Annotated in this window: 53 protein-coding genes and 1 tRNA gene (2 of these 54 cut by a window edge); 19 read left to right on the forward strand and 35 right to left on the reverse strand. The window is 42.6% G+C overall.

Annotated features, from left to right (window positions below):
- Nucleotides 1–1,183, forward strand: partial view of a metallophosphoesterase family protein gene (locus WKR92_RS08675; protein ID WP_375557433.1) — the 3' portion only. It extends 41 nt beyond the left edge of the window; 1,183 of the gene's 1,224 nt are visible here — the last part of the coding sequence; the start codon falls outside the window, past its left edge; its stop codon occupies nucleotides 1,181–1,183.
- On the forward strand, nucleotides 1,180–4,257 hold the full coding sequence (locus WKR92_RS08680) for an AAA family ATPase (protein WP_375557434.1): 3,078 nt from the start codon (nucleotides 1,180–1,182) through the stop codon (nucleotides 4,255–4,257). Before WKR92_RS08675 ends, WKR92_RS08680 begins: the two co-directional genes overlap by 4 nt.
- On the opposite strand, the gene WKR92_RS08685 is transcribed toward WKR92_RS08680, so the two are convergent.
- From WKR92_RS08685 to WKR92_RS08700, 4 genes are all read right to left on the reverse strand, one after another.
- Nucleotides 4,254–5,645: an NAD(P)(+) transhydrogenase (Re/Si-specific) subunit beta gene (locus tag WKR92_RS08685; RefSeq protein ID WP_375557435.1), complete on the reverse strand. Its 1,392-nt coding sequence runs from the start codon at nucleotides 5,643–5,645 to the stop codon at nucleotides 4,254–4,256. The two genes, WKR92_RS08680 and WKR92_RS08685, sit on opposite strands and share 4 nt — an antisense overlap.
- A 9-nt stretch (nucleotides 5,646–5,654) precedes the next feature.
- Nucleotides 5,655–5,942 (reverse strand): NAD(P) transhydrogenase subunit alpha part 2, encoded by a 288-nt coding sequence (locus WKR92_RS08690; protein ID WP_375557436.1) that lies wholly within the window; start codon nucleotides 5,940–5,942, stop codon nucleotides 5,655–5,657.
- A 17-nt stretch (nucleotides 5,943–5,959) separates the two neighbouring features.
- Nucleotides 5,960–7,084 (reverse strand): Re/Si-specific NAD(P)(+) transhydrogenase subunit alpha, encoded by a 1,125-nt coding sequence (locus WKR92_RS08695; protein WP_375557437.1) that lies wholly within the window; start codon nucleotides 7,082–7,084, stop codon nucleotides 5,960–5,962.
- A gap of 210 nt (nucleotides 7,085–7,294) precedes the next feature.
- The gene (locus WKR92_RS08700) at nucleotides 7,295–8,857 is read right to left on the reverse strand and encodes a serine hydrolase (RefSeq protein ID WP_375557438.1); all 1,563 of its coding nucleotides are present in this window, start codon (nucleotides 8,855–8,857) and stop codon (nucleotides 7,295–7,297) included.
- A 169-nt stretch (nucleotides 8,858–9,026) separates the two neighbouring features.
- Here WKR92_RS08700 and WKR92_RS08705 point away from each other — a divergent pair.
- A tRNA-Glu gene (locus tag WKR92_RS08705) sits at nucleotides 9,027–9,098 on the forward strand.
- 43 nt (nucleotides 9,099–9,141) lie between these two features.
- Here the strand turns inward: WKR92_RS08705 and WKR92_RS08710 are convergent.
- The 12 genes from WKR92_RS08710 to WKR92_RS08765 form a co-directional block, all read right to left on the reverse strand.
- The gene (locus tag WKR92_RS08710; protein WP_375557439.1) at nucleotides 9,142–9,999 is read right to left on the reverse strand and encodes a hypothetical protein; all 858 of its coding nucleotides are present in this window, start codon (nucleotides 9,997–9,999) and stop codon (nucleotides 9,142–9,144) included.
- Nucleotides 10,000–10,010: 11 nt separating this feature from the next.
- Complete coding sequence (locus tag WKR92_RS08715) at nucleotides 10,011–10,736, reverse strand: LamG domain-containing protein (RefSeq protein ID WP_375557440.1); 726 nt, start codon at nucleotides 10,734–10,736, stop codon at nucleotides 10,011–10,013.
- 34 nt (nucleotides 10,737–10,770) lie between these two features.
- Nucleotides 10,771–11,340, reverse strand: coding sequence for a hypothetical protein (locus WKR92_RS08720; RefSeq protein WP_375557441.1), 570 nt, complete (start codon nucleotides 11,338–11,340; stop codon nucleotides 10,771–10,773).
- Between the two features lie 18 nt (nucleotides 11,341–11,358).
- Nucleotides 11,359–11,835, reverse strand: coding sequence for a hypothetical protein (locus tag WKR92_RS08725; protein ID WP_375557442.1), 477 nt, complete (start codon nucleotides 11,833–11,835; stop codon nucleotides 11,359–11,361).
- Nucleotides 11,836–11,876: 41 nt separating this feature from the next.
- A complete protein-coding gene (locus WKR92_RS08730) occupies nucleotides 11,877–12,659 on the reverse strand; it encodes a hypothetical protein (protein WP_375557443.1) in 783 nt (260 codons plus the stop codon).
- A gap of 20 nt (nucleotides 12,660–12,679) precedes the next feature.
- Nucleotides 12,680–13,111 carry a lipocalin-like domain-containing protein gene (locus tag WKR92_RS08735; RefSeq protein ID WP_375557444.1) on the reverse strand — a complete coding sequence of 144 codons (432 nt, stop codon included), beginning with the start codon at nucleotides 13,109–13,111 and terminating at the stop codon, nucleotides 12,680–12,682.
- A gap of 18 nt (nucleotides 13,112–13,129) precedes the next feature.
- Nucleotides 13,130–13,375, reverse strand: coding sequence for a hypothetical protein (locus WKR92_RS08740; RefSeq protein ID WP_375557445.1), 246 nt, complete (start codon nucleotides 13,373–13,375; stop codon nucleotides 13,130–13,132).
- Between the two features lie 21 nt (nucleotides 13,376–13,396).
- Nucleotides 13,397–14,113 (reverse strand): hypothetical protein, encoded by a 717-nt coding sequence (locus WKR92_RS08745; protein WP_375557446.1) that lies wholly within the window; start codon nucleotides 14,111–14,113, stop codon nucleotides 13,397–13,399.
- An 11-nt stretch (nucleotides 14,114–14,124) separates the two neighbouring features.
- Nucleotides 14,125–14,691 (reverse strand): hypothetical protein, encoded by a 567-nt coding sequence (locus tag WKR92_RS08750; RefSeq protein WP_375557447.1) that lies wholly within the window; start codon nucleotides 14,689–14,691, stop codon nucleotides 14,125–14,127.
- A gap of 21 nt (nucleotides 14,692–14,712) precedes the next feature.
- Nucleotides 14,713–15,039: a hypothetical protein gene (locus tag WKR92_RS08755; protein ID WP_375557448.1), complete on the reverse strand. Its 327-nt coding sequence runs from the start codon at nucleotides 15,037–15,039 to the stop codon at nucleotides 14,713–14,715.
- A 244-nt stretch (nucleotides 15,040–15,283) separates the two neighbouring features.
- On the reverse strand, nucleotides 15,284–16,072 hold the full coding sequence (locus WKR92_RS08760) for a helix-turn-helix domain-containing protein (protein WP_375557449.1): 789 nt from the start codon (nucleotides 16,070–16,072) through the stop codon (nucleotides 15,284–15,286).
- Nucleotides 16,073–16,139: 67 nt separating this feature from the next.
- A complete protein-coding gene (locus WKR92_RS08765; RefSeq protein WP_375557450.1) occupies nucleotides 16,140–16,322 on the reverse strand; it encodes a hypothetical protein in 183 nt (60 codons plus the stop codon).
- 32 nt (nucleotides 16,323–16,354) lie between these two features.
- Between WKR92_RS08765 and WKR92_RS08770 the strand changes: the two genes are divergently transcribed.
- Nucleotides 16,355–16,651, forward strand: coding sequence for an AlbA family DNA-binding domain-containing protein (locus WKR92_RS08770; protein ID WP_375557451.1), 297 nt, complete (start codon nucleotides 16,355–16,357; stop codon nucleotides 16,649–16,651).
- 39 nt (nucleotides 16,652–16,690) lie between these two features.
- Entirely contained in the window at nucleotides 16,691–16,966 is a 276-nt protein-coding gene (locus WKR92_RS08775) for a hypothetical protein (protein WP_375557452.1), read from the forward strand.
- A gap of 29 nt (nucleotides 16,967–16,995) precedes the next feature.
- Here WKR92_RS08775 and WKR92_RS08780 read toward each other — a convergent pair whose 3' ends face one another.
- Nucleotides 16,996–18,558, reverse strand: a complete 1,563-nt coding sequence (locus WKR92_RS08780) for a Fic family protein (RefSeq protein WP_375557453.1) — start codon at nucleotides 18,556–18,558, stop codon at nucleotides 16,996–16,998.
- A gap of 416 nt (nucleotides 18,559–18,974) precedes the next feature.
- Between WKR92_RS08780 and WKR92_RS08785 the strand changes: the two genes are divergently transcribed.
- Complete coding sequence (locus WKR92_RS08785; RefSeq protein WP_375557454.1) at nucleotides 18,975–19,550, forward strand: hypothetical protein; 576 nt, start codon at nucleotides 18,975–18,977, stop codon at nucleotides 19,548–19,550.
- 164 nt (nucleotides 19,551–19,714) lie between these two features.
- Here WKR92_RS08785 and WKR92_RS08790 read toward each other — a convergent pair whose 3' ends face one another.
- Complete coding sequence (locus WKR92_RS08790; protein ID WP_375557455.1) at nucleotides 19,715–20,434, reverse strand: redoxin family protein; 720 nt, start codon at nucleotides 20,432–20,434, stop codon at nucleotides 19,715–19,717.
- A 569-nt stretch (nucleotides 20,435–21,003) separates the two neighbouring features.
- Here WKR92_RS08790 and WKR92_RS08795 point away from each other — a divergent pair.
- On the forward strand, nucleotides 21,004–23,040 hold the full coding sequence (locus tag WKR92_RS08795; protein WP_375557456.1) for a glycoside hydrolase domain-containing protein: 2,037 nt from the start codon (nucleotides 21,004–21,006) through the stop codon (nucleotides 23,038–23,040).
- 243 nt (nucleotides 23,041–23,283) lie between these two features.
- On the opposite strand, the gene WKR92_RS08800 is transcribed toward WKR92_RS08795, so the two are convergent.
- From WKR92_RS08800 to WKR92_RS08835, 8 genes are all read right to left on the reverse strand, one after another.
- Complete coding sequence (locus WKR92_RS08800) at nucleotides 23,284–24,441, reverse strand: sialidase family protein (protein WP_375557457.1); 1,158 nt, start codon at nucleotides 24,439–24,441, stop codon at nucleotides 23,284–23,286.
- A 52-nt stretch (nucleotides 24,442–24,493) separates the two neighbouring features.
- Complete coding sequence (locus WKR92_RS08805; RefSeq protein WP_375557458.1) at nucleotides 24,494–26,452, reverse strand: family 20 glycosylhydrolase; 1,959 nt, start codon at nucleotides 26,450–26,452, stop codon at nucleotides 24,494–24,496.
- Nucleotide 26,453: 1 nt separating this feature from the next.
- Nucleotides 26,454–27,635: an AGE family epimerase/isomerase gene (locus WKR92_RS08810; protein ID WP_375557459.1), complete on the reverse strand. Its 1,182-nt coding sequence runs from the start codon at nucleotides 27,633–27,635 to the stop codon at nucleotides 26,454–26,456.
- Nucleotides 27,636–27,646: 11 nt separating this feature from the next.
- Nucleotides 27,647–29,731, reverse strand: a complete 2,085-nt coding sequence (locus WKR92_RS08815) for a GDSL-type esterase/lipase family protein (protein WP_375557460.1) — start codon at nucleotides 29,729–29,731, stop codon at nucleotides 27,647–27,649.
- 13 nt (nucleotides 29,732–29,744) lie between these two features.
- Nucleotides 29,745–30,980 (reverse strand): MFS transporter, encoded by a 1,236-nt coding sequence (locus WKR92_RS08820; protein WP_375557461.1) that lies wholly within the window; start codon nucleotides 30,978–30,980, stop codon nucleotides 29,745–29,747.
- A gap of 30 nt (nucleotides 30,981–31,010) precedes the next feature.
- Nucleotides 31,011–31,949 (reverse strand): dihydrodipicolinate synthase family protein, encoded by a 939-nt coding sequence (locus tag WKR92_RS08825; protein ID WP_375557462.1) that lies wholly within the window; start codon nucleotides 31,947–31,949, stop codon nucleotides 31,011–31,013.
- 75 nt (nucleotides 31,950–32,024) lie between these two features.
- Nucleotides 32,025–33,596 (reverse strand): RagB/SusD family nutrient uptake outer membrane protein, encoded by a 1,572-nt coding sequence (locus WKR92_RS08830; RefSeq protein ID WP_375557463.1) that lies wholly within the window; start codon nucleotides 33,594–33,596, stop codon nucleotides 32,025–32,027.
- 11 nt (nucleotides 33,597–33,607) lie between these two features.
- A complete protein-coding gene (locus WKR92_RS08835; RefSeq protein WP_375557464.1) occupies nucleotides 33,608–36,889 on the reverse strand; it encodes a SusC/RagA family TonB-linked outer membrane protein in 3,282 nt (1,093 codons plus the stop codon).
- Between the two features lie 113 nt (nucleotides 36,890–37,002).
- Between WKR92_RS08835 and WKR92_RS08840 the strand changes: the two genes are divergently transcribed.
- On the forward strand, nucleotides 37,003–37,719 hold the full coding sequence (locus WKR92_RS08840) for a FadR/GntR family transcriptional regulator (RefSeq protein ID WP_375557465.1): 717 nt from the start codon (nucleotides 37,003–37,005) through the stop codon (nucleotides 37,717–37,719).
- Between the two features lie 5 nt (nucleotides 37,720–37,724).
- On the opposite strand, the gene WKR92_RS08845 is transcribed toward WKR92_RS08840, so the two are convergent.
- The 3 genes from WKR92_RS08845 to WKR92_RS08855 form a co-directional block, all read right to left on the reverse strand.
- Nucleotides 37,725–38,507, reverse strand: coding sequence for a glycoside hydrolase family 16 protein (locus WKR92_RS08845; protein WP_375557466.1), 783 nt, complete (start codon nucleotides 38,505–38,507; stop codon nucleotides 37,725–37,727).
- A 143-nt stretch (nucleotides 38,508–38,650) separates the two neighbouring features.
- Nucleotides 38,651–39,223, reverse strand: coding sequence for a hypothetical protein (locus WKR92_RS08850; protein ID WP_375557467.1), 573 nt, complete (start codon nucleotides 39,221–39,223; stop codon nucleotides 38,651–38,653).
- Between the two features lie 164 nt (nucleotides 39,224–39,387).
- A complete protein-coding gene (locus WKR92_RS08855; RefSeq protein WP_375557468.1) occupies nucleotides 39,388–40,020 on the reverse strand; it encodes a nitroreductase family protein in 633 nt (210 codons plus the stop codon).
- Between the two features lie 103 nt (nucleotides 40,021–40,123).
- Here WKR92_RS08855 and WKR92_RS08860 point away from each other — a divergent pair, with 103 nt between their 5' ends.
- On the forward strand, nucleotides 40,124–40,522 hold the full coding sequence (locus tag WKR92_RS08860; protein WP_375557469.1) for a winged helix-turn-helix transcriptional regulator: 399 nt from the start codon (nucleotides 40,124–40,126) through the stop codon (nucleotides 40,520–40,522).
- A gap of 6 nt (nucleotides 40,523–40,528) precedes the next feature.
- On the opposite strand, the gene WKR92_RS08865 is transcribed toward WKR92_RS08860, so the two are convergent.
- A complete protein-coding gene (locus WKR92_RS08865; protein ID WP_375557470.1) occupies nucleotides 40,529–40,906 on the reverse strand; it encodes a nuclear transport factor 2 family protein in 378 nt (125 codons plus the stop codon).
- A 115-nt stretch (nucleotides 40,907–41,021) separates the two neighbouring features.
- On the opposite strand from WKR92_RS08865, the gene WKR92_RS08870 reads away from it, so the two are divergent.
- On the forward strand, nucleotides 41,022–41,942 hold the full coding sequence (locus tag WKR92_RS08870; RefSeq protein ID WP_375557471.1) for a mechanosensitive ion channel family protein: 921 nt from the start codon (nucleotides 41,022–41,024) through the stop codon (nucleotides 41,940–41,942).
- 1 nt (nucleotide 41,943) lies between these two features.
- On the opposite strand, the gene WKR92_RS08875 is transcribed toward WKR92_RS08870, so the two are convergent.
- Together WKR92_RS08875 and WKR92_RS08880 are read right to left on the reverse strand one after the other, a co-directional pair.
- The gene (locus WKR92_RS08875; protein ID WP_375557472.1) at nucleotides 41,944–43,404 is read right to left on the reverse strand and encodes an aminoacyl-histidine dipeptidase; all 1,461 of its coding nucleotides are present in this window, start codon (nucleotides 43,402–43,404) and stop codon (nucleotides 41,944–41,946) included.
- Between the two features lie 215 nt (nucleotides 43,405–43,619).
- Nucleotides 43,620–44,627: a sulfite exporter TauE/SafE family protein gene (locus WKR92_RS08880; RefSeq protein ID WP_375557473.1), complete on the reverse strand. Its 1,008-nt coding sequence runs from the start codon at nucleotides 44,625–44,627 to the stop codon at nucleotides 43,620–43,622.
- A gap of 202 nt (nucleotides 44,628–44,829) precedes the next feature.
- On the opposite strand from WKR92_RS08880, the gene WKR92_RS08885 reads away from it, so the two are divergent.
- Nucleotides 44,830–46,011, forward strand: coding sequence for a metallophosphoesterase family protein (locus WKR92_RS08885; RefSeq protein ID WP_375557474.1), 1,182 nt, complete (start codon nucleotides 44,830–44,832; stop codon nucleotides 46,009–46,011).
- Nucleotides 46,012–46,081: 70 nt separating this feature from the next.
- Here WKR92_RS08885 and WKR92_RS08890 read toward each other — a convergent pair whose 3' ends face one another.
- Entirely contained in the window at nucleotides 46,082–47,683 is a 1,602-nt protein-coding gene (locus tag WKR92_RS08890) for a M20/M25/M40 family metallo-hydrolase (RefSeq protein WP_375557475.1), read from the reverse strand.
- A gap of 152 nt (nucleotides 47,684–47,835) precedes the next feature.
- On the opposite strand from WKR92_RS08890, the gene WKR92_RS08895 reads away from it, so the two are divergent.
- From WKR92_RS08895 to WKR92_RS08920, 6 genes are read left to right on the forward strand one after another with little or no spacing between them, the layout of a single operon-like run.
- Nucleotides 47,836–49,434 carry a peptide chain release factor 3 gene (locus WKR92_RS08895; RefSeq protein WP_375557476.1) on the forward strand — a complete coding sequence of 533 codons (1,599 nt, stop codon included), beginning with the start codon at nucleotides 47,836–47,838 and terminating at the stop codon, nucleotides 49,432–49,434.
- A 44-nt stretch (nucleotides 49,435–49,478) separates the two neighbouring features.
- The gene (locus WKR92_RS08900; protein ID WP_375557477.1) at nucleotides 49,479–50,447 is read left to right on the forward strand and encodes an ABC transporter substrate-binding protein; all 969 of its coding nucleotides are present in this window, start codon (nucleotides 49,479–49,481) and stop codon (nucleotides 50,445–50,447) included.
- Complete coding sequence (locus WKR92_RS08905; protein ID WP_375557478.1) at nucleotides 50,447–51,322, forward strand: ABC transporter permease; 876 nt, start codon at nucleotides 50,447–50,449, stop codon at nucleotides 51,320–51,322. Before WKR92_RS08900 ends, WKR92_RS08905 begins: the two co-directional genes overlap by 1 nt.
- The gene (locus tag WKR92_RS08910; protein WP_375557479.1) at nucleotides 51,315–52,064 is read left to right on the forward strand and encodes an ABC transporter ATP-binding protein; all 750 of its coding nucleotides are present in this window, start codon (nucleotides 51,315–51,317) and stop codon (nucleotides 52,062–52,064) included. The genes WKR92_RS08905 and WKR92_RS08910 overlap by 8 nt, the downstream gene beginning before the upstream one ends.
- 45 nt (nucleotides 52,065–52,109) lie before the next feature.
- Nucleotides 52,110–53,030 (forward strand): DnaJ C-terminal domain-containing protein, encoded by a 921-nt coding sequence (locus WKR92_RS08915; RefSeq protein ID WP_375557480.1) that lies wholly within the window; start codon nucleotides 52,110–52,112, stop codon nucleotides 53,028–53,030.
- Nucleotides 53,027–53,317: a chaperone modulator CbpM gene (locus tag WKR92_RS08920; RefSeq protein WP_375557481.1), complete on the forward strand. Its 291-nt coding sequence runs from the start codon at nucleotides 53,027–53,029 to the stop codon at nucleotides 53,315–53,317. Before WKR92_RS08915 ends, WKR92_RS08920 begins: the two co-directional genes overlap by 4 nt.
- A gap of 5 nt (nucleotides 53,318–53,322) precedes the next feature.
- Here WKR92_RS08920 and WKR92_RS08925 read toward each other — a convergent pair whose 3' ends face one another.
- Nucleotides 53,323–54,771, reverse strand: coding sequence for an NAD-dependent succinate-semialdehyde dehydrogenase (locus tag WKR92_RS08925; RefSeq protein WP_375557482.1), 1,449 nt, complete (start codon nucleotides 54,769–54,771; stop codon nucleotides 53,323–53,325).
- 116 nt (nucleotides 54,772–54,887) lie between these two features.
- Here WKR92_RS08925 and WKR92_RS08930 point away from each other — a divergent pair, with 116 nt between their 5' ends.
- On the forward strand, nucleotides 54,888–55,877 hold the full coding sequence (locus WKR92_RS08930) for a DUF4271 domain-containing protein (protein WP_375557483.1): 990 nt from the start codon (nucleotides 54,888–54,890) through the stop codon (nucleotides 55,875–55,877).
- A 14-nt stretch (nucleotides 55,878–55,891) separates the two neighbouring features.
- Nucleotides 55,892–56,662 (forward strand): uroporphyrinogen-III synthase, encoded by a 771-nt coding sequence (locus WKR92_RS08935; RefSeq protein WP_375557484.1) that lies wholly within the window; start codon nucleotides 55,892–55,894, stop codon nucleotides 56,660–56,662.
- A gap of 16 nt (nucleotides 56,663–56,678) precedes the next feature.
- Here WKR92_RS08935 and uvrC read toward each other — a convergent pair whose 3' ends face one another.
- A protein-coding gene (uvrC, locus tag WKR92_RS08940; protein WP_375557485.1) for an excinuclease ABC subunit UvrC crosses the window boundary here: on the reverse strand, nucleotides 56,679–57,671 show its 3' portion. Its footprint extends 816 nt past the window's final position; only the last 993 of its 1,809 coding nucleotides appear in the window; its start codon lies beyond the right edge, outside the window — the gene reads right to left on this strand; the stop codon is at nucleotides 56,679–56,681.

Here is a 57,671-nt window from a genome sequence, read left to right on the forward strand (position 1 = left end):
TCTAGAGAAGTTTTCACGGCTAGATGAACAAAGAGACGTACTCAATGAGATTGTCGCGATTGCTGACGATGAAGATGTTGATGTTATCCTTATTGCGGGTGACCTTTTTGATAACTATAACCCGTCGACTGAAGCGGTTGAGTTATTCTACCGGACGCTCAAAAGACTCACTAAAGGAGGAAAAAGGTTGGTTGTGGCGATCGCAGGCAATCATGATTCACCGGATAGAATTGAAGCGCCAGATCCATTAGCGAAAGAGAACGGAATCCTATTTATTGGTTACCCTCACTCAACAGTGGCTCCATGCGAATTGGAGTCCGGAATATGTATTACGCGAAGCGAGCCTGGATTTATCGAAGTAAGGCTTCCAAGGCATGAAGGGAAACTACGGTTATTGCTCACTCCTTATGCCAACGAATACCGCTTACGCACATTCCTAGGAAAAGAGGATACAGAAGTTGAGTTACGCAGTATTTTAGAGAAGCAATGGGCGACACTGGCCGATACCTATTGTGACGACCAAGGGGTTAATATCTTGATGACTCATTTATTCGTGATGAAAGAAGGTACTCCTCCTCCCGACGAGCCAGAGGACGAAAAACCGATACTCCATATTGGTGGGGCACAAGCTGTATTTTCAAAAAATATTCCTCCTCAGATTCAGTATGTAGCGTTAGGGCATTTGCATCGTTATCAAAAAATAGATGATTCACCTTGCCCGGTTATTTATAGTAGTAGCCCTCTTAGCTATAGTTTCGCGGAGGCAGAACAAGATAAGTTTGTTGTCATCATCGATGCCCAGCCGGGAGAATCAGTCCAATATGAACGTAGGCGTTTAACGGCTGGACGGATCCTTCAGCGAAAACGTTTCAATCATATTGACGATGCGTTGACTTGGCTGCATGATAACCCTGATTCTCTGCTCGAGCTAACGCTGGTGAGCGATGAATATATATCGTCAGAAGATCGAAGACGGTTATTTCAGGCACATGACGGTATTATCACCTTAATCCCTGAAATTAAAAACAGGAGAGAAACAGAACAGGAAGAGCAATCTATTAATTTGCAGCAGAGTGTGGATGAGCTTTTCAAACAGTACTTTAAACATCAAACCGGGCAAGATATCAATGACGAGTTATTTGAATTGTTTAAAGAAATCAGATCAGAGCAGAGCGAAGAATGATACCTATTTCCATTGTAATTAAAGGCTTGTATTCCTATCAAGAGGAACAAATTGTTGAATTCGACAAATTGTTGGAGGGGCAACTTTTTGGGATTTTTGGTTCTGTGGGTTCTGGGAAATCCTCAATTTTGGAGGCAATCGCGTTTGCGCTTTACGGAGAAACAGAACGAATGAACCGAAACGATAATCGCAGCTATAATATGATGAATTTGAAATCAAATGAGCTGTGGATCGACTTTCAGTTTAAAAATTATGATGAGTCAATCTATCGTTTTACCGTTAGAGGGAAGCGACATGGTAAGGATTTTACGAAGGTTGGAACCTATGAAAGAAGCGCCTATAAGCTAAACGGCGAATCTTGGGAGCCCTTGGAGCTGAAGTCTGCTGAAGATGTACTGGGTTTAAGCTATGTTAATTTCCGACGCACCATCATCATTCCGCAAGGGAAATTCCAAGAGTTCCTGCAACTGGGAGATAAGGCGAGAACCGATATGTTGAAAGAAATATTCGACCTATCGAAGTACGAGTTTTTCTTTCAAACTACTTCGTTGGAAAGAAAAAATAAGGATGCTATAAATCTACTGCAGGGACAGCTTTTGCAGTTCGCAGATATTGAAAAAAGCTATTTAGATGAAAAGGAACTTAACTTAAAGCATCTAAAGAAATCGCTAGCATCTCAACAAACGGAGTTCGATGAAAAATGTAAAGAGTTCGAAAAGCTGATTTCTGTAAAAAAACAATACGACCAAAAACGAATGCTGGAGAACGCGCTCGGCGAGTTGCTGGGAATGGAAAAGAAGGTTCTAGAATCCGAAAAGACCCTACAAGAGTATGAATATTGCATTGTTCATTTTAGAGACAAACTTAACCGGAAAGAGGAACTTGAGGCATCGACAGAGCAGCGGATTAAACAAAGGGAGGCGACCGAACAACAGATTAGCGAAGGCGAGAAGTCACTCACGCTAGCTAAACAAGAATTGGCGACGTTAGAAGCAGAGTATCAGCGACAAGACGAATATAAAGATCAGATTGCTGATCTTGAATCCTGTATTCAGATGAATGGGCTGAAACGGCAACGAGTGCAGTTGAAAAACAGAAGAGAATCCGGACAGAAACATGTGGAGTCCACCAGGGCGGTGTTGGAGCAAAAAAAGAAGGAGTACGAGGCGGTCAGACAAAAAAGAAAATACCGTCAATCGGCAGTTCCGGATATGATGATGCTATCAGATATGCGGGTCTGGTATGACCAGAAGAATAGTTTGAAAAAGAATATCCTCGAGCTAACTCAGCGGTCGACGAATGAGCAAGCAGAATCCGACTTATTGCTAGATAAGATTAAAGATCAATTGTCGGATCCTATTTTGGCCGGAGTTAAAATGGGTACGACGCCTAGATATCACCTCGATGATATAAATGCATTGATAGGTTCAGTTCGAGAAGAGCAGGTTCTTGTACAAGGCCGTATCGACCAGTTTCGTTTACAAACGAAGCTAGGAGAGTTTACCGGTCTTTTAAAGAATGGAGAAGCTTGTATGCTATGCGGTTCAACCAGCCATCCTGAGATTATGGAAATTGAAGATGTGAACATGCACCTAAAGGATGAGGAGGGAAGGTTGAACCAGTTGAAACAACAGGAAACAAAGCTTGGTCGGTTCACGGCTGATCTGTCGCATTATGTTCAAGTTTTACATCGTTTAGCGAATACGATCGAGACGGTTAAACAGAAGCGAGAAATAGAGGAAGCTCTGTTGGACAAGCATCTGGAACAGTTCAAATGGACTGGCTTTTCACCTGATAGCCCACAGCAGTTAGAGGACGCGCTTAAGTCTGCCAAAGATATTCAGGCTCAAATTATTGCGGATGAAAAACTTGAACAGGAATTGGAGCAGGAGCTTATGCGGTTGCAGGAGCAATCTGCACGGTATGAAAAAGCTGTGCAAGGGTTTGAGCATGATGTCGTAAAAATAGATTCGGAATATGAAGCTCTACGAAAGAATCTTCGGCGTCTAAAGATTGACGATCACGTCAATGACGAAGATGATTATTTGAAAACAAAATCTGCCAACCTGAAACGAACAATCGAAGACAATCGTACAAAGTATGAACAGTGCGTTAAGAAGCGAGATCAGCTGTCTGGAGACCTGATAGGGCTTAAGGAACGACTGCATTTCCTCCAAAACACCATCCAAGAGTCGGAAAACAAGTCGCTCTTGCTAAGCCAAGAACTTGAGGATACACGTAAAGTTTCATCCTTTCCTGATTTTATTTCTATTCGACGGGTTTTGGATCAGCATTTGGACACCAGCTCGTTGAAAAAGGAAATTATAGATTATAGACAGAAGGTATATTCTTTTAGAGAGCAACTAGAAAACCTGGAAGCGACCTTGGGGGAAAAGGAATTTGATAAAGCTAGGTATCTTTCGCTCGAGGAATCCATTCGAGTAGATAAAACTAAACTCGAAGAGGAGCGGGCACGATATATTAAGGAGTATTCACTCTTTGAAAGGGAACAGAAGGATTTTAATAAGAAGAAGGATCTTCTTGCTTCATTGGAACACCTTGATAAGCGATCTATTAATCTTGATCTCTTAAAAAAACTATTTAAAGGGAGTGGATTTGTTAGCTATATATCGCGGGTTTATTTGCAAAACTTGTGTAAAGAGGCAAACAAAAGATTCTATAAATTGACTAATCAGCAATTACAATTGGAAGTTGATACAAACAACAACTTCCAAGTACGGGATTTTCTAAATAACGGTCGCCTTCGAAGTATCAAGACTCTTTCAGGCGGACAGACATTCCAAGCCTCTCTGTCGCTCGCTTTAGCTCTTGCAGAGAGTGTGCAACAACAAAATAAGTCGAAACAAAACTTCTTCTTTCTAGATGAAGGTTTTGGCTCGCTTGATCGGGAATCGTTACAAACGGCGTTGACTACGCTGAAGACGCTCCGTAAAGAGAACAGGGTCGTCGGAGTTATATCACACGTTGAAGATTTACAACAAGAAATCGACGTATTTCTTGTTGTTCACAAAGATGCGGTCCGCGGCAGCCTAATTTCAGGTAGTTGGATTTAAGCTTCCTTCAGCTCGCTAACTAACGTCGTAATAGTTTGCTTTGCATCCCCGAATAACATAAGACAGTTATCTGCACCAAATAGTTCATTCTCAATACCTGCATAGCCTTTACCCATACTTCGTTTACTAACGATTACGGTTTGTGCTTTTTCAACATTCAATACCGGCATTCCGAAAATCGGACTATTCGGATTGGTTTTGGCTGCCGGGTTTACAACGTCATTAGCTCCGACTACAAAAACGAGATCGGTATTTGCAAAATCATCATTGATTTCGTCCATTTCGATCAACTTATCATATGAGATATTGGCTTCAGCTAAGAGAACATTCATATGCCCTGGCATCCGACCGGCAACTGGGTGGATGGCGAAACGGACATCTACACCGTTCTTTTCACAAAGTTCACTCAATTCTCGAATGACGTGTTGTGCTTGAGCGACTGCCATTCCATATCCAGGAACAATGATCAGCGATGAAACTGAGTCAAAGATTTGCGCAGCTTCTTCCACGCCTACTTCTTTCACGACAATTTCAGAGCCATCATCTTGGGTTGCTCCGCCGGCAGAAGTTTGTCCAAACCCACCCAAGAGTACATTCACTAAAGAACGATTCATCGCTTTACACATAATTTGTGTTAGGATAATTCCTGAAGCTCCGACAAGTGCACCCGCAACAATTAAGACGTTATTGTTGAGAACAAATCCCGTCGCACAGGCTGCCATTCCAGAGTAAGAGTTTAATAGGGAGATGACAACTGGCATATCCGCGCCGCCGATAGGGATAACGATTAGGACACCTAATGCCAATGCCAACAGTCCCAATATGATCATGTAAGTTGGATTTGAAAAGTCTGTCAATGCAAAAAAGGTGATACCAACCGACAGTATGAGTAGAATGAGGTTGATGAGATGTTGACCGGTGAAAACGATTGCCCTTCCCGATATCTTCCCACTAAGTTTCATAAAGGCAATTAGCGACCCAGTGAACGTGATTCCTCCGATTAGGATACTCAAAGCTACACTAATGCCTGTGATTAAGTCGACATCGAGACCTCGCTCTTGCGTGTTTAACCAGAAGTCTGACAAGGCTATTGACAAGGAGGCCAGACCTCCGAAGCCGTTGAACATAGCTACCATTTCAGGTATTTTCGTCATTTGCACTTTGAATGCAATCACCAACCCGATCGCTGAACCAATGATTACACAAATAAGAATATCGATCAGACTGATTGCTTCCACTTGGATGACAGTCGCAAAAATTGCGATGAACATGCCGATTGAGGATACAAAATTCCCTTTACGGGCAGTTTTGGTACGACCTAGCATTTTGATGCCAGCTATAAACAATATAGAGGCGACTAAATATGATAATTGTATAATGATGTCCATTTTCTATCCTTATTTTTTCTTGAACATTTTAAGCATCCTATCCGTAACCGCATAGCCTCCAACTACATTAATGGTTGCCAAAATCAATGCAGCCATTCCAAGCCATTTGCTCATCGAAAGATAGCCTAGTTCGTTGCAAGCTATAATTGCCCCGACGATCGTGATTCCGGAGATCGCATTGGATCCGGACATTAAAGGTGTGTGAAGGGTAGGTGGAACCTTATTTATTAGCTCAAAGCCTAGATAACTGGCTAGTATTAATATGTACAATAGAACTATAAAACTATCAGCAGACATAATTAATGATTTTAGAATTATTTAGATAAAATAGATTTAGTGAACTCGTGGACCAATTCCCCTTGATGAGTAATCAGTGATCCTTTAGTGATCTCTTCGTCCATTTCCCATTTGAAGCCGTCATTGGTAGCCAAATGAAGGAGAAGAGCACTTAGGTTAGTAGCATATAACTGACTAGCATTAATAGGTAATAGAGACGGAATATTAGATTCCCCGATGATGATGACATCGTGTTTTTCAACCGTCTTGTTATACTCTGAGATTTCGCAGTTACCACCAGATTCAACAGCCATATCTACAATGACAGAACCGGGTTTCATAGATTTGACCATTTCCTCTGTGACGAGGATCGGCGACTTTTTGCCCATTACCAGAGCCGTTGTAACAACAAGGTCAGCGTCTCTGATTTTGTCTTTAATTAGCTGTTGTTGTTTCGCTAAGAACTCCTGTGAAACCTCTTTAGCATAACCGCCTTCCGTTTTTACCTCTTCATCAGTTTCAACAATAAGGAAGCGGCCACCTAATGATTCCACTTGCTCTTTGGTCTCAGGTCTTACATCAGATACTTCCACGATTGCACCTAGACGTTTGGCGGTGGCTATAGCCTGTAAGCCGGCTACACCAGCCCCGAAAATTAGAACTTTCGCAGGTGTAATGGTGCCTGCGGCAGTCATCATCAAGGGGAAAATCTTACCCAAGGCGTTTGCTCCCATAATTACAGCTTTATAGCCAGCTAAATTGGCTTGCGAGCTTAACGCATCCATCTTTTGCGCCCGAGATATGCGGGGCACTGCATCCATGGCAAACGAAGTAATTTGGCGCGAATTTAGGATGTCGAGCAGTTCTGGTTGTGTATAAGGATATAGAAGTGAGATAACGACGGATTGGCTTTTAAACTGGGATGCTTCTTCCTGTGTTGGCGCATTCACCTTTAGGATGACATCTGCGTTGTAAATTTCTGCCTTCTGGACGATATTAGCGCCCATTCGCTTATAATCATCGTCACTAAAGTTAGAACCTAAGCCAGCTCCACTTTCTATTTCGACCTGAAATTCTTTTTTGACAAGAAGTTTAACAACCTCTGGACTGAGCGCTACGCGCCGTTCATGTTCTTTGGTTTCTTTGAGTACCCCTAGGATCATTATTCTTTTGGATTATAAAAATTTTAACCAACAAGTCAATTGCATCTAAAATGTTGCAACTGGCAAATATAGAATATTAATTAGTATTTTTAAATCAAAAGGCAATAATAAATGAAATAATAATCATTTATTGGCTTTTTTAATATGAAATTGATATTAAAATGAATCTTCTTATTGTTGATTTACAACCCAGGTCGTTTTATGTATTACCTATTTCTGCCCAAAATCTAAGTCTTGGAAGTCGAAACTAAAGTCGGTTAACGGTGAGATAGCCTCCATTGTAAAGCCATTTGCCCGTCCCTCTTGATCCAGATTAAACATTACAAAAGCGTCTGCATCGAGTGTCCTATCGTTCCACTTAACGATAAAGGTATTCCCTTTATAAAAATACATTGGTCCTTGTAATTTCGGAGATTTATGGGCTCTGAAATATAGCTGATCGCCTTTTTTTTCAATAGTGACGTCTCCAAACCACGGATCTGTAAAGGTTCCGGTGAATGTTTCTTTTTTTACAGTAACGCTGTTGTCGGCTGAGTTGATCTTATCCCATAATGCGTCTGTAATTTGGGTAGCGCGTTTCTGCGATGCAAGTCGCATTTCATTGTATTGACCGATCCAGTCATTGGCTGCTTTCCCGAAATAAGCATCTTTGATACTATTCGAAATAGAATTAAATGCATAACCCGATTGTTGATTGGTTAATACAATAATGCCTAAGTCTAATTCAGGAATCATCGTAACCTGTGTTACGATGCCAGCCAGACCACCGGTATGCATCACCTGAAAATAGCCGTCAACCATTCTTAGGTTCCAACCTAACCCATAGGCCATAAATGGGTTTCCGCTATAGGGCGAACGACCGCGGATAAGAGTTTGCGGCGTCCAAGTTTCCTTATGTACAGCCTCGGAGAATAAACTGTCTCGTAGGTTTGTACCATACTTACCATGATTTAACTGGGCGATGACCCACTTACTCATATCGGTGATATTGGAGTACATACCTCCCGCAGCATTTGCAACCTCTGAGAAGCTTAGGCCGACGGTTTGTAATTCTCCGTTAACCGGTGCATGACCGTCAATAATATTCGATCTGTCTTCCAAACGATACCATGACATGGCTGTCTGCGACATGCCCAAGGGCTCAATGAAGTGCTTAACCACAAAATCCTCATAGTTCATCCCCGAAGCTCGAGCCACCACTTCACCCGCAACGATATAAAGTAAGTTGTCATAATCGTATTTAGACCTGAAGGATGAGACAGGCTTCAAATATCGGAGATTGTGAATTAGCTCACTCTTCGTTGTGGAATTTGAATCTGGCCAGATCATCAAATCACCGGCTCCCAAACCCAGCCCGCTGCGATGCGTAAGTAGATCTCGCACAGTAAATTCACGGGTTACATACGCATCATAGAGTTTAAATTCTGGGATAATATCGGTCACTTTTGTATCCCATTCTATCTTTCCTTGGTCGACCAATATGCCAAGAGAAGCTGCTGTAAAAGCTTTCGTGTTCGAAGCCACGCCAAAAAGTGTGTTTTCATCTACTTTTTCATTGGTTTTGATCGAGCGCACCCCATATCCCTTTGCGTGAACCGATTTGCCGTCTTTAATCACTCCAACAGCAATTCCCGGCACATTGAAGGTTTGCAGTGTTTTCTCCGCAATGCTATCAATTTGCGTTTCTGACAGTTGAGCACTTGCAGATGTTGTAAAAAAGAATACGCTTATACACGTCAAAGCGATAGAGTAAAGATATAAACTGTTTCTCATGGGAGTTGAATATTTCTATTGTTAGATCAGGTTAGTTGTTTGTGTGATGAATACAACATAAAGGTATAAATATTCCACAAATATATTTTACGATTCGTTTTGATATTTCTCATAAAGAAGTATCTTTGCATTCCGAAAAACGGATAACGTTTGTAAGGAAACATTTATTGGCCCGTTCGTCTAGGGGTTAGGACGCCAGATTTTCATTCTGGAAACAGGGGTTCGATTCCCCTACGGGCTACCGAGAAGCTCCAAAGAGAGCCGAGAAGATTAAAAAACCGCCTTTAAATATATTTAAAGGCGGTTTTCATTTTGTAGGGTTCGTCGAAATTCACCCAAATTCGGTCTCTCAGAAAATAACTGTTGACTCGAACAATTTCATTTTCATCACTTCCCAATTGTGTTTCCCAACGAGTTTCTTCCGCTGAATATCGCCCCAGATAACGGGCGGACCCTTTACGTAAACTTTTCTGAAATTCGATTAAAGGCTCGCCTTCTATAAATAAATACTGCCTCCTGTCTTTGTTTCTAATGGTTTCTGCAATTTTCGCTTCGAGTAATTTACCTGACGCTCGATTGCCATTGATTGTAAGGTAGTAAGTACGTTTTTCCTTTTCTAATCTTACAGGGAGAGAGCCCGATATAATGGGGCTTTCTTGTTTAAACGGAGAAATGCCAGCGCCGTAACCGGGGTTGCACCTTATAATTTCGCCATTCTTTTCTGTAATAAGCAGGTACCCTAGCGAATCGACTTTGACTTCTTGTACAGGTTCTGCTTCACATTTTGAAATAATGCTTTTCATTTTTGGCCCTGGTTCTAAGTCTGGCAATTCAAGTGAAGAACCCTGTGAAGTCCACAGCAGATTTCCGGAAATACCTTTTATGGTCACCGGTTTATTGAAATACCGGCTATGCATGGTTCCATCATCCAACAAATAAAGTATCCGCCCGGATGAAAACCTTGTTTTATCAATTCTCTCGGAAATTAAAATACCGTCTTTTAATGATTTGGCGTAATTTATTGTGATGTTTGCGCGTTTGGCGGTAGATTTCAAAAACCACTGAGACGGAAAAAACATAGCCCAAACCATCAAACAGGCACAGAAACCCCAAATGACAATTCCAATGATTACCGCTCTCATTTGATTAGAGGTTAATCACTCCATATTTTAAATGTCGGGTTGTTGTGCGGCACACCGTGGTATCCACCGATAAGGTCGTTTGCATTATGGTGCAGCTGCCATACCGCGACTAAGCCTGCCGCCGGTTTGGTTATGTTTTTAAGCATATCGGCTTTGATGGCGTTCTGCGTCCGTGCGATATTCCATAACCGAAGCTCCGTCATCCCGGTATGGGCCGGTACGTTTTTAGCCAGAAAAAGCGGTTCGGCACTTGGTATAAGTACCGAACCGCTTTCTGCAAACTCACCAACCCGTTTCCCATTGATGTAGTGTTTCCTCGTTCTGCCATCTGATGTTACTGCCCAATGCACCCATTGCTGGATAGGGACATGACCTGCCCGCTGTTCGCCCTCCTCATACCCCATATAGGAATACAACACCGGCTCACCATCCTGTTCACGGACACCAACAACATAACCTCCCTGCTTATACTCCGGCTTTTTTGTGATAAGTACATTGCCCGCCGCTGCATTATCAAGGCGCACCCACCCTTCCAGAGTGATGCCCGCCTCGGGATTCAATGCCGGGCGATGTGGGATCTCTACGTAGCTTCCATAACCCGTCAGCATATAGCGGGTGTATGGGCGATCTGCCGCTTCTTCCGAAGATGCATCATCTTTATTGCAGCTGCCCACAAGCACACTTATCAGCAGTATCCGGATTATGCTCTTACTATAAAATATCCAAGTATTTGGCATATCGTTTTTATTGAGAAACGCTTAGGAAGAAACGTTACTTTTTAATATTATAGAAGCTCTTAACAGCGCCATAATCATTAAAATCCAAATACCTTGCCGCGGCTGATGCCTCTACCCCTCCCGGAATCAGTACGTATCGATAAGAGGAAATACTGTTGACATTGGAACGGATGATAATCTTGCCGACCTCCATATCCACTTTAACCCATTTGGAACCGTTGGTATAAGGTAGTTTGGTATAGTTCGTCGTGGATGGGGGAAGCCCTATCACTGTTCGTTCATAAACCGCTATCTCCCCTTTATTCAGTATATCCGCTGTTAGTTTAGGCGCATTGATCGTACCCGAATATACGCCGCCACTGTTCGTGAATGTTATGGAAGACCAGTCTGAATAAATAACATTCGCAGTCCCTGTGTTCCCTTTATCTCCTTTATCTCCTTTATCTCCCTTATCGCCGTCATCGCCCCTATCTCCTTTCTCTCCTTGTTCCCCTTTAGGGCCTTGCGGCCCGGTGTCCCCTTTTTTACAGCTTAGCTGCATTGTGGTCATCCCGATGACCGCAACAGCCAAAAAAATCGTTTTTAATACGTTAATCTGTTTCATAATCTCTGTTTTTGATGATTAAAACCGTGCATTTATTTGCTGTCCGGTTATTTCTCTCGTGTTATTTTCCGTATTGCCATCGTCGTTATGCGGGTTTCCATCGATATACAAGTCCGGATCAAAACCAATCCGCACCCTAAAGCTCGGTGGAAATTCTTGCGATGCACGCCATCCCTGGTGTGTGTAGCGCAGCGCGATGGTCTCTCCCGCATCCAGATCTTTAAACCTTTCGCTTTCCAGTGTAACAGATTGCCCACCCGGCGGTATTTGGGTCAGGCTGATCGCTTGCTGCCCATCGTTGGATCGGTAGTCATCGCCTACATTTTTTATGATCGCCGTGAACGTGATGTTCCCTTCAAACTGGGCTGTTTTCTCTATCGTAAAATCAAAAGATTCTACCGCCAGATCAATATGGGGCTTGATGTCGGTTTCTTCGTCATCGCATCCCCAAAGGAAAAACAGCGTGCATAAGGGTAATAGAAGTGATTTTTTCATGTTATTTTTATTTTATGTAAATTGTTTCATCTCTGCATCGGCTATTTCATAACCGACCTATATTCAATTCGATACTCTTCTTTACTGCCCGGGTATTCATATATATACGATACCAGATATCCTTTTTCATTATAGGTATTCTGAAATTTCCCCTCGGTCACAAATTCACCGTCAGGTTTAAATACCTTTCGGCTCAACAGCTGATTCTTTGCTATCGGCACATCAGCATACCCGGGAATATTAGATTCGATCATAAATTCGTAGGAAATACCTTTATCGTATTCATAAAGTTCGTAGGTGTTTTGCTGAGGATGGCTAGATACCTCACGCTCTTTTTTTACGATGTTTCCCGATTCCGAGAAAGTAAATGTACTGGTGTGGCCGATGGTTTCTAAGTCATCGGAATACAAGAGGTCCTGAATTACGTTTGCTTTGGGGTATTTCCAGGCTCGTTTACCATAGGTAGGCTCATCACCATTGGTAAATTCATACGTTGTCTCGTGCAAGACCTTCCTGCCGTCCTCATAGGTCATTGTATTCGTAGCCACATAATTGCCAAAATCCATCACGACTTTTTTCACCTTCCCATTTTCATCCAGTTGAATCGTGCGTCTGGATTTAATCTCGCCGTTATCCCGGTAATGATCTATCTGGTTAATACGGTACTGTGTATCATAAAAGATATCGAGGAACAGCTTGCCGTCTTTGTACACTTTTTCCAGCAGGACAATCTCTTCTTTGGGCATGTTATTGTTCTTTTTGGTGCAGGCTCCAACGAGTACAATGATATAAAGAGCTGGTAATAGATTTATTATTTTACGCATAACATCCGGTTTTATTTCACCTATGTCCCTTTTTTTAAATGGGCGGTATCTCCTCCTATTTTCAACTCCAACGTCGTTTCATTAAGCAAGAGGATATCTATGGCGCTGGTAACGCCGTCCGGTGCGGTAACGATCAGTTTCTTTCCATTATCTGCCAACAGGTAGTCTCCGAGTTGCATATACCGCTTGCATTCATCTCCATCGAGGTGAAAACTGATAGACGTTATCTGTTTTTCATCGTCAAACTTATAATGCGAATCTTTCTCGCAGTCGTTTGCAGGCTCATGCACGCTCTCATCAGCTTTTGTTATTTTTACGATATACCATTTCCCGATAATCAGCTCCTCCGGCGTTGGCTGCGGAGCCGACCTGTCCTTGCTGCAAGAAACAGCCCACGTACAAAATGCCAGTAAAAGCAATGGCAGGCATACGTTAAAAGTCATTTTTTTCATGTTCATCATGATTTAGTTTTATTCAATTAATGTTTTTGTGACGAAAACGGAAGAAGCCCCGGAACCGGATGAACCCTCCTCTTTTCCCAGCGTGACGACCTTGCCGTTTTTCCAGTATGTCGCGATGTCGTAGATATCTCCCTCTTCATACCCGGCTACGTAAATATCGGTCTGGTATTGCGGTTCGGGTGTTTCGCTTTTTTTGCACGATGCCGCAAAAACAACTAATAATGCGCCTAATAATAAGTTTATCGTTTTTCTCATAGCCTGTTGTCTTTATCTTCCTTATTTCAGCACCCGCTGCTCATAGGTGATATCCCAAGCCTGCTGTGCCGTTCCCGTCCCCTTTTCCATCATCTCCACCCGGATGATGTTTCCCTGACCGTCGGTTTTGTTCCGCGCCTCGTACTCGGTTCCGCGCATGGTAATTGTGGCAATTTCATATCGGGATATCTTCAAGCTGTAAAACGCCAGTGCGCTCAACTCTCCCATAAACCAGACGGGCTGAATGTATAGATGCTTGTGTATACCGGGCTTATCGGTGTAGGTATAGTGTCCCCGGGTCGCATCATCGTAGACCAGTTGCTGCCTGTCGTCCATCCTGAACCTGATACTCCCATCCATTGCCTGATACGTCCCGTCCGCAAAGGTGACCGGAAAGGTTCGCTCCGGATCGGTGTCATTCGGGGGTACGATTATTTTGGTAAGGATGTTTCCCTCGTATTCAAATGTGCCATATAGTCTATCATCCCACCACGCCCGTATGATACGCCCGACATCGTCGTAATCGTATCGGATGCGCATGTCGTCTGATGCGAACTTTATATGCTCTTCCACCAACCGGTTCCGGTCGTCATACTGCAGCTCGAATTTCATTTCGGACTCTCCCTGTCCCGATTTTATGGTCTTCACAAAGTAGCCCATGGCCGGTTCGCTGTCTTTATTCTTGCTGCAAGAAAAACTCAACAGGCAGGCAGCCAGTATCATGTAAATCTGTTTCATTCTAATCGTTTTTATAACCCGCCATTAAACGACCCGTTCAGCTTCAGCAGCGTTCTGTCCAGACCTTTTGCTGTAACCGAGAACGTCCCTTTAACCGCTTTACCTAAACCCGGGAGATCACTGCCTCCGATAGCTTCAATAGTAATCGTACCCTGGCTTGATTCCGCTTCCGGAGAAACCTCCCCTCCCTTCATGCCGGTTCGCGAATCGGAGTAAACAAAAAGGCCATCCTCTTTTACAATGTCGTAGGTGTCGGGGCCCACCACATTCGGTACCGTGATAACGAGCGATTGCATCTTGCCACTTTCCATATCGGTCACGACATTCGCTACGATGCCTACGGTATTTTTCCGTACATCGCCACCCGGCCCGCTAATATCCTGTGTGCTGATTCGGGCATGTGCTCTCCCGGCAGTCTCCGCTACAGAGCCTCTCACATCCATCAATACTTCCGTACCGCTTTTTAGGGTCACGTAGACAGTAGGGTCTTTTTGTTCACTGCCTTTACTACAAGCAGCTCCGATGAGTATAAAAGAGCTGCAAACGATCGAAAAGATATAATGTTGATATTTTCTCATGGGATTGATTTTATTCTGTGTTTAATCCGCTACATAGAGCGTAATCAACACCGCTTCCGAAACTTGATCCTCCGGTGACCCCACGTCTATAGTATACCCTTTGGTCAGATTGAGGTAAATAGCGCTTGGTATGAATCCGCTTCCCGCTTCGCTACGCTTCCAGCCGCTACCGGAAGTATAATCGTCGTAGAAATCGATCAGTTCTGAGTGTCGGTCGGCGGTGTACTTCACCGTCCGGTGCCCGGATTTGCCGTCCCATTTATCGGTAATGACTTCACCTCCTTCGGGATACGGAATCGGAAACTCCCCGGTTTTGATGTCCTCTTTCTTGTCGGAGCAGGACGTCACCCCCCCGGAGACAAACACCAGGGCTATCAGAAAGAGCGTAACAAAAGGTCTTCTGTTCTTCATGTTTTTCAGTTTTGAACCAGCAATGAATCGCCCCTTGCGTTCTGAAAACACAACGGGATCTGTACGTATGATGGACCTATTTACCGGCAGGCAGAAACGCACGGCCGATAAAAGACCTCAAACGGTAACGCAAAAATAGATAGGTTAAAAGTGGGGTTATTGTAAAAATTCCCGGAAAATGTTAAATTTCTAAGGTCAATCCTTTAGCAAGATGGGCATTGGCGAGGTGTATTTTGGAAGGCGAATAGCCAAAAAAGGTTTTAAAATCGTGGATAAAATGCGCCTGGTCAAAAAAATTGTAGCGATGAACCAGCGCACTCCAATCGATATGGCTATTGTTCAAAATAAAACGGTAAACTGCAATAAACCGGATAATCCGGCAGTAGTGTTTGGGTGAGATGCCTATCATTTGCTTAAAATGGTCTTCCAGATTGGTTTGGCTCATATTTACTTCAAGGCACAGGTCAGCAATACGTATGTTGCCATATCGCAACTGTATAAGATTGCAGGCATAGTCAATGTTCTGTGCATAGCGGGAGGGCTCTTTTTTTGGCAGCTGTTCCAATAGCCAGCGCTCTATTGAAGATATCGCTTTTCTTTCGCACGACATGTTTTCTTCTAATTTCTCTTTTAATGTACCCGACCCGGAAATAACATCTTCTATAGGGATAATCTGATTAATCAATTCCGGTTGCGAAATACCAAACAATTGGGAAGCTCCGTTGGTAGTAAAGGAAACCACAATCATTTTGATGAATGCCTGTAATGGGATGAGTGATATGTATTTACTTATATAACCATGATAACTTAGGTTGAAATTATAATCACTGCCACTGTCCGGTTTGAATACTGCCTGTGGGTTTAATGTGAATGCGATGGTATTGTAACCTATTGGATGAATATCGAGGGGGTCAGAAGACGAACAATCCAACGCAATGTAATAATAGCCTTCTACATAAGGCTTTAACATTGGATGTGGATGTGTAAACGAAACCTGCATTTTGATTGATATTTGCTGTAAATATACTATATATAAATCAATCACTGTTTGGATGTGCCGGACGGACGAAGGCGCAATGGCGATTCCCCTCATTTGTGGCCTGCGAACCCCCACCCCTCTTGGCTATGGCAGTTCTCGCTTTGGGCTGTTTACAGTGAACTTCGTTCGTTTCTTGCAGGGCTTTTCCTTTCTTTAGCCAGTCCACACTGTACGATAGCATTTTTTTTCATCTGTAAAGTGTAAATTTGTATCATGGCAGAATCTCAAAGCACAGAGTACAAAAGTATATGGAGAGACGAATACCTTAAATGGATTTGCGGTTTTGCGAATGCTAATGGCGGTACTATCTTTATCGGTAAAGACGATAGAGGAAAGGTCTTGGGTATCACTGACGCTAAAAAATTGCTGGAAGAAATTCCAAACAAAGTACGTGATGTTTTGGGCATTTTGGTTGATGTGAATTTGTACGAAACCAAAGAGGGCGACTATCTGGAAATCATTGTTGAACCTTATCCAAACGCAGTAAATTACAAAGGACAATATCATTAACGAAGCGGTAGCACCAAACAGGAACTGAAAGGTGTGGCATTGGATAAATTTCTCTTGCAGAAAAAGGGGAAGCATTGGGATGGCGCGCCAATTCCTAACGTTCTGGCAGAAGATTTAAAGCAGGAAACGTTTGAGCTTTTCAAAAAACGGGGTATCAGAAGCCAACGGCTTTCAGAAGAAAGTTTGACCGATACAAATGAACAACTTCTTGAAAATTTAAAATTGAAAGAGGGCAAATATTTGAAAAGAGCAGCTTTGCTATACGTTATGCCTTGGGGGAAGAGCAGAAACTGTATGCGTTTCTTGGTGTTGTAGTCGGCAGAAACCCACTTTAAAGGTAACTTTTATTTTTTTGGCAGTTCAGCAATCATTTTACCCTTTAGGCTTTCTTCTACCAGATACCCGATGAATTTTGCAAAGGGTTCAATGTTTTGTTCGACGCTGGCCTGTTCGAGCGCTTGCATATATTCGTCCCGCCCTTCTACTGGAATGACCGTCCATCGATATCCACCCGATGCAAGCATAGCATTCATTAGGAAACGTCCCATCCTTCCATTGCCGTCCATATATGGGTGAATGAATACAAATATGAAATGTCCCAAAACAGCCCTAACAGAAGCCTCGGGTTCTTCTACCAACAATTCGAACAATATCGGTATGGCATCACGCATGGCGTCTACATTCAAAGGAACGTGTTTGGAGTTAGCGATGTAGACCTGGTTGTTGCGATATCCGGCCAGGTCAGCAGCCTTCAATAAACCAGCTGTTACGCTCGGATCAAAAAGTTGTCGATACCATCTGGAATGATCGATATCGACCTGCGTTCCGGAATTTGTACCATTCAATATCGCGGCGATACTTTCTTTGACGGACTGGAAAGCCTGATAGTAACCTCTCGCGGCCATCGCATCACGCTGTTTACGATCCTCTTCACTCTCTTTGGTATCCCATTTTCCCGAGCTTACTTTTTCGATCATCTCTGGTGTTACACGATAGCGCTCTATGGAAAGGGAGTGGTAAGCATCAGTGACGTAAATATCATCAATCTCCTTTAGGAAATCTTCTTTCTTTTCTGGTATCCCAGGTGAAGCAGGGAAGTTCTGTATGATCACTTCTCGCATCTGTTCCCACATCAATCGGATTCGGGTGGCGTATGGAGATCGTTCTCGGGCGGGTAATTTCAGATCGATTTTACTTTTGAAAGGATCTTTTTCGCGGATATCATAATCGGCCTGTTTAAAGGTATCTATAATCTGATCAGCAATTCTTTCCCTGTTGATATTTCGAAAGGCCCCGGCCAGTCGTCCTGCCAGCGTAGTATGACCGTTTTCGAGCAGCGTGGGTAGGAGTTCAGACGCATCCCTTATTAAGGACAACGCAGTACGCGCATCGATAGCATTTCTGGTATAGATGGTCGCAGCACTATAAATGAGAGCAGACTGTAGATCGTACATTCGTATCCCGTTATCGATTATGATGAGCTGATCCGCGGGCGGTAGTTCTCCCCGTAGATTGAAAAGAGATGTATTGTACGGCAATGCAGTAGGATGGTTATTCCCGTGCGGAGAACGGATAAGTAACTGCTGGGGTACAGACTGATTACCTGCATGGAGCAATAAAGACTGATCGGCAGAGAGGCACCAGTCATCGCCATATCTATGTTTTAGGAATACAGCGATAAAATCCCAATATGAGCTATACCAGGCTGTGGTTTCGCCATCCCGCGCCGCTGGATCGGTAGCTATATACCACCCTTTGGCTACTTCTCTGATAAATCCATTCCTGATCAGGATCTCACGGTACTTACGATTAGGAATATCTTCTGTATGAATACCTATCATTCCTTTTTCCTGCAATTGCTTTAGAAACTTTAGGGCTTCTACAAATCTTTCTCGTGGTGTTGCCATATCGTTATTCGTTTATCAAACACTGATGTGCTTGTGTTAGCAAACTCTGTTGTGGTAAATTTAGTAAATATTGTTGTGGTATTTATATTAAATTGTGTTGTGGTGTTTTTATTAAACCATGATCGACGTTTCAGTTGGAAATAGTATGATGAAAATGAAATCTCCATCACGTTTAGATGTTTTAAAAAGCTTTTAGCGTAAGGTTCGCAGCACCTGCTTCTATTTTTCCATATTGCGCACGGTCTAGTTTGTGCTCGTAGGCAAACGAACAAGAAGCATCAAAGATTGAATGATATATCCAACAGAACAGCAACTTACGAATTAACGGAGTTGAGGCCTTCTCGTTTCTGCCCTAAAACTAAAGTAGCTACCCGTCTGTTCTATATCTGAATTGTAGTTAAAAATCAATCGAAACTATGAATGAGATAAAATTTTTCTTGCTTGGTATTATAAGTTTATGTTTCATTAGTTGTCAGCAACCTCCGAGGGAAACATCAACCGAAGATGAAACAGCAGACAGTTCATTGACCTTCCCGCAAGATAATGTGATTACCGCAGATACAGTGGACATACCCGCAGGCGCTCAGGACGCACAGCCATCGTCAAACGATGGAGTCCCCGATTCGACTTCCTTTGCCATTCGTGAAGGAACTCATTACTTGACCCTGCAATGGATAAGTTGGGATGAATTGGGTGAAGCGGAGATTGAGTACCTCGGAGACAATAAATATAGCATTGTGGGTGAACAACGAAACCCTGACAATAATGACTATTTGAAAATTAATGGAACACTGGAACCTATATCTGATAAGAAATTGATATTCGAAGGAATCGTCGAATCTCAAATCGAACATCTAAATCAAGGTGAACCTTGTTTGAAAGAAGGACCCATAATTTTTGAATCTACGAAGAACCGAGAATATTGGCGCATGCAGGATATGGAAAATTGTGAAGGAGGTATGGTTGTCGATTATGTGGATATTTATTTTTAGTGTCAGTCTCTTCAAAAATTTGAGATCGTTGTTTCCATTTTTTTGTATGAACTTTGACTATATGGGCAGAGCTTCGCCTTTTCTTGTTTTTGTTAACTATCTAAACTAATTAATCATGCCCAACATCAGTGACTTTGCCCTATGTGACATTCAATGATCTAGCCTCAAAAATCATCTTTATATTTGCTCCGATACTTAGCCACCCACAATGCATATTCACGGTCGCTGGTGTAATACTTAATCAATGCTTCTCTTGCAGTAATACCTTTCTTGGCCTCTAGTAATATCCAATCGGCGTTGATGTTACTCACTAATCCGTTGCTCCCCGCTTTACTAGTACCAGGACGTAATTGGGAACCGGAAGTCAGACCCATAATTTTATTTTCAGCACCGAGTACGGCATAAGTCGGAAAGGAGGTGACGCCAAATTCCTTCCCTGTAGATACATGGGTGCGTTCGAGAAACAGATTTTGCCCGGCAACTTCATTTGCAGCGAGATAGTTTGTCCATCGGTCAAAATCATCCTCTATGGCAATATTTACAAAAACCACATTGGTATCAGCTTTAAACCTGGTCTGTAATGCTGCACTGGACGGATGCTGCTCAATACAAGGGACGCAACGAGTGTACCAGAAATCAAGGAAAACGACCTTCGAAGCATATTCGTTTAAATGTCGTTCATTCCCTTTTTCATCAAGAAGCACTATGTCCGGAAAGAATTTTCCTGATTGAGCGTCGATTTCGTCGAGTTTACTTTTATTTGCAGATATAGTTCTGTTTCTATTTGCTTGATTGCGTTTATGGTTATGAACTTGTAAAGCCAGGTACGCCAAGATAATTAGTGAAAAAATTACCAAAACTCCCTTAAGTAGTTTCTTTTTCATACGGTATATAATTAGGTTTTGTTAAATATAGAAAATTAATGCGAATTTTTTAAAGTGTATATTTGTTTTCCCTGATATGGCTTAAATGGTTGTATTAAACTTATGATAAACTATTTAATTTCCAAACTAAATTTCTTACAGCTATCAGATAAATCAAACTTATGAATTGCAAGCAACATGATATTATTTGTAATATAAAGGGGGCAGGAGGATCCCAAATTACGGAGTCGATTTCAAACATTTTTAAAGAAACTGTTAAGGACTCGTACAGGACTTGTCCTACATGCTTCCGAATGGAACGGCTTATGCTCCCCTTGTCCTCATATTCAAAGGGGGTGTTTCAACAAGGTATCAAAGAGGGCATATACGAATCTCTGACTGTATATGTAAAACAAGTTAATATTCAAATCAGCTGTAATCTTAGATAGTTAAGGTCAGAACTACGTGACTTTTTAGGAAACTCGTGAATGTAATGTACACAGCAGGAATATTTATTTTTAATCTATGTGAATAATACTTTATCTTTCGAACTTCGTTTTCGATAAACCTGAAAAATAAAGGAAGCACACATGAATAAAATTTTAAGACTACTCTTTTTGATATCTTTTTTAGGGGCTCAGACCACGTTTGCACAAAGTGAATATGTCAATGTTTTCCTGGGTTCTTCCGGTGACCATGGACAACTTTCGCCGGCTGCATCCTCGCCCTTCAGTCAGCTCAGTATTCTGCCGCAAACCTATCCGACGCTTCATGTGGGCTATGAGCATTTGGCAAAAGAGGTCCTAGGATTTACACATAATAGGATGGAAGGTGTTGGTTGTCAGGGTAGCGGCGGCTTGATTATGGTGAAGCCTTTTTTAGGTGAAGCTGATGATAAAGAAAGATTATCTGAAACGAATGAGAATGCAGGTCCGGGTTTTTATGAGATTGACTTTGAAGAGGGTATCTCTGCGATGTTTTCGGTGAACGAAAATTTTGGTATCCACGAATATCATTTCCCTGATGGAGCAAAGGGGTTGTCAGTGAATTTACAGCACTCGCTTAATAATGCGTTCGTTGATAACGAATACAGGATCGAAGACGGAATGGTTCTAGGAAAGGTCCGTTCAAAATCGACTTGCCACGCGGGTACTTATACTATTTACTATGCGATCCAGGTGTCTGGGGATGTCGATTGGGGGCAAGACGGTAATTTTCTGACTGCGCATTTAGATGAGAAAGCGAATAAAGTTGAATTCCGCATTGCGTTTTCTTCGGTTGATATCAGCTACGCGAAACAGCGTCTGCTCGATAACGAAAAGCTAGATTATCAGGCATTAAAAAGAAAATCGGAGAAAAGGTGGAATGGCTTTCTGTCGAAAATTGAAGTGAAAGGCGATGAGGAACGAAAGGCCTTGTTTTATTCACTGTTGTATCGTACGCTTCAATCGCCTTTTTTGACATCAGAAGCTGACGGTAGCTATCGGGGAACCGACGGCGAGATACATCAAAGCAAAGGCAATCGCTATCACGGTTGGGCGATATGGGATAATTACAAAACGCAATTGCCACTTCTCGAACTGGTATACCCTTCTATGTATCAGGATGTCGTTTCTTCGATTTCCGATTTATATCGTTACGGGAAATACGATTTCGCTGGCCCACATGAACCGGCAAATACCGTTCGTACCGAACATGCAGCGGTGGTACTTTTAGATGCAAAAAAGAAAGGCTATGATATCCATTTCGACGCAATCAAAGATTCGTTGATTCGGGATACGGCGAGGTTCGATTTTTCGAAGCCGGATAAATATTTGGAAGCGGCTTATGATATGTGGGTGATGAGTGAGCTATTTGAGGGCGACGAATCACAACATTATTTGGAACGAGCGAAAACCTACCGTGAAGTATGGAATCGTGAATTTAAGGATTTGACAAAACGAGATGTAGATCGGATGTCAGCTAGAAATATGTATCAAGGTACCATCAGGCAATACCGTTGGAATGTCCCTTTTGATGTTCAAGGTTTGGTTGAACTCGCAGGTGGTAAAGATGCATTTACTGCTCAAGTGGACGACTTCTTTGATAATCATTATTTCAACAGGGCTAATGAGCCGGATCAACAGTCACCGACCATGTATTACGCGAGTAACAAACCTTGGCGCTATCAGTCGCTCGTTCAGGAGCTTGCGGTAGATACAGTTATTCAGTATTATTTTAACGATAATAGTCGTGGCATCAGCCCACATATCGACCGGATTTACAAGAATGAGCCAAAGGCTTTTGTAAGGACTATGGATGATGATGCCGGTGCGATGTCGGGTTGGTTTGTGATGACGGCCTTGGGTCTTCATCAGCCTCTGATTGGAGAGCCGGTATACTACCTCAATGTACCATTGTTCAAGGAGGTCAAATTGGACAATGAGGGAATGCCTTTAACTATTTCGGTTGTGAATTATTCGGTAGATAATCGCTACATTAAGAAGGTTACTCTGAACGGGGAGGAGCTAGGTCGGCTTTGGTTGCGAAAAGATGAGATTGCTGGCGGCGGAGAACTGGTGATCGAAGCTTCGGCTGAACCGACCCAATACGGTGCTGATAATATCTGGATTTCCTCGATCGACTGATGGAGAATCGCTGCTAGACTTGGTCTGGACTTGTAAAGTTCGCAGATGGATTTAGGATGCACCTATCCCGTATTAGTCCCGCATTTTAGGCTGAAAATGCGGATTTGATACCGGGGGACGCTATCTGTATTTTACCCGAAAGTAGACTGATATAATAAGATGGTAAAGCGAGAGGCTCTGCAAGGTAACTTGCAGAGCCTCTCGCTTTATAAAAAGTTGCTATCTGGACTTTTGAGATCTGTTCTATTTGATTTTCTGAATCAAGAAGACGATTTCCTTGTAGTGGTCTTTTTCGTATAAGATACCCACCTTCTTCTTGCTTACCAACACGATATCCGAATAGGCAGAATAGGCACCTTCGTAACCTTCTGGAGCTTTGGAGATAGTCTCATTGAAATACCAAGTCTTGCCCCCATCTTTTGAAAGCCGTAAGGTTAGGTTGTCACGATTGTTCTGATCAGCCGCGTTGATATGGGCCAGAATGAATTTCTTGCCTTTTTTCCACGAAAGTACGGATCCTTGATTAATTGGATCGGGTAGATTAGGGTCTGCGGTTGAGCTATCCCATGTTTGTCCGCCATCGGTCGAGATTGATATAATACGCAGTTTAGGTTCAAGGCCTTGGTTTCTTGATGACATATAAACCGTATTCTCATCGATCTGTGCGGCGGTCGACTCGTTGGTGCCGGGATAAGGAACGTTTTCACTTAATTTAAATGATTTACCATGATCGTCCGAATAATAACCATGTGCTACCCAGTCTTTATTTTGAGGTAGTGGATCTCCTGCACTGTGGTTGGCTGCAATATAGATTCGTCCTTTATTAGGTCCTGAAACAAACTGGAAACCGTGGCCTGGTGTATTGGCGTATGTGCGCCAATCTTCTTTGAAGTTATAGTCTGGATTGATCTGTGGTTGTTTCGGACGGTGGGCCTGCGTTGTGATGTTTACTGGCTCCGACCATGTTTGCCCATTATCTTCAGATGTGATATACCAGATTTCACGCAAACCGTCACCTTTTCGTACTTCTCCTTCGTGGTTATTACCGGTGTTATAAAAAAGGAAAATACGACCGTCGGGATAACTTGGATCAAGCAAATCTACCACTGGAGCAGCATTGCCCGCTTGAAGATTGTCATAGTCTGCGGCAACATGGAGTGGTCCCCAGGTTTTACCATGATCGGAACTGATTTTGTAAACAATATCGACGTTTCCATAGTCGCCGGCGTGATCAACTCGGCCTTCGGAGAAGGCAATTAGATCGCCGTTTTTGTTTTTGATAATCGCTGGAATACGATAGCTGGCATAGCCATCGTCTCCGGATTTGAAGACCGTTACTTCTTGAGCTTGAACCAGTAGGATGCTTGCAATGAGCGTAAATGTTAAAAGTAATTTTTTCATTATGTTTTTTTATTACGTATATGTTTTGTTTAATCGTGTTATGTCTGATTTATCATCTATATGGTACAAAGGTAAACATCCATTTAACAGGATTGCTCCAACTTTGTCCTCGAAAGTCAGCGACAGGTAATTTTATCAGTACTTCGTTCCAGCCTTTTTGTAGATGGATCATGGTAGGCTCTCTAAAAGAATAGCCTTCGTCGAGCAGTGGTATCTCTAAATTTCCCTCTATTCCTGGCTGTTCCCATTTTGGAGGTGGGATTACCTTGCCATTTACCCATAGGGTGCTTTTTCGGTCGTCCCATGTCCCAAGTTCTGGAGAGCTACTGGCATAGGATCTGGATAGGTTGTTGAAGCCAATCCAGAAAGGCCGGGAGCCTCCTTCGTCACTCCATATCCGGGTACGAGCATACCAAGTTGTATTTTCCTCTGGCTGTTCAATGATTCCCGGTATCACGTCTGCCCACCAATGCCGTAATATTACGGTGCCGCCTTCAACCGTTTTCGATACCTTGATTTCATCAGCATACGGATTCTCCTCAGGAATAAATGAGCGAGTCAGATCACCTTCATTTTGAAAAGGGCCAATCAATTCCCATTCTAGCCCAATCTGTTGGACATAGGGGAAAGGTTTATCGTGAAAGTATTGATCTTTATGAGCGAGCAATCGTCTTTCAAAATCCTTGAACTCCAGATAGTCAGTGGTGTTCTTCGGTTGGATATTCGCCACCCATCCGTCCTTGCCTCCGCCTCGCCAACTTCTTTCAGCAAAGGTTAGCATGCCCGGGTAGACTGCACTCTGATAGAACATGTCGATCGGATCCGTTATCGCACGGTCTGGCCAAGAACATAAGGTTGCACCCAGGAGATTTGCATGTTCATGGTCTTGCTGACCAATTTTCCGATGGAATATCGTTGTTACCGTCTCCAAGGGATCCATATGGTTGATGTAGAGGTGCTTGGAGTCGATAAATACCATTTCTCCTTCTTCTTTTACTTTTTCAGCGCCGCCCATCCACAACTGCCGGATTGTCTGGGGCATTAAATTGCTCCCCGGATCCCAGCCAACGGTTTTGTAACCCAGAGATTCAACATACTGGGTGATCTCAGGCATAAAGTTTTTGTTTGTGATTTTTACCTCATCACCACCGATATGTAGGTAAGGGAGACCAGAATAGGTCTCGGAGAATTCCTTTAATAATTCCTTGATGTATACAATCCCTGAATCTGACTGCATGCTGACGCCAAAGAAGCGCTCGAAGGCTGCGCTATGACCGGGCATATCGATCTCCGGAAGAAACAGTATATGTCTTTCTTTGCAATAGTCGATTAGTTCCTGAAATTCCTCTTCGGTGTAGTATTTACCTTCCCACCGGGTCATATTATCAGCTGCTGTCAGCCCTGGATATTTTTTGCTTGCCAGACGCCATGCTATATCTTCGGTAAAATGAAAATGAAGGACATTCATCTTATAGTGTGCCATGACATCGATCTGTTCTTTAAGCATATCTAAGGGCTGGTAGTTCCTTCCTACGTCTACCATAAATGCACGCCATGAGAAAGCTGGCTCGTCATTGATTTCAACAGTTCTAATTTGTTTGTTCTGAACATCAAATTGGCGCAGAGTTTGTAGGCCGTAAAAAATTCCTGCGGCAGAAGATGCCGTAATACGAATCCCGTTTTTATCGATGGTTAGATGGTAAGCTTCGGCAGATTGCCCGGCCACAGGTTTTTGTTCGACGGTCAATAGCATCAACGGAAGATCATCTGCTTTTTCCGAAACCGAGTTCACTTGCCAGTCGTCCAAAATTTCTTGTGCCAAACTATACTCGTTGTCCAGCAAAGAATTGTTTTTTTGTAGAATTATCCCTTTAGCTAGATCTAATGAAGCTTCTCCGAACTGCATGTCTATCGGCAAAGGGATGAGATGCTCCTGTGCTTTAACATCTAGTTGCGTACTGAAAAGAAAAAAAATGCCAATTAATAAATATTGAACTCTTTTGATATTCATCTTAATCATTTTTTAGAAAATCATTTAAAATAGACCAGCAGTACCATTCTTGTCGCGGCAAATGAAAGGGACCTTTAAACAAGTTGCCTTTGGCTGTTTGCGCAATCCTGCCATCCCGATGCAGATAGCCAAACCATTCACCATGTTCTTGATCATGAAAATGCTTATAAGCATAGTCATGAATCTGTTTATGCATACGGCGATATTTTTCATCTTTCGTAACCAGGTAAGCCAGTAATGTTGCGATGATGGCTTCATTTTGAGGCCACCAAAATTTCATGTCTTGCCAATATTCTTGAACTGGCTTGTTATAAACATCACGAAAATAGAGAATGCCGCCATATTCTTGATCCCATCCGCGTTTCCACATATAGTCAAGCATGCGACAACCAAGGTCTATTAGTTTTGGGTCATGATCCCGATAACGAGCCTCGTGCAGGATAAACCATGCGCCTTCGATAGCATGACCGGGATTGAGTGTTCTGCCGTCGATATGATCAATGATACTACCGTCGGGCGCCACCTGCTCCATTACACATTGGATATCATCCTTTACAAAATAGGTGTCAATTTCATCAATCCACAAACGGATAGCTTCATCGCAACGCGGGTCGCCGATGGTTTCACGTAACTGCTGTGCGGTGTTGATCATGATCATCGGCACGCCGATGCCTTTGCTTGGTCTGGTGTTTTCAAATTTAGGATCGATGGGGCGTTCGCCAGATGCATATTCAAGACAGGTGGTAAAAATGCTTCGGGACAGTTCCGCTGCTTCCTGATTGCCCGATGCTTTTGCGTAAGCAGCGAAAGCAATAACAGCGAAGGTCTCAGAGAAGAAGTAACGACGCATACGTATTGGCTTTCCCTGTTGGTCGACATGGAAATACATTTTTCCGTTTTCATCAAAACATTGAGTTTTTAAAAACTCATAACCTAGTTTTGCACCCTCCAGCCAGTCTTGGCGCGGCTCAACGGTATTATAGAGTGTGGATAAAAGCCAGCAAGCGCGTCCTTGGATCCAAACGGCTTTATCGGTATCGATAAGGCTGCCATCAGCGTCTCGCATGAGTAGATAGCCCCCGTTTACTGTGTCGTACGACCGAGGGAACCAAAAGGGGACGGTGTCTTCCAATAGTTGATGTTTATAAAAATCGCGAAGCGATTTGATATATTGAGTGTCCATAAAATAAATATCTAGTTGAGAGGTATGCGGAATGTGCTTGCGGGGAGTCCGGCTTGGTTGACTAAATTACCCTGACTAACAGAATCCCAGCCATAGACAAGGGTCTTTAGCCGAACATTTGGTAGTTCTATAACAACTTTATCATCCTGAATATCAGCTTTAGCAGAAATATGCTGTCCGTCGAGCGTCTGGAAGGCAAAGCCTTGGAGCTCTTGACCGTCGGTGCTTCGTAATCCTTCATTATGATCGAACAAAACTTCGAGACGGTCGTTTACGACACGATAGTCTTTGAATAAAGGACCGGAAAAGACAATGTCCCGCCCATATTGTTCATGAAGCGCCCAACGGGCCAAACGTTGTCCTACTTCTAACTTTTCTCGAGGGTGCACATCGTGGGGGTCACCGATATCACTCGTTACAGCCATGCCACTGTTGGGCACTTCCTGTAGTAGCCTCCGTTGTACGTCGCGGAAATACGGCCATGAAGGTCGTTCGATACTTGATAGCTGTACATAATAGAATGGGAAATCGTCATTCCATTGCTCTCGGATTTCCTCAACAAAATAAGGGAACAAGCGACTATAAAGTTCGACATTTTCAGCATCGCTTTCACCCTGATACCAAATCATTCCTCGCAAAGAAAATGGTGCTAGCGGTGCCAGCCCTGCTTCATAAATATAGGCCGGAGCATAAGGGTGTTGTTGGAAGGGAGAGTCCGTTAGCTCTAAATTCTTATTGGCGCGCATTCTGCACCAGCCCATCAAGTAATCGCTTAAGCGCCAAGGGTGAAGAGATTGAACGAAATCAGCATTCTTTTCAAGCGATAGGCGTGGCAACCATGCCAGTTGAGGTGATCCTCCTACTGAAAGATTGATAATGCCGATAGGAATATGCTGTTCTTCAGCAATATCGTTTGCAAAGGCATAGGCTACAGCTGAAAAGTCTAAGGCATTGTCCTTATTGTTTTGTGTCCACTCACCTTCAAAGAAGTCAAGCTCATTCGCCTTTTTAAGTGTCACTGAATCCCAAGCGACATTGTCTGTGCGTGCATAGGAGTCAAATTGCAGAAGGCGGATATTCTGTTGCTGGTCTGCCAGGTTTGCTAAGCTGTCTCCACGCAAAGCATTTTTTAAGGGGAACTCCATGTTTGATTGCCCTGCAGCCAGCCATACGTCGCCAACCAGCACATTGTCGAAATGGAGCTCTTCGTCGTCATTTTTGATGATCAAACTTTGAGGTTTCGGGTTTAAGCTTGGAGCAGGGAAACTTAGCTCCCAATGTCCGTCGACATCCACGGTAGCTTCCTTTTTTTGTTGGTTCCATGTTACCTCAACGCTTGTTCCAGCGTTAGCTGTTCCCCAGATTTGAAAGGGTTTGTCGCGTTGTACGACCATGTATTCACCGAAAACAGGCGGAAGTTTCAAACCGCCGAAGTCGCCCGTCAGGTGCTGTTGCACTGTTTTGGCAATTAAGGCCGCGCCGCCTTTGTTAGGGTGTAGGGTAGGGGCATCCGTGATCAGGTCTGGACGATTGTGAAGGGATGCGTATAAGTCGATAAGCGGTAGGCCGGTCGCTTCGGCTACCTGTTCAATGAGTTGCCGAACTGCATGATACCACGTAAAGGTGCTCGATGAGAAACGGGGATGGCCCGTAAATATCGGTGACAGGTTGCATATAAAAACCTCTAGGTCAGGATTGTTCGTCTTTAATGTGTCAATCAGCCATAGATAATCCGCTACAAACTCATCTCGGTAGTTCGGAAAGTTACGAGGATCCGTATCGTTGAGGCCGAGATGAATCACAGCGATGTCCGCTTGGAAGTCGATCACCTCTTTGAATTCTTGTGTTTTATCATAAGGGCGATGTCCATTTCTTAAAAGGGTCGCACCGCTGAGACCGAAGTTTTTTACCTTATATCCGTCGCCAAGCAAACGTTGTAGAACCGCTGGATAGGCCTGCGTGCTTGGTTCTTCAAGACCGAGGCCTTCGGTAACAGAGTCTCCAATAGTGGCAACTTTTATAGTTTCCTGGGCCCATGCGTGGCTCAAACTAATTAATGAGAATAAGAGAAAATATAATAAGCTGTTTCTTTTCATTCAATACGGGTTTTTAATCAACGTAGTCAATTACTTTAGGTCGTAGGGTAGCCAATTGCAAAATCAATGCTATTGCAACCACAACAGCTAACATAGCGAAGCCGCTGCCGAAATGACCTTCGTCTTTTAATGTACCTAAAACTTGTGTAACTCCAGCTCCGGCAAAAACTCCTACCATATTCATAAAACCATAGGCTGTGGCACGTAAGCGGTTTGGAACAAATTGACACAATATCGGCATGTTGTTCGCGTCGAATATACCGAAGCCGACACCGAATAGGACAGCTGCACCTACTACTGCGATAAAGGTATGTCCCATGCCCAGCAAGACAAGCGAAGGGATCGTTAGGAAAAGACCGATGGCACTTGTATAAACTCGTCCACGAACATTTTTTAATACCCAACGGTCACTTAATATGCCACCAATGATAACGCCCACAAAAGAAGAAGCGGCTATGGTAATGGTAGACAGCGGTCCTGCCTCTGCCATTGGAATATTTAAACTGTCGGCAAATAGGGTGGGAAGCCAATTTTTTGTTGCCCATCCTGGTAAACTTGGTGCCGCGAAGTAAAAAAGAATCACCCAGAACGCTACCATTGAAAACAAAGTAGACAATCCTTTTAAAAACGGCACCTTCCTTGTTGGTTGGCCTTCGTGGATAACAGCAGGTTCTTGTTTTTTCTCGTATAAAAGGAAGCTAAGAATTACTGCATAGATGATACCGGCGATACCAAACCAGTGAAATGCTGTATGCCAACCATGCGCGGCGGCAACCGTAGCACCGAAACCACCTAAAGCTTGGCCCATATAGAGTCCGGTCATGTGAATGCCGATGGCGAGCGAACGAGTTTTACCCGTATGATAATCAGCTATTAAGGCTAATCCGGCAGGGATATAGAGTGCTTCACTGACACCCATTATAGCGCGCAGAACCAACAGGTGATTATAGTTGTCTACCACTCCCATAGCATAGGTGACAGCCGACCATACGAAAAGACTGATGACGATAAGCCATTTCCGGTTAACTCTGTCTGCGATAGCACCGGCTACCGGGCTCATGAAGCCATAGATGTAAAGAAAGATGGCCATCAACATACCGAAGGCCTCTGCTGTTTGTAGTTCGACGATATCGACAAGCATGGCCTCTCGCATCGTGGAAAGCATTTGACGGTCCAAGTAATTGAGTAATGCGACCACCCATAGTAACGCTACGACTAGCCAGGGATAATATTTGCTGTTTTTTAGCATGAGTTGTTTTTTAGCTGATTGCGTTATTGGCTATGTCTTTACCGTATGATGAGTTGATTTGAACGATTCGAAATTTAACTTTTCAACGTCTCTTTTGAATTCAGAAAAGCGCACTTCACTCATATTGGAAACCGGTAGGCGAAATTCTCCGCAATCCATGTCGACTAGCTTCATGTAGGCCTTGCCAGTTGCAATACCACCGTATTTCCCTAACAAGGTAATCATGTCAATAGATTTTTGTTGCAAAGCATTTGCTTTGTCAAGATCACCTTTTTCAAAAGCAGCAATCAGATCGTGATAAAGCGGCGCAGCATAATTATAAGTACTTCCAACAGCGCCCTTGCTTCCCACAGCCAGTGACGAAAGCATATTTTCATCTCGTCCCCATAACATATCATACTTCCGGTTATTAAAGTTCAAACAGGAAAGGAAGTCCATAAAATCTTCATGTGTGTATTTAATTCCTTTGAAAGTCGGAATTAAGCCGTCAACTTCTCTCAGAAGGTCGATCATCGGGTAGTTACCTCCTGTGAGCACGGGAATATGATAATAGTAAAATGCAGTGTTCGGAGCAGCTGCGGCCACCTCTGCACAGCAAAGAGCGAGTTGTTTAGCGTTGGCTGGTTTAAAATAGAAAGGCGACGTGAAAGAAATAGCGTCTACACCGCTGTCTTCCGATAATCTAGCAAGTTCTTGACATTCTTTAATATTGGTGCCGCCAAGAAACATGATGAGCGCGAAATCATCGTCGTGTTTAGTTAGATCCGTCCATGCGTTCATGACCTTTACTTTCTCTTCGAACGTTAGCGATACTCCTTCACCCGTTGACCCACAGATAAAAGCACCAACGACGCCATTGTTTTTTAGAAATGAATAATAGGAAGAGATAGCGTCAAGATTTAATTCTCTTTGTTGATCGAACGGTGTAAAGGGGGCAGCTATTAAGCCTTCAATTTTTTTGTTTAGCATTTGTTAATTTTTTAAAAAATTAGCAGGAGAGAATACTTTCCCTCCTGCATGGTATAAATATCTATATTTTTTTTATTAAGTGCCGGCGTAACCAGGATTCTGGTCTCCTTCCAGAGTTGGATCTTCCGACATGGTATTTAAATCGATTGGCCAAAGTATTTTGTGACGTTGACTTTCGGTATTCTCTAGAACACCTACGAGAGGTAAATCTGTTCTGAAAACCAACGGTTGGCCGGAAGCATCCTGCATGCGTCTTAGGTCAAACCAGCGCTTACCTTCAGAAACAAATTCTTTTGTGCGTTCATAAAATATGGCTATCTCATTCTCCTCGAAGCTTCCATTAACAAACTGTGGAGCATTACTACCGTAGGCTCTGTTTCTCACGGCCATGATTTCTGCGGTAGGATCTTCGCCCAGTTTATTTTTTATCTCGGCCAAAAGAAGGTAGGCGTCTGCCAAGCGATAAACAGGGTAATCATCTGCGTACCTTCTAACACCCTCCACAATGGTTCCCAGGAATTTCCGCAATACAACAGCGTGTAGATCTCCTTTGTTGAAATTTAAGAATGTTGCATTCGCGCGTTGGTCGTCTGAATCATATAATGAATAAAGGTCATATTTATATTCGTAACGAATAATGGTACCACTCGACCCCACATTGAGTGGATCATTTGGAATGGGGTTGCCTTGGTCGTCCACATATCCGGAGACATCGTCGCTTGGCGCATAGATAAAATTGTTGAAGAAGTTGGTCGCCTCCCCAGCCTGATACCTCAGAGCAAAGATGATTTCACTGTTCCCTAATGAGGATGAAACCGAAGATGAAGAGAAGACCGCGCCAAAATCGTCAAGAAGGCTAAAGCGTGGGATCACCGCCTCAACTGCCGCTTTAGCCGTTTGCAAATCTGAAGCGGTAGTTGCAGGCGCCTGTCCGTCTATTGCTACTTTTGCAGACCATAGATAAGTTTCAGTCTTTAACATCTGTGAAGCAGCGAGAGACCATTGTCCTTTCTGAGATAAAATCGTTGTATTATTACCAAAATAACCAATCGATTTATCGATGTCACCCTTGATAAAATCTAAGGTTTCTTTCTCTGTTGCGCTACGTGGTGCGTATGCTTCATCAGCAGATGTAGGTGTGTTAACGGCTACTTTGGGCTCAGTTACCAGAGGTACTCTTCCCCAAGTACGAAACAGGTTGAAATAATAGAAAGCGCGTATGCCATAGGCTTGCCCTAAATAATATCCCTTTTGTTTATCGCTCATATATGTTGCCTGCTCAACCTGATGGATAAAGTTGTTCACCTGGAAGATAGGAGCATACAGTCCTGCCCACGAGCTATATCCGGGTGAACTTTCTCGAATATCTTGGGTGATCAAAGATGCAGCATTTAAGGATGCAGTACCTGTAAAACTGGTTCCATCACGCAAGGTGCCGCCGCGTATTTCCCCTAGGTTCCAAAACACCTGTTGATGGTCGCGAAGTTGCGCATGGATTCCAAGCATCGCGCCTTGAACTTGATTTTCATTTTTCCAAAAGCTTCCGCTGGCGAAGTAGTCTTCCGGCGCTAGGTCTAAGTCCATCTTATTGCAAGATAGCATGAGACACGAAGCTATGACTGTTAATGTAATTAATATTTTTTTCATGATCGTTGTTCTTAAAAGGTTAATTGTATTCCAAAGATTACCGTTCTAGGTAACGGGTATCCGCCGCCTCCGATGGCTATACTGCCAGCTTCTGGTGAGTATAGGGTATTCTTCGTCCAATAGTGCAGGTTTTGTCCAGTAATGGAAATGCTCGCTTCTTCCATTTTTATCCGTTGAGCGATTTGCTGAGGTAACCTGTAACTTAAAGAGACTTCTCGGAATGAAAGATAATCCCCTTTATTATAGAACATGCTGGTCGTTCTAAAGTAGTTGTTTTTAAATAGTTGATCTGCCCAATAGTATGTAGGGTAAGGGGCACCTGGATTTTCTGGGCTCCATGTGTTAAATACCTCTTCAGTGGTATTGAAAGTTCCTTGACCCATTCCTAAGAACCATGTTTTCGGACCATCGTAAGCTACAAAACCTAAAGCATAGTCAAAACGTGCGCTCAATGATAGATCCTTCCAACGGGTGTAAAATCCGAATCCTCCGGTCCATTTAGGAACGGTGTTACCCATATATACGCGGTCATAAGAATTGATGATGTTATCACCATTGATATCTCGCCACATAACATCACCCAAAGCTAATGGGTAGTGTAGGGACTTCTCAGAATCCGACATGGCATTGTATGCGTCTGGATGTACGAGTGTACGAGCACCAATTAAGTCTTTTAATTGAGAGGCATAGTTGTCTAGATCCTCTTGTGTCCGGATAAGTCCTAGTGCTTCATAAGCATACGCTACGTTAGGATCCTGACCCTCTTGATAGCCACCAACCCATACCAGTTCTTTTGTATTGGGGTCGTAGACTTGAAATCCACCTTGACGGTTGTTTTCTACACCATTTTCAGGCAGTTTTAAGATCTTGTTTTTATTATAAGCTGTGTTCCAATTGAAGGATAAATCCCAGTCGTTAGATCGTAGAACCTGATAATTCAGGTCAATCTCCACCCCTTGGTTCTGCATGTCGCCATTGTTCGTTGTGATGGATGTAAACCCAGCCGAAGATGGTAATACTAAGGTGGCAATCTTGTCGGAAGTGGTACGATGGTAGTATGCAACTGTCAGGTCGATCTTGTTTAATAATCGTGCTTCCAGACCAACCTCTTTTGTAATCAAGCTTTCCCATTGGAGGTTAGGTATACTTAGGCTAGACATCAAATAACCAACGCTTCCATCGTACTTAGCGGTTCCGTAAGCTCCTTGAAGCGTATAGTTTCCAATTCCTCCAACATTACCGTTAGCACCATAACTTGCTCTTAATTTTAAGGTGTTTACGATATTGCCTTTCCCGATGGTCTCAGAGAAGAAACCTTCATTATGCAGATTCCATCCCAAAGAAATACCTGGGAAGGTTCCCCATCGATTGTTTAGTAGGGTAGAATAGCCGTCGCGACGTACGGTTAAGGTCATCAGATAGCGCTGTTCAAAGTCGTAATTTAAACGGCCGAAGTATGAAGTAATCCGTTGTCTATTATGGTATGAGTCGATGGCACGACGATTTTCTTCGGTGCTGGTTAGACCTAGATCCATAAAATCGTCTGTCGGAGCCCCACTACCGGATGCAGAAAATCCCGTGGCATACGAATCAAAAAATTCCCAACCTGCCATCGCATCAAAATTATGGCCGTTTACTGATTCATTGTAATTTAAAACGGCATTGTACGTTTGATTCAAGATCTTATCGTATAGCGCAGACGTGCTACGAGTTCTCACCCAATTCCCTGGCGAAGCAAGGTAATCTCTGTTGAAGGATTCGTTGTTTGTTTGGTTCAGGAACCAGTTAGCACTGGTACGCAAGCTTAAATTATCTAGGAAGTTAACGACAAATGCTTGTGACAATGTTAACTTCTGATTGAGGTTATTGCGTATAAAACGGTCATTGTTTACAGCTGGATTTCCGTCGGTCCAATCGCGACCAACCAAAAGTTCACCGTTCGCATTTGTCCCCCGCATTGTTGGAGGTGCACCCAAGGCTCTGGTAAAGTAGTTGCCTTCATTGTTTATCGCATCTCGCCACTTCGTGTTAGCAAAATTGACACTTGAATTTGAGACGATCCAAGGTTTGATTTTGTAATCACCGTTTAATACAAAAGTTAAGCGATCATAATCCGTTCCAATAGGCAGGCCTTCTTCATTATATTTGCCGATACTGGCATAGTATTTCCCTTTGTTATTTCCGCCTTGCATTGCCACGTTATAATCCTGTGTGAGACTATGATCACGCATAGCATGGTTGCGATAATTGAAGTCTTTGAATATTAACTCTCTGCCAGTAATGGGGTCGATCATTGTTTTCCAACCTTGACTTAGAAGTTCTCGGTTTTCATCATCTAAAAACATGGTACTCCATACAGCAGAGCTCGTTACGTTACCGTCCAAGATATTTCCTTCTGCATCTTTATATCGATTCCCAGTTCCGAAAGGTCCGACCGATGTAAGTTGATTCAATTGGTTAGGCTGATACATGCCGGATGTTTGGACTGCTTTACGCGACCAATACAAATAATCTTCTGCTCCTAAGAAGTCAAACGGTAGATTTAAATAACCCATCCCGATTTTGGATTTTACCGTGATGTTTGAAACACCCTCTTTTCCTCTTTTGGTGGTAATTAGAATTACACCGTTAGAAGCTCTAGCTCCATAAATTGCGGTAGCAGAAGCGTCTTTTAACACATCGATTGATTCGATATCATCTTGATTGATATCATGGAAGCCACTTCGAACTAAACCGTCGACAATCACCAAGGGCGATCCGCCACCACCGTAGGTCGTCCCCCCTCTTAGCACAATATTGGGCACCGAGCCAGGTCGACCAGAGCTTTGCTGAACGCGGAGACCGGGGATAGTTCCTGCAAGTGCTGAGGCTGGATTAGCACGCACTCCCGTTTCGAGAACACGATCATCTAAGCGGGAAACTGAACCGGTTAATTTTGACTTTTCGATACTACCATAACCCAAAATGACAACTTCGTCTAGTGCCTGTTCGTCTACTTGGAGAGTTACGGTCATGTCGCTGCTCGAACTTAGGATCGTCTGGTAACTTTCATAGCCAACGAAAGTAAAGGAAAGAGAATCACCCTCTTTTCCTTGCACTGTAAAGTAGCCATTTTCATCACTAAGAGTGGCAATATTCTGCGTGTGATTTCGGATACTCACGCCTGGAAGTGGAGTATTTTGCTCTCCCAATACCCTCCCTTGAATGCTCTGTGCAAAGCTGGCACTATGCACCATGAAGAGAAAAAGCAGGAAGAATAGCTTTTTCTGATTTTTTAGATAGAATTGTATCATAATTTTGAGTTAAAAAGAGTTATGTATAACATAATTGTAAACACAAATGTATGACATAATGCGATATATCCAAATCTTAATTGGTATTTTTGTTGCGAAAATTTAATATCATTATGTCTGAAACACATGACACTTTTGGGAAACTTGAAGGTATAGACACCTCCAGTTTAGTTGATAAGGCTGAAGAGCGCATTATTAGCTTTATTCAGCAGAGTAAAATGAAAGTGGGTGAGGTCTTGCCCAAGGAAATAGATCTAGCTGTGCGTTTAGGGGTAAGTCGGACGGTTGTGCGTGAAGCTTTGTTAAGGCTAAAGGCAATTGGTTTAATCGAGTCTAAAAAACATAAAGGTGCCATCCTTAGAAATCCAGATGTCTTGGGGCCGCTACGGAAAGTATTTCACCCGTCTATTTTGGATCAGGCGACCCTCAAAGATTTATTCGAAATGCGTCTTGCTTTAGAAGTGGGAATGGCTGATTTTATTGTTGACAGAATTACGGATGATGATTTGTTGGAACTTGATAACATCGTCAGTGATATTGTTTCAGGAGATACAGCGGCCCCGTGGCAAGTGAATGATGAGAAAAGGTTTCACGGTAAACTCTATGAAATATCTGGAAACAAAATTCTCCTTGAGTTACAAGAGTTGATTATTCCTATTTTCCAGTATGTTCATCATACTGGTCTATTGGAGCGACCTATTGTTGAGGGTGAATTTGTGTCTCACAAGGAATTGGTTCAAATACTCAAAAAACGGGATGCGGATTTATATCGTAGTGCGATACGTAAGCACCTGAATAATCATTTTGCTCGTATATTAAATTTGGTTTAAACTTTCTATCGCTTCTTGAATACCCTTACATAATCGACGTGCATCTCAAATGGTAAATCTTCATCGACAATAGGTCCTGGCCAACCTGCGCCGCCAGATTGATTTAGGATTATATAGAAGGGTTTGTCAAATGGCCATTCCGCAGCAGTAGCGTTGGCGGGCTTACTGTAAGTATATTGTAATGAATCGTTAACGTAAAATTCAATCTTCTCTGAATTCCAGATGATGCCGTAAGTGTTGTACTCGCCTAGGTCATAGAGCGAAGTTTGAGTGGCAGTGCTTCCTCCAGATTCATTTGTTACTGCTCCATTATGAATCGTTTGATGAATGATATCTTCATTATTAACATGTTCCATAATATCGATTTCCCCACTGTTAGGCCAGCCGCCGTAGGAAGCTGGATCCTCGGGCATCATCCATATAGCGGGCCAGGAGCCGCGACCATGGTTAAACTTGGCACGGACTTCCACTTTCCCGTAAGTGAAGCTAAATTTTCCAGCTGTTTGTATTCCTCCAGAATGATAGGGAACATCGTCGCCTTCTATCTTAGCATGGTCCATTCTTAGGACTAAATCTCCACCTTGTTGCTTCACATAGTCGTTTGAATGGATAAGGTACTTAGCCCAAGATGGATGCCATCGTTTGGCGTAAGACCATCTGCTTGTATCAAAATTGCCAAGGGTATTGAATTCATCTGAAAAGATGAGCTCCCAATCTTTATTTTCACGGACATGATGATTGCGAATAGCACAAGAGGAAGTAATGGCACTTATTAAAAGTATGATCAACAGAGCTCTCATTTTACAGATTAGGTAGTTAAATGTTCAATTGGAGGTAAACTTACGATTACTTTTTTTGTCTATAAAAGAAAACATCCCTTGGGCTAGGATTACTGACCCAAGGGATGTTTCTTATTTGATTTGTGCTGATGTTATCTTTGGCCCGGTAAATAAATCTGAAATCCGACCGTTAATCCTAGACCGCCTTGTGTTCCAGAAGCTGAGGCTCCAGACAGGTCGTTATAACCAGCAAGGGCCTCGAGAGCTACAGTTTGCGAAATGAAATGCGCATAGCCTAGGCCGGCACCAAAGCCAAAATTGACATCATCGCCACCGCGACTTCCTGCTATTCCTGCCTTTGCTTCGGCAAAAAAGCGATTGGTAGCTGAAGCTCCTTCTGGGAAGTAGTAGCGTGCGAAAGGTAATAAACCATAGCTAAAAGGGTTGTCGCCATCTTTTATGGTTTGGAAATTCGCGATCAACTTTAAACCTAAAGCCACGCCATCGCTAACAAAGTAACCTGCACCCGGCTCGAGGGCGATGTTGAATACTTCAGAATCGAAGTCGTAGCCCAAGGAGCCAATACCACCACCTACCATCCAGTTCCCTTGCTGGATCGGCGCGGTGCCGACCGCTGAACTTGTTTGTGGCGTAGTTTCTATCTGCCCTAATGCGGTGCTAACAGAAAGTGTTATCGCCCCTAAAATTAACATGAAATGTTTCATAGCTTTTCGTTTTGTGTTAAACATAATGAAGCAAAATATTGGAATACCATTTTACTGTTTATTATCAACACAGACGGCGGCTATTTGTTCAAATAAAACAAATTTTTAATAATTGATTTATTTTTTTGTTTCAATTGGAACGCGGGCAGCTAGAGGCATCCTTATTACGCTAATTCAGTAATGAACTCTTCCTTGGGTTTACGCACCTTCTTGAGCTTAAAAAGCCAATCATTTTCTTCATCACGATAGCCTAATGGTAGTAGTGTGACGCTTTTTAAACCTTTTTCCTGTAAGTTTAGTAACTCATCTAGAGCTTTGTTGTCGAAACCTTCCATTGGCGTGGCGTCAACTTTAAGTGCAGCAGCAGCGGCAATGGCCGTTCCAAAAGCGATATACGCTTGTTTAGCGGCGTGGTTAAAGTTCTCTTCGGCTGTTTGCTTGGTGAACATATTGATCAAACTTAGTCGATAAGCATCCGTTTGTGAATCAGGAACACCACGTTCGGTATTCATGTGCTGGAAAGTTTTATTGATCCTTTCTTCGGTATACTGGTCCCAAGCAGCGAAGATAAGCAGATGAGAACTATCGGTGATCTGTGACTGTCCGTTGGCTACCTGTCTAATTTTTTCTTTCAATTCAGGGTTCGTAACGACGATAATCTCGAAAGGCTGTAAGCCGGACGATGTTGGGGCCAAGTGTGCTGCCTTTAATATATTAGTTACGGATTCGTCTGGAACTCTATTTCCGTTCATCTTTTTTGTGGCATATCGCCATTCCAATGCATTTAATAATTCCATATTCTATTTTACTTTTTGCAAAGTTTAAAATAATAGTTTACTTTTGAAAGTATCTATACAAAAAACAATAGTTTACTTTTCGAAAGTATATAAACGTTATGCCATGGAAACACGTCAATCAACTCCAGAAATTCAATCAAAAACCAATGGGGAGTCCTGTAAGGTTTATCTTAACGCAGTGCAAGACACACTGGATATTTTAAAAGGAAAATGGAAGATTACCATCATAAGTTGCTTGAGCTTTGGCAAAAGACGTTTTTTGGAATTGCAGCGCGAGATTGGTGGGATTGGAGCGAAAATGCTTTCTAAGGAATTACAAGACCTCGAAATGAATGGCCTGATTTCGAGAACCGTATGCGATACAAAGCCTATCACTGTCGAATATGAGCTTAGTGATTATGGTCGGACGCTTCAGGGTATTATCGACGAAATGGTTGACTGGGGAAAAAAACACCGGGAAAAAATACAAGCCGAATATCGCGATAAAGCTTTGTCTTCTTAATACTTTTTATCTAATTTCTATAACAAACGACTGTATTTCCTTGATGATGGTTTTTGTTCCCTGAAATTTATAAACGTCACAGAATTTATATCGCTTATTGCTTTCCAAAACGAACTCGCCGCTAGCAGAAGCTTCTTTTCCGTGCGTGATCACACTGGAGAGCTCAAACTCTCTGATAACTGCTTTTTCCCCTTTGTTTAGTTCCTGGAGAACTTCGGTCTTCCCTCTTACGGTTTTAAGGCCCACCATTTCCCATTGAATGTCTTCGGCAACATGTTCCATAATGAAATCGGTATCCCCTTTCGGAAAGGCTACATTAAACACTTTTAAAAACTCCCTCTTAGGTGAATTACCACAGTCTGCTTGAACCTTGATCTTTGTCATATAAAATTATGTTTTATTTGGGTCCGTATATTCAAAGCTAAGGTTTTTATATTGAGTACACGGGTACAATCAATATAAAGGCTCCGGTTGGAGTTTCGGGCGACAAAAAATCAGAATGGATAATGAAAAACAAATGTTGAGTATTGACGTTAATTGTACTAAATTCGCACCTAAAAACTGCTTGCAATCTATGTTTGATCCAAAGAATATACAAGAAACTTTCCACGAATTGTTTTTCATTATCGCACCTCGAGTGCTCCTCGCTTTTGTACTCCTGATTTTAGGAAGTTGGTTGATTAAGCTTTTCATGCGTTATATCCATTCCCGATTCGAAAAAAGAGATGTGGAACCCTCATTGAGATTGTTTCTATCGCGGATCGTTAAAATAGGGCTTTATATTGTGCTTATACTTTCAATTGCAGGGAATTTGGGTATTCAGACGACTTCATTTTTGGCTGTGCTGGGAGGCGCGGGATTAGCTATTGGTCTGGCCTTACAGGGAAGCCTGTCAAATTTTGCTGGCGGTGTCTTGATCCTCTTATTTAAGCCTTTTCGTATCGGCGATTATATTTCAAGCACTAGTGAGGCGAGCGGAACCGTGGAAAATATTGATTTCCTCTATACAACGTTAAGAACTGCTGAAGGTACGCTAGTCTTTGCGCCCAACGGCCCTTTGGCCAATTCAGTGATTACTAACTATTCTAACTTGGTGGAGCGCCGAGTCGAATACAGCATTGATCTTTCTTATGATAGTGATACGAGGCAGATTCGGGATGTAATTCTTGATTTGCTAAGAAATGATCAGCGTGTATTGACTAAGCCCGCACCAGAAGTTCTTGTCAACGGCATCAGTAATGGCGCGGTTAAACTTGTGATACGTTACTGGTCACCAAAGGGGAATTACTGGAACGCTTATCATGATATTTTTGAAAAGATTAAAACTGCGCTTAAAGATAACCAAGTTACCATACCTCAATATACAATACAAGCACTTCCATTGGATGATTCCAATTTGAATGGGTCTGACTCCCAATAGTTTAAGTCTTTTCGGGGATGTTTTTTAGAATTTCCAGTAAAAACGACCAAAACTTTTGAACTGAAGCAATGGATGCTCTTTCGTCGGGTGAATGGGCTCCCAAAATGGTCGGTCCAAACGAGATCTTATCTAGGTGCGGATACTTTTCTCCTAATATACCACATTCTAAACCTGCATGAACGGCCATGATATTGGGCTCTTGATTGTTTTGTTTTTTATAAATATGAGCAAGGACGGCCAATATCTCAGAATGCGGGTCAGGCTGCCAGCCGGGATATTCTCCAGAGAGCGTTATGGTACAGCCAGCTAACTCGAATGCTGCACGAATTGTATTGGTTAAATCGGATTTTGAAGACTCCGAAGATGAGCGCGTTAAGCATTGGATGTTGATATGACCGCTACCGACCGAAACTTTCGCTATATTGTTTGATGATAGTACCAATCGTTCGAAATCCGGACTCATCGCATATACGCCATTGGGCGCAGCATAGACTGCGTTAATCAATGCTTGTTGATCTTCTTCTGCCATTCCTTCCGCCGGTAAGGAGGATAACTTGCTTGCGGATAATTGTAGATGAGGTTCAGTCGTTTTAAACTCAGCTTTGATTAACGATGCAATTTCTTCGAGCAGGTTGGATAGAGAGGCCGATGGGTCTACAGCCACAATCGCCGTACTTTCGCGAGGGATGGCGTTCCGTAAACTGCCACCTTGTAATTCTACAAGGCGCATGTTTGTTGCAGCATTGATGTGATAGAGGACGCGGTTCATTATTTTGTTCGCATTGCCAAGGCCACGGTTAATGTCCATGCCTGAGTGTCCACCCTGCAAACCTTTAACTGCAATTTCATAGCCTATATAATGTTGCGGGATGGCTGTTTGTTTGTATTCTTTGGTGGCGGTGATGTCGATTCCGCCGGCGCTCCCGATACAAATTTCTTCATCGTCTTCCGTATCAAGATTCAGTAAGATTTCCCCTTGAAGAACACCGGTATCTAAACCGGCGGCACCCGTCATCCCTGTTTCTTCGTCTACCGTAAGCAGTGCCTCAATAGGCGGGTGTGCAATTGTATCCGAAGCAAGAATAGCCATGATGGCTGCGACGCCGATTCCATTATCAGCACCAAGGGTTGTTCCCTCTGCTCGAACCCAGTTCTCATCAACGAACATTTGAATGCCTTGGTTTTCAAAATCAAAGACAGTGTCTTGGTTCTTTTGGTGCACCATGTCAACATGTGCTTGCAATATGGTTGTTTTATGATTCTCTAAACCTTTTGTTGCCGGTTTCCGAATAATCACATTGCCGGTCTTGTCCCTATAGGTATCAAGCTGAAGTGCCTCAGCAAAATCCATGATAAATTTTACGATCTGCTCCTCTTTCTTCGATGCTCGCGGGATCTGATTGATCGCTGCAAATTGTTCCCATACTGCTTGGGGATTTAGATGTTTGATTTGTTGTGACATTGGATCGGAATGTTTGATTTCACATACACCTGACTCGTTAGACCGATTCAGTTGACTGTTCTTCAAATAAACTAATTAATTTAGAGAAATTAAAATATCACAATATGATACGAGTTAAAATATGGTCTGATTTAGGGTTAAAATGATAGAGATGTTGAGCTGGCTTTGAATTTCTGGAAACGCTAAATAAATATTGACAGAGGAATCCTTTGACATTAGAAAAAAGAGGTCCAGATAATCCGAATACTCGAAATAATAACGATGGCTCCCACACCGAGAAGCATTTTCTTAGCGGGAAGTCGACCGGCAAACCTTGCAGCCACTGGAGCGGCAATAAGTCCGCCCAGAATCAGACCTAGAATCGTATCGATATGACTTGTGCCGAGTATTAAGAAGAAGGTCAGGGCGCTTGAAAGAGTTACAAAAAATTCAGTTAGGCTGACTGACCCGATGACATATTTAGGTGTCTTACCTTTTGAAATGAGTGTGCTGGTTACCAATGGCCCCCATCCACCTCCGCCAAAAGAATCGAGAAAACCTCCAGCTCCGGCGAGCCAGCCGGCTTTTTTGATTTTTTGACTTTTGATTTTCTTTTTAAAGGCACCTGTAAGGATTCGGATACCTAAGATGAGTGTATAGATGGAAATGATCGGACGGAGCCAGTCGGCATACTGTTCTCCGAAAAAAGCTAAGAGTAGCGCGCCGCAGATAGCACCAATGACGCCGGGAATCAAGAGAGTCTTAAAAAGCTTTTTATTGACATTCCCAAATTTATAATGGCTGTAGCCGGATGCGCCGCTCGAGAACATTTCAGCGGTATGGATACTTCCGCTAACGACGACGGGGTTGACGCCACCAGACAGTAAGAGCGTGGTAGATATGACTCCGTAGCCCATTCCTAAAATACCGTCAACCATTTGTGCTGCGAAGCCAATAGCCAACATGATAAAAAAGGTTTCGTCGAAATAGGAGGGAATGCTTGAAACAAACTCTTCGGGAACGAATGGATAAATTGCAAACGTTAAGAAGAGCACGGCTACTATCAACAAACTCCAATTGGCGATTTTTTTCCACTTTAATTCCTGACCCTTGCCGATGGAAGCGATAGGTTTAGAAGGATTGATGACGCTTCCTTTTTGGTCAAAGTCGGGCTTGTTCCCATTTTCATTTGAGCGGTCGCTCAGACTCTTCTCTTCAATGATGACTTTCTCCTGCTGCGGCATCTAGTTGTAGCACTAAGTAAATATTATCTATCGTTTTAGTCGACAATAATACGTTTACTTTTTTTATAATGCAAAATTTTTAAAATTTTTCTTGAAACGGCTAGGCGGTTGTTTTTCTTGTTGCAGGATAAAAATAATCGTTTCTTAACAATAATGTGATATTCAGAGACGTTAGTGGTATCTTTTTTGACATCAATAGCACGTGAATATCGATGAAAAAAATATCAGTCTTGAGAACCGGCGTGCTGGTGAAGAAGTAAATTATCCTATTTTTCTGAAAGGGGAATTTGACGATGCTGAAAAATTTATGCCAATGCCAACTCCTACTGGGGATGCACCATTTCGTTTGGACATAAAAAAGGTAATAGAAGATTCCTTAGAAAAGGAAATGGTGTTTCATGTGGTGGGAGACTCGGGAAGTGCGAAAGATTTGAGTTTCCAACGTTTATTAGCGCAACAGCTGATTAAGCAAAGTCGTGAGGGACGTACGGAGGATCGTCCTCAATTTCTTTATCATTTGGGCGATATTGTATACGATCATGGGGAAGCACATGAATATGCGGCCCAATTCTTCGAGCCTTTTGAAGAGTATCCGGGTCCCATTTTTTCGATCCCCGGTAATCATGACGGAGAAATTAACCCCCTTTCTGAAACTCCTTATGAGAGCCTAGATGCATATATGCAGGTTTTTTGTTCCAAAGAGCCTATCGATGTACCATTCTCTAAGGGCAGTTCGCGGAAAAGCATGATTCAGCCGAACGTTTATTGGACACTCAACACACCGTTGGCAAACATTGTCGGATTGTATGGCAATGTTGCTAAATTCGGCGTGATTAAGCCAGATCAACGCGAGTGGTTTGTTCATGAACTAAAAGAAGCAGCGAAACAAAAAGATGATTGCGCGCTTATTGTTTGTGTGCATCAATCACCGTTTTCTGCAGATACGAATCATGGGTCGAGTTTAGCGATGGTCGATTTTTTGGAGCAAGCTTACACAGAAGCGGATGTAAAGCCTGACCTGGTGTTGAGTGGACATGTTCACAATTATCAGCGTTTTATGAGACGATATTCGGATGGGACAAAGGTGCCTTATATCGTGGCTGGGGCGGGAGGCTACACCGTTTTGCATCCTATAGCATCACGTAACGATGCGAGTATAGACACGGACTCGGCTTTGCTCAAGAACGTCGTGTTACAGAAATATTGTACCAAGCAGTATGGATTCTTAAAACTGAAGATCAAGAAGAAAATGGGCGCTTTGCGCTTGATCGGAGAGTACTATACGATTCCAAGAGGGGCAGAGCCAGATACTGGATTCACGGCTGAATTGTTTGATCGGTTTGAGTTTCCCGTTAGAAGACCGGAACCGGTTCTTTGTCTCTAAACCTTTCGACCTCCATAAGAGATCGTTGACGGGGTGCCAAATAGCAGCCCCGTCAACGAAAAATATTTTCTTATTCGAGTCCGCCTTTCCGGTTAGGGCTTCTTGGCGTAGGCCATTCAGCCTTTTCGCCCGTCCGCGGATCAATGTGCAGGTTGATTTGCTCGCGAGATGTCTTTTCTGGATCTTCACTTGCCATGTAGGTTAGGATCGCTGTTAGAACCGCATTGCTTCTTACATCATCAAATACCACCTTATCATAAGTGTCGATGTTGGTGTGCCATGTGTATGTCCCGTAGTCCCAACTAAGTGAGCTCAAGCTAAATGCTGGTGCGCCTGCGGCTACAAAGGATGCATAGTCAGAACCGCCACGGCCTGGTGAACCAGGAAAGGAAGTTTCAATGTGCTGAGTGATCTCTCTTGGAACTGCGGCAAGCCAGCGTCCGACATAATCGTACGAATGAAGGAAGCCCTGACCTGAGATATTAACAACACGACCGGTTCCATTATCCTGATTGAATACCGCCTGTATGTTCTTCACGATTTCTGGATGGTCCTCTACATAGGCTCTGGAGCCGTTCAGTCCTTGTTCCTCACTTCCCCAAAGACCTACAATAATTGTTCTTTTTGGATTGGGATATACTTTCTTTAAAATACGAGCAGCCTCCATCATAACCAGTGTACCCGTACCATTATCTGTAGCTCCGGATGCTCCATCCCATGAATCGAAGTGGGCGGAGAGAACGATATACTCCTCGGGCTTTTCAGTTCCTTTGATCGTTGCTATAGTATTAAAGGTTGGTTGTACACCTGTTTCTTTAGAAATTGCTGTCACTTTTATTTGTGGTTTATCGCCGTGTTCAGCCATACGAAATAATAATCCGTAATCTTCTAATGATAAGTCTATCGTGGGAATCTCTTTCGTATATGCACCAAATATTTTATTAGCACCAAAACCTCTGGACCAATTGGACATCACAATGCCCGCCGCTCCGGCCTCTTCAAGTGCCGCTGGAAGTGTTCTTGAATTGTATCCGGTGTTGCTAATACGCTCGTACCACGCAGCGCGCAGTTCGTCACGTTCGCTTTTCATTTTCTCAAGAGATTCTTCGGTCGCGTATTCTTCCCAATTATAGTCTGGTCTACCCGTAGGTTGATTCATTGATATCATAACGAACTTACCTTTAACGCTCTTAATCGCGTCTTGGAATGCTATCGAGTCTTTCGCTAATGGTAAAATCATAACTTCAGCAGTGATCCCATTTTTAGGTGTAGAAGGACTCCAAGCCAGTTGAGTGCCATTTAATGATTTGATCCGAGGCTCAACCAAGTCGATATGTGTGATGCCACGTTCCCAACCTCTCCACTCGCCCCAGGCTTGATTTTCAGCATCAATTCCCCAAGAATTGAACTTGTCTACGGCCCAGTCGTGCGCCTTTTGCATGCCCGGTGTGCCTACTAAACGCGGTCCAATCTCATCAAGCAATTCGTAACCGAGTTGTTCAAGTTGTGAATTGTTGTTCGCTTCGTTGATAATAGCTTGTACAACTGGATCGTTTGCTTGGGTGTTCCGGTTCGGTTGTGCAAAGACACTGTTGACAGAAAATAAAAGAATGAGAACGTAAAAACTAGCCGCCCATTTCTTCATTTCGAAGGTTTTGTAGAGGTATCTCATGTTTTGTTATTAAAGGTTAAGAATTAATTTCAGCTTAAAACTACGAAAGATATTCTTATTTGGAAAGCAAAACTTGTGTTGATCTATTTTTCACGTTTATCGTAACGTATTATTTTATGTACTTTTGCAGCCTTGTTAAAAATAAAAACTAAATGTTGAGTCGCGAAGTAAAGAAAAGAAGAACCTTTGGTATAATTAGTCACCCGGACGCCGGTAAAACGACACTCACGGAGAAGCTCCTCCTGTTCGGCGGTGCTATCCAAAAAGCCGGCACAGTAAAGCGCAACAAAGCCGAAAAGACAGCCACTTCTGACTTCATGGAGATTGAGAAGCAACGCGGTATTTCAGTAGCGACCTCCGTTATGGGATTCGAATATTTAGATCATAAGATAAATATTCTAGACACTCCTGGACACAAGGACTTTGCTGAGGATACTTATCGTACGCTGACTGCCGTTGATTCAGTGATTTTAGTTGTTGATTCAGTAAAAGGGGTTGAAGAACAGACGCGTAAATTAATGCAGGTTTGTCGAATGCGGCATACACCTGTGATTATTTTCATCAATAAAATGGACCGGGAAGGGAAGGAGCATCTCGATCTGTTAGATGAGCTTGAAAGCGAACTTAATATATCAGTACGCCCATTAAGTTGGCCAATCGGGATTGGAAGTACATTCAAAGGTGTATATCATTTACACAAGCAAAAACTGAATTTATATAGTCCGAATAAAAAGTCAATTTCAGACGATTATATTCCGATTGAAGATCTAGCGGATAGTAAACTTGAAGAACATTTAGGAGAGAAAGCGGCGACAACCTTGCGTGATGAGGTGGAGCTTGTTGATACCGTCTATGAGCCCTTCGATATTTCATTATATAGGTCAGGTTACTTAGCGCCTGTGTTTTTTGGAAGTGCTATTAATAACTTCGGTGTGCAAGAGTTATTGGAAACTTTCATTGAGATTGCGCCGGAACCACAGGCACGGTCGACTGACACGCGCCTTGTTGATCCTTATGAGAGTAAATTCACCGGCTTTGTATTTAAGATTCACGCGAATTTAGATCCGAAACATCGTGATCGTATTGCTTTTTGCAGAATATGTTCGGGTAAGTTTGAACGGAATACTTTCTATCATCATGTTCGACTCGATAAGAAGCTGAAATTTGCCTCCCCTACCAGTTTTATGGCAGATAACAAAAGCGTTGTTGAAGAGGCTTGGCCGGGGGATGTCATTGGTCTGTACGATTCAGGAAACTTCAAGATAGGTGATACGCTTACCGAAGGTGAAATAATGAATTTTGTTGGGATACCTAGTTTTTCTCCTGAGATATTTAAGGAACTGGAGAATACGGACCCCTTTAAGACTAAGCAGTTAGAAAAAGGGATTACTCAACTGAGTGATGAAGGTGTTGCACAGTTATTTACTCAAAATCCCGGCAATCGAAAAATTATCGGAACGGTGGGTGAACTTCAATTTGAAGTGATCCAATTTAGGTTGCTTCAGGAGTACGGTGCCTCTTGCCGTTTTATATCCATGAGTACAAGCAAAGCGAACTGGGTATCGTCCGATGATCCGGAAGCGCTGAAGAAATTTCTACATAGTCATGCCTCTAAGGTAGCTTATGACAAAGAGGATCGACCTGTTTTTCTAGCGGGCTCACAATGGGATATTGACTATGCTCTGACTAATTATCCTAAGATCAGTTTTCACGAAACATCTGAGTGGGATCGTGTCGAGAAAAAAGCCTAAATGAAACGCTGAGCAAGTAGGAAATAAATATTATATTTAGCGATATGAAATATCGTTATCTAGCTGTTTTTTTGCTGCTTTCGTTCATTTCCTCCGCATGCAGCCCTAAGAACACTTCCATCCCGGAGATTGGTTTTGTAGATGCTTTTGAAGATGAAACAATTGGGCAAGCACGAGATGGATTTATTGCAGCCCTGGAAGAGCGAGGTTTTAGTGAAGACGATCATACAATCCGTATCCAATACAGGAATGCACAGGGAGATATCCCCACCCTTACGCAGATAGTTAATTACTTCATAGCAGAGAGAGTCGATTTGATCGCGACCAGTACGACGCTTTCTACGATCACCGCAATCCAGCGTACTTCGGATCTTCCTATTTTTATGATGGTTTCTCCAGAACCAAAATTGATGCAGGTAGTAGATGATGCTGGCGAAGCTCCCGATAATTTATTTGGCGTTTCTGAGTCACTCGACTACATTGATACCGCATTTGCTCTTATTCCTGAATATGTAAAGCCGAAGGGTGATAAAATTGTTGTAGGGATGGTATATAATCAGGCGGAGCCGCAATCGGTTAACGCTCTGGAAAGAATGGAAGAAAATGCTAGAAAATTGGGGATGATCATAGAAGCGGTTCCATTGAATAATTCAGCGGAAGCACAAATGATAACTGTGTCCCTATTGAATAAGGGGATCGATGTTTTCTTTGCTAATCCCGATAATACTGTTTTTGCGGCATTTGAAACCATTGTTAAGAACTGTAATCACCGGAACGTTCCTATTTTTACAAGTGAGTCTGGTTTGGTGAAACGCGGGGCGGTTGCAGCATTCGGTGCTGATATATATGCTTGGGGCTATCAGGCAGGTAAGCAGGCTGCCGAATACTTGTCAGGCACAGATCTGCAGGATATTCATATCGAGCGGGTGCGTGATAGAAAACGAGTGTATAATGCAGAGGCTGCGAAGCGTTTCGGTTATGATTTTTCGACAAACTTCGAGGCTATAGAGTAATGGATTTATATTTGACCGCACTTCTGCAGGGACTATGTCTGTCAGTTATGGCTTTAGGCATCTATCTGACGCTAAAAATTTTTAATATCCCGGATATTACTACAGACGGCAGTTATACGCTCGGTGGCTCAATAGGGGCTGTAATGTTGATGTCAAATATGCCTATTGTGGCCAGCCTACTTGTCGTTTTAATTTCAGGGGCTATTGCTGGTGCGTGTACCGGACTCATTCATACTAAGTTAAAAATAGACCCTTTACTATCGGGAATTTTAGTAATGACCGGTTTATATTCGATTAACCTGACGATTATGGGACGCTCTAACATTCCGTTGATCGATGTCGGAACAGTATTTAATCGTGTTGACTTTTTGAGTGATGTAAACCTCAATACGCTTGTTGTTTTAATCGTTCTCGTAGTTGCATTCATTGCAGCTATAACTTATCTTCTTAAGTCGGACTATGGGATTGCTATGCGCGCAACCGGTAACAGCGAGAATATGGTCAAGGCGCATGGTGTGAATACAGATTTGATTAAAATTATGGGCTTGGCATTTGCCAATGCGTTAACAGCGTGTAGTGGATTTCTTATGGTCCAGTTTCAAGGATTTTCCGATATTAATATGGGAATCGGAATAGTGATAATCGGTTTGGGTTCTGTTATTATAGCCGGAACCATTATTAGTTGGTTTGGAGTCCAGGCGATAGGAAAGTGTTTGGCTTTAGTATGTTTAGGTGCAGTCGTTTTTCAATTAGCTTTAGCGTTTACGCTCAGTATCGGCATTGACCCGACACTCATGAAGTTAACAACCGCATTGTTTGTCTTAGCAATTGTGAGCTTACCTCATTTTCGTCTCAAATGGAGGTCCAATGGTTGAACTTAAAGGTGTTTCTAAAGTATTCAATTCTGGTAAACCTAATGAAATCGTAGCATTGCGTGACGTGAATCTGCATATAAAAGCCCGTGATTTTGTTGTTATCGTAGGCTCGAACGGTTCGGGAAAATCGACACTGTTAAATATCATAGCCGGGAGCCTTCAAAGTACGGCAGGGCTTGTGAGCATGGATAGTCATGATGTTACTCGCATGCCAGAATTCAAAAGAAGCAAATGGGTCGCCCGTGTGTTTCAAGATCCTTTGCAGGGGACGGCTGAAGGATTGAGTATATTAGAAAACTTTAGATTGGCTGCACTCCGTTCTTCAACGAAGGGGCTATCTATTGGCCTTACCAGAAATTTTGCCGCGGAGGTAAAGGATAAGGTTTCGTTCCTGGGGTTAGGACTCGAAAATAAATTACACCAGACTATGGCTACGCTTTCGGGTGGGCAACGACAGGCCTTGAGTTTGCTCATGAGCATTATGGCTGACCTCAAGATATTGCTACTCGACGAACCTACAGCGGCGCTGGATCCACGGTCTGCTGAAGTGGTATTAAAGGTTGCCGATCGGATTGTTAGTGAGTACGACATTACTGCTGTAATGGTAACTCATAATATGAAAGAGGCGTATCAATACGGAAACCGATTAATTGTGATGAAAGACGGATGTATCAACCGCGACATATCGAACGAAGAGAAACGTAATTTGGAAATGACTGACCTTTATGGGTGGTTTGTCTAAAACAATTTCGTTTTAAATTCTTTTATATAGTGTATAAATACATTTATGGACTATATCGACTATTATAAAGTATTAGGGGTAGCTAAATCGGCTTCCGCCGCCGAAATAAAAAAAGCATACCGAAAACTAGCAAGGAAATATCATCCTGATCTGAACCCCAACGATAAAGAAGCAGAAAAGAAGTTTAAAGAAATTAACGAAGCTAATGAGGTTCTAAATGACCCAGAAAAGCGTGCTAAATATGATCAGTATGGCGAAAACTGGCAACATGCGGATGCATTTGAAGCAAATAAACAATCTCAGGCATCGGGTAGGCAGCGGTCGAGCTATCAGTCGGCCGGGAATCCATTTGAAGGTTTTTCGGGTTCAGGTTCTTTTGATGGTGGAGACTTTTCCGATTTTTTCTCTTCCATGTTTGGTCAAGAAGCGGGTGGTCGTGCCAGAACAAGCCAATTTAGAGGAAATGACTATCGCGCCGAATTGCATTTGAGTTTTCGCCAAGCTGCTGAAACTCATAAACAGAGCTTAACAGTAAACAACAAAACAATTCGGATTACGGTGCCAGCTGGAGTTGCCAATGGACAAGAAATTAAATTAAAAGGTTATGGTGGTCCGGGTATAAATAACGGTCCGAACGGCGATTTGTATATTACTTTCGTCATTGCTGATGATCCGGTGTTTAAGCGGAACGGAGACGACTTGTATGCAAAAAAGGAAATTGATTTGTATACTGCGATTCTTGGAGGCGAAATACAAGTTGATACGTTGACAGGAAGAGTCAAGTTAAAAGTAAAACCAGAGACGCAAAATAACACGAAAGTTAAACTAAAGGGGAAGGGTTTTCCAATTTATAAGAAAGAAGGCAAGCACGGGGATTTGATTATTAGTTATGAGGTGAAAATACCAACTGATCTGTCTCCGGAACAAAAGGAATTATTTCAAAAACTAGCAGACCTGCAAAAATGAAAACATCAATCATAAAAATAACCGAATATTGTAGTTGCTGCCACGCGGAAGTCGACTTTATAGACTCTTTAGAAGAGGTAGGTCTGATTGAGACTTCAGTGATAGAAGGCGAGCGTTTTATTCATGAAGATCAGTTGGCTGACCTTGAGCGCTATTCGACCTGGCATTATGAAATGGATATCAATATAGAAGGAATTGATGCATTAAGAAACGCTGTTAAGAAAATGCATCAATTGCAATCAGAAATTGCCTCCCTTAGAGAAAAGCTCAGAATCTATGAGGATTAAGGCAGTTAATCAGCTTCAATACCACCAAAGCAGAGGTATTTTATTTCCATAAATTCATCTAAGCCATGTTTGGATCCCTCTCGACCAATCCCCGATTGTTTGATGCCGCCGAAGGGAGCAGGTGCGCTTGAGACTAAGCCGGTATTAATACCTACCATCCCGGATTCTATTGCTTCTGACACTCGCCAGCACCGGTAGATGTCACTGCTGTAAAAATAGGCCGCTAGACCAAATTCTGTAGAATTAGCTAACTGAATGGCTTCTTTTTCGTCTTTAAAGCGAAATAAAGCGATGACTGGTCCAAAAGTTTCTTCGTTTGCTAAAATAGCATCGGTCGAAACATTAGCGATAACCGTTGGTTGAAAAAATAAATCTTTCATAACTGCACCTCCGGTTAAAAGGTTAGCCCCTTTTTTAATAGCATCAGCGATATGTTCTTCTACTTTCTCTAATCCTTTTTTGTTAATCAACGGACCAACCTGTGTGTTTTTCTTTAGTCCGTTACCCGTTTTTAGTGACTCCACTGCTTGGGTTATTTTCTTGGCGAACTTATCAAAAACCGCATCGTGAATCAAGAATCGGTTCGCGGCAACACAGGTTTGCCCTGAATTCCTGAACTTTGCGATCAACGCGCCTTCTACGGCTTGGTCGATATTGGCATCGTCAAATACTATAAACGGCGCGTTTCCACCTAGCTCGAACGACACTTTTTTAATGGTCTCAGCAGCTTGAGCCATTAGAGTCCTGCCAACGGCTGTTGAACCGGTGAACGATATTTTTCTAACGAGCGGGTTTGTGCTCAACTCTTTCCCCATGCCAGCGCTGTCTTTTCCCGTCACGACATTGAAAGTTCCTTTCGGGAAGCCTGCGTCTTCGGCTAATTTCGCCAAAGCCAATGCCGTTAAAGGTGTTTCGGAGGCTGGTCTGATGATGACGGTGCACCCCGCTGCCAAAGCTGGAGCGATTTTGCGTGTAATCATCGCTAAAGGAAAATTCCAAGGAGTGATCGCAGAAACGACACCCACACCTTGCTTGATCGTCACGATTCGATTAACAGGGTTAGGGGAGGGAATGGTTTCTCCATATGCTCGTTTTCCCTCCTCCGAAAACCATGAAATAAATGACGCACCATACTTGATTTCAGCGTAACTTTCAGTTATCGGCTTTCCGCTTTCTAAGGTTATAATTTCGGCTATCTCATCTTTGTGTTCGTTTAACAGAAGGTATAATTTATAGAGCAGGTCACATCTGAATTGTGCTGTTTCTGTTTTCCATTTACTCCAAGCTTTATGTGCTACTTTGATTGCAGCGCGTGTTTCGGCAACCGTGAGGTCGGCCACCTTGGCAATTGTTGAATTGTCCGCCGGGTTATGTATAGCGAAGTTGCTCTTTCCTTTTTCCCACTTCCCATTAATATAAGACTTTTCTATAATCAGACTATTCGTTTTTTTCATCTTTATGCTGTGTATAGGGTGACCGGTTTGTCACTCAGAAATGAATTATTTTACCAATCGTTAAATTTAAATAATTTAAACCAATAACTTTATGCCGGTTTATATGTCGAACACGAATGGTTAAGTATTTGTTTTGTTTTCTTTTTAGTTTGTCCTGCCTCGGTGTATTTGCTCAGAGTGAGCTAAAAGCAGAGCCGGAAACTGTTAGAAAACCATTAACGTATTGGCAGAAAAGAGATTCGATTCAACGTGCAGAGCAGCTTGAAAAGCAACGCCTTGCGGATTCTATCAAGCATGTGCAAGATTCTTTGCAGATGCTTTGGCTAAAACCACCAGATCCAGATCGGCCAAACTTATTTTTAGATAGCCTGAAGGAGCTTTACACAGTGAAGAACGGTGACTTTTTCACCTGGACTGAGCAGTTTTCTAATAAAAAGAAACAATTCATGATTGCTCCCATTAAGTTAGAAAGAGAGCAGTGGATCGTAGGTATTATCATTTCATTGTTTCTTGTTTTGGCAATCATTCGACTAAGTTATCCGGCTCAGACACAAGTGATGTTTCAAGGGTTCTATAATAACCGAGTATTGGCGCAGGTAAGTAAAGAGGATAGTCTTTTTAACTCGTGGCCGTTTATTTTTCTTTATCTGTTGTTCGGTTTTACAATAGGTATGTTTCTGTTCTTGGTTAGTAAATTTACCCGGTTAGGCGGCGTGACGGAAGGTATTAACCTATATGTTGCTTTTTCAGTGAGTGTACTAATCCTTTTTACACTTAAAATTATTACTGTTCGGTTTCTCGGTTTTCTTTTCGATATTTCTCGCTTGGTGAGAGAATATGTGTCTATTCTATATCTAAGCTATTTTAATGCCGCATTGCTCTTTCTTCCTGTTGTACTTATTATGGCCTTATCTCCACGAACGCTCGCGAAATATTATATTGTTTTCGCTTTCGTTATGCTTGTTGGAATATTCATTTTACAGTTCTTACGGGCTAGCGGTTCAATTTTTAAAACCTATTCACTTTCAAAGTTTTATTTAATTCTGTATCTTTGCGCCCTTGAAATAGGTCCAATTCTTATATTAATAAAGGTCTTGGGATTTTAAAAAAAAATATGGAAATGCACGAACCAATAGAGGACAGAGCAAAGAAAGTAAAAAGCATTTTGGTTACTTTGCCGAAACCGGAAAACGAAAAATCACCCTATTTTGCTTTAGCAAAAAAATACAATTTAAAATTAGATTTTAGAGCATTTATTCACGTAGAAGGTATCCCTGCGAGGGAGTTCCGTAAAGAGCGGATTAATTTGGCTGACTTTACTGCGCTTATTTTTACCAGTAAAAATGCAGTTGATCACTTCTTTAGAATCTGTGAAGAGATGCGTTACGATGTGCCGGCTGATCTAAAGTATTTTTGCTTATCTGAAGCAATTGCCTTATATCTTCAGAAGTATATTCAGTATAGAAAGCGGAAAATTTTCTTTGGAAAGCAAACTGCTCAGGATTTGGAAGATATTCTGAAAAAACATGCAAAAGAAAAATTTCTCTTCCCTTGTTCAAACGTCGCCGGTGAGGAAACCCAGAACTGGTTGGCAGACAATGGTTATGATTTCACTCCTGCGGTTTTATTTAAAACAGTCGTTAGTGATTTATCAGATCTGAAGGAGGTTTTTTACGATATCATTGTTTTCTTCAGTCCGTCAAGTGTTCAGTCTCTTTTCGAGAATTTTCCTGATTATGAGCAAAAAGATACACGTATAGCGGCTTTTGGTCCCGGCACCCATCAGGCAGTACTTGATAGTGGCTTAATATTAGATATCCCAGCTCCTACGCCGGATGCACCGAGCATGACGATGGCGATTGAGCAGTATGTTACACAGGTCGTAAAATAACTTATTAAAAAATATCTTAAGGCTCTCTTTGGTGGAAAAAATCAAGGAGAGCCTTTATTTGTTGTGTGTTCAGTACTTCTAGTAATTCAGACTGTTCTGCTTCACGAATTCTCTTTACTGACTTGAATTTTCTCAGTAATTTTTCGGCGGTTATTTTGCCAATTCCCGGGATGGATGTCAATTCTGTTTGAAATGTTTTTCGACTTCGCTGATTACGATGGAACGTGATTCCGAATCGATGCGCTTCATCACGCAATTGCTGTATAATTCGTAGGGTTTCTGATTTCTTATCCAGGTACATTGGGTATTGATCCCCCGGATAGTATATTTCTTCCAGTCGTTTTGCTATTCCAATGACAGTTAATTCCTTCTCGATCCCTAACTTTTTTAAACTTTTCATCGCAGAGGAAAGCTGCCCTTTGCCGCCATCAATAACTACGAGCTGCGGTAATGGTTGTCCTTCCTCTAAAATTCGTCTATAGCGACGGAAAACCGCCTCTTCCATGGTTTTAAAATCATCGGGGCCTTCTACTGTCTTCACGTTGAAATGTCGATAATCTTTTTTTGATGGTCTGGCGTCTTTAAAGACAACGATTGCCGAAACGGCATATTGCCCCTGAAAGTTCGAGTTGTCAAAACATTCGATATGTCGCGGAAGCTGATTCAGACGTAGATCTTTCTTCATCTTCGAAAGAATACGGTTTATACGAACCTCAGGGTTTAATTTTTCATATTGCTCTAGTTTTTCTTTTTTGAAATAAATTACATTCTTCTGTGAAAGCTCTAGTAATTTCTTTTTGTCGCCTTGCTTGGGGATGGTAAATTTTAATTCCTCTGTATTCTCAATGGATAGATTAAAGGGTATAATTATTTCTTTCGAGTCACTTTCAAAACGTGTACGGAGTTCAGGTATAGCTAGGACGAGTAATTCTTCATCACTTTCATCGAGCTTCTTTTTCATCTCAATTGTTTGTGTCTGCACAATTGTTCCGTTCATTACCTTTAGGTA

Origin of the sequence: Albibacterium profundi, assembly GCF_042159835.1 — a bacterium.
Classification (GTDB): domain Bacteria; phylum Bacteroidota; class Bacteroidia; order Sphingobacteriales; family Sphingobacteriaceae; genus Albibacterium; species Albibacterium profundi.

Coding starts and splice junctions, on each gene's coding strand:
- WKR92_RS08770 (WP_375557451.1), top strand. CDS start 16,355: ATGGCAGAATCTCAAAGCACAGAGTACAAAAGTATATGGAGAGACGAA.
- WKR92_RS08785 (WP_375557454.1), top strand. CDS start 18,975: ATGAATGAGATAAAATTTTTCTTGCTTGGTATTATAAGTTTATGTTTC.
- WKR92_RS08905 (WP_375557478.1), top strand. CDS start 50,447: ATGGATTTATATTTGACCGCACTTCTGCAGGGACTATGTCTGTCAGTT.
- WKR92_RS08690 (WP_375557436.1), bottom strand. CDS start 5,942: ATGTCTGCTGATAGTTTTATAGTTCTATTGTACATATTAATACTAGCC.
- WKR92_RS08925 (WP_375557482.1), bottom strand. CDS start 54,771: ATGAAAAAAACGAATAGTCTGATTATAGAAAAGTCTTATATTAATGGG.
- WKR92_RS08735 (WP_375557444.1), bottom strand. CDS start 13,111: ATGAAAAAAATGACTTTTAACGTATGCCTGCCATTGCTTTTACTGGCA.
- WKR92_RS08710 (WP_375557439.1), bottom strand. CDS start 9,999: ATGAGAGCGGTAATCATTGGAATTGTCATTTGGGGTTTCTGTGCCTGT.
- WKR92_RS08685 (WP_375557435.1), bottom strand. CDS start 5,645: ATGGACATCATTATACAATTATCATATTTAGTCGCCTCTATATTGTTT.
- WKR92_RS08780 (WP_375557453.1), bottom strand. CDS start 18,558: ATGGCAACACCACGAGAAAGATTTGTAGAAGCCCTAAAGTTTCTAAAG.
- WKR92_RS08795 (WP_375557456.1), top strand. CDS start 21,004: ATGAATAAAATTTTAAGACTACTCTTTTTGATATCTTTTTTAGGGGCT.
- WKR92_RS08695 (WP_375557437.1), bottom strand. CDS start 7,084: ATGATCCTAGGGGTACTCAAAGAAACCAAAGAACATGAACGGCGCGTA.
- WKR92_RS08850 (WP_375557467.1), bottom strand. CDS start 39,223: ATGAAACATTTCATGTTAATTTTAGGGGCGATAACACTTTCTGTTAGC.
- WKR92_RS08810 (WP_375557459.1), bottom strand. CDS start 27,635: ATGGACACTCAATATATCAAATCGCTTCGCGATTTTTATAAACATCAA.
- WKR92_RS08895 (WP_375557476.1), top strand. CDS start 47,836: ATGTTGAGTCGCGAAGTAAAGAAAAGAAGAACCTTTGGTATAATTAGT.
- WKR92_RS08790 (WP_375557455.1), bottom strand. CDS start 20,434: ATGAAAAAGAAACTACTTAAGGGAGTTTTGGTAATTTTTTCACTAATT.
- WKR92_RS08805 (WP_375557458.1), bottom strand. CDS start 26,452: ATGAATATCAAAAGAGTTCAATATTTATTAATTGGCATTTTTTTTCTT.
- WKR92_RS08765 (WP_375557450.1), bottom strand. CDS start 16,322: ATGCTATCGTACAGTGTGGACTGGCTAAAGAAAGGAAAAGCCCTGCAA.
- WKR92_RS08930 (WP_375557483.1), top strand. CDS start 54,888: ATGGTTAAGTATTTGTTTTGTTTTCTTTTTAGTTTGTCCTGCCTCGGT.
- WKR92_RS08835 (WP_375557464.1), bottom strand. CDS start 36,889: ATGATACAATTCTATCTAAAAAATCAGAAAAAGCTATTCTTCCTGCTT.
- WKR92_RS08815 (WP_375557460.1), bottom strand. CDS start 29,731: ATGAAAAGAAACAGCTTATTATATTTTCTCTTATTCTCATTAATTAGT.
- WKR92_RS08870 (WP_375557471.1), top strand. CDS start 41,022: ATGGATAATGAAAAACAAATGTTGAGTATTGACGTTAATTGTACTAAA.
- WKR92_RS08890 (WP_375557475.1), bottom strand. CDS start 47,683: ATGAGATACCTCTACAAAACCTTCGAAATGAAGAAATGGGCGGCTAGT.
- WKR92_RS08935 (WP_375557484.1), top strand. CDS start 55,892: ATGCACGAACCAATAGAGGACAGAGCAAAGAAAGTAAAAAGCATTTTG.
- WKR92_RS08855 (WP_375557468.1), bottom strand. CDS start 40,020: ATGGAATTATTAAATGCATTGGAATGGCGATATGCCACAAAAAAGATG.
- WKR92_RS08825 (WP_375557462.1), bottom strand. CDS start 31,949: ATGCTAAACAAAAAAATTGAAGGCTTAATAGCTGCCCCCTTTACACCG.
- WKR92_RS08800 (WP_375557457.1), bottom strand. CDS start 24,441: ATGAAAAAATTACTTTTAACATTTACGCTCATTGCAAGCATCCTACTG.
- WKR92_RS08760 (WP_375557449.1), bottom strand. CDS start 16,072: ATGTTAAAGCCTTATGTAGAAGGCTATTATTACATTGCGTTGGATTGT.
- WKR92_RS08840 (WP_375557465.1), top strand. CDS start 37,003: ATGTCTGAAACACATGACACTTTTGGGAAACTTGAAGGTATAGACACC.
- WKR92_RS08730 (WP_375557443.1), bottom strand. CDS start 12,659: ATGCGTAAAATAATAAATCTATTACCAGCTCTTTATATCATTGTACTC.
- WKR92_RS08740 (WP_375557445.1), bottom strand. CDS start 13,375: ATGAGAAAAACGATAAACTTATTATTAGGCGCATTATTAGTTGTTTTT.
- WKR92_RS08860 (WP_375557469.1), top strand. CDS start 40,124: ATGGAAACACGTCAATCAACTCCAGAAATTCAATCAAAAACCAATGGG.
- WKR92_RS08750 (WP_375557447.1), bottom strand. CDS start 14,691: ATGAGAAAATATCAACATTATATCTTTTCGATCGTTTGCAGCTCTTTT.
- WKR92_RS08720 (WP_375557441.1), bottom strand. CDS start 11,340: ATGAAACAGATTAACGTATTAAAAACGATTTTTTTGGCTGTTGCGGTC.
- WKR92_RS08865 (WP_375557470.1), bottom strand. CDS start 40,906: ATGACAAAGATCAAGGTTCAAGCAGACTGTGGTAATTCACCTAAGAGG.
- WKR92_RS08725 (WP_375557442.1), bottom strand. CDS start 11,835: ATGAAAAAATCACTTCTATTACCCTTATGCACGCTGTTTTTCCTTTGG.
- WKR92_RS08715 (WP_375557440.1), bottom strand. CDS start 10,736: ATGCCAAATACTTGGATATTTTATAGTAAGAGCATAATCCGGATACTG.
- WKR92_RS08830 (WP_375557463.1), bottom strand. CDS start 33,596: ATGAAAAAAATATTAATTACATTAACAGTCATAGCTTCGTGTCTCATG.
- WKR92_RS08900 (WP_375557477.1), top strand. CDS start 49,479: ATGAAATATCGTTATCTAGCTGTTTTTTTGCTGCTTTCGTTCATTTCC.
- WKR92_RS08820 (WP_375557461.1), bottom strand. CDS start 30,980: ATGCTAAAAAACAGCAAATATTATCCCTGGCTAGTCGTAGCGTTACTA.
- WKR92_RS08700 (WP_375557438.1), bottom strand. CDS start 8,857: ATGAGAAACAGTTTATATCTTTACTCTATCGCTTTGACGTGTATAAGC.
- WKR92_RS08920 (WP_375557481.1), top strand. CDS start 53,027: ATGAAAACATCAATCATAAAAATAACCGAATATTGTAGTTGCTGCCAC.
- WKR92_RS08915 (WP_375557480.1), top strand. CDS start 52,110: ATGGACTATATCGACTATTATAAAGTATTAGGGGTAGCTAAATCGGCT.
- WKR92_RS08910 (WP_375557479.1), top strand. CDS start 51,315: ATGGTTGAACTTAAAGGTGTTTCTAAAGTATTCAATTCTGGTAAACCT.
- WKR92_RS08745 (WP_375557446.1), bottom strand. CDS start 14,113: ATGAAACAGATTTACATGATACTGGCTGCCTGCCTGTTGAGTTTTTCT.
- WKR92_RS08875 (WP_375557472.1), bottom strand. CDS start 43,404: ATGTCACAACAAATCAAACATCTAAATCCCCAAGCAGTATGGGAACAA.
- WKR92_RS08880 (WP_375557473.1), bottom strand. CDS start 44,627: ATGCCGCAGCAGGAGAAAGTCATCATTGAAGAGAAGAGTCTGAGCGAC.
- WKR92_RS08680 (WP_375557434.1), top strand. CDS start 1,180: ATGATACCTATTTCCATTGTAATTAAAGGCTTGTATTCCTATCAAGAG.